Origin of the sequence: Salinisphaera sp. G21_0, assembly GCF_017744115.1 — a bacterium.
In the GTDB taxonomy this organism is placed as follows: Bacteria; Pseudomonadota; Gammaproteobacteria; order Pseudomonadales; family Endozoicomonadaceae; genus Endozoicomonas.
The window spans coordinates 1-57,671 of sequence record NZ_JAGHQW010000036.1; the positions used below are offsets into that span (position 1 = coordinate 1).

A 57,671-nucleotide genomic window follows, 5' to 3' on the forward strand; every position below is an offset into this window, starting at 1 on the left:
GACATTGACATTTGGGAATCGGATTCTGATTTATTGTCGCCGGATTTTGATTTATTTGCGACCGGGTCAGAACGGGTCAACAACCACCATGACTGGCTTGAAGAGTTCCTGCAAGGATAAACCAGTTATCATGACACAAGCATTTTACGGTTAAAATGGCAACATACGCAGGTTAAATATAAGGTCAATCTCCTCCTCCGGTTTTTCCTGGTGAATACGCTCAAGAACATTCACTGCATGTTCTTTCCGGCCACTCGGATAATGCCAAATCCGGACCTGTCCATCATTAAAGTAGTAAACGCCATAAAGGCCACTAAAAAGTGGCCTTCAATGATTTCAGCCAAGTCAGAATTAAACGTCTGGTGCTGCAGTGCGTTTAACTTTTGCCTTCTCAGAGTTTTCAACCGGACCTGAGCTGTGCTCGGTCCATACGTCTGCATCCATGGTTTTATCAAGGAATGGGAACTTGCGACGATTGAATACCGGCGTCACACCGGATGCCACCTGATCATCAAAGTCCTTCAGAACCTGAACAACAGTACCAGAAAGCATCAGAATAGCCGTCAGGTTAATCAGTGCCATGATCCCCATGGAGGCATCAGCAAAAGCCCACACGGTTGGCAGGCTGCTGCTTGCCCCCCAGATCACCATACCCAATACAGCAATACGGTAAACATTTACCAGCCAATTCTTGTCCATGATAAAGCGCAGGTTTGATTCACCATAGTAGTAATTGGCAATGATCGAACTGAAAGCAAACAACAGAATAGCCGCAGCTACCATGTGCTTACCGACCGGCCCCACCTGGCTTTCCAGAGCCAGCTGCGTCAACTCGATACCTGTTACGCCAGAACCATCCATTACGCCGGACATCAGGATAATAGAAGCGGTCGCAGTACAGACAATGATTGTATCCATAAATACACCCAGCATCCCCATCATGCCCTGGTTGGCAGGATGATTCGAGTGTGCAGTTGCTGCTGCGTTAGGGGCACTACCCATACCCGCTTCATTGGAGAACAAACCACGCTTGATACCCTGCTGCATCGCCTGGGATACCGCGTAACCCGCTCCACCACCGACAGCACTATCAAGACCAAAAGCGCTCTTGATAATCAGACTGAAGACCGCCGGCAGCTCTTGGATATTCATAAATACCACCACCAGAGCCACACCCAGATAGCCAAAGGCCATGATCGGTACGACCATCTCTGCCACTTTGGCAATGGAGCGAATACCACCAAAGATGATCAGGGCACTCACCATTGCCAGCCCCATACCAATAGCTTCCGTTGGAATTTCGTAGCCACTGAATGCTGCAGCAATGGAGTTAGACTGCACACTGTTAAAGGCAAAGCCAAACGCAATAATCAGGGAGATGGAGAAGATAATACCCAGCCAACGCTGCCCAAGGGCTTTCTCAATGTAATAAGCCGGGCCACCTCGATAAGTACCATCACCGTTATTGGTCTTATAAAGCTGGGCAAGAATATTCTCGGCAAGACTGGTGGACATACCCAGAACCGCGATCAGCCACATCCAGAAAACAGCACCAGGCCCACCCATAGTAATGGCAACCGCGACACCCGCTATGTTGCCAGTACCTATCCGTGCAGCAAGGCTTGTACAAAACGCCTGAAACGGAGATACATGAGTAGAACAATCAGTCACACGGCTGCCCAGCATGGTTTTCATTGCCAGAGTAAACCGGCGAATCTGAACAAAGCGGGTTTTTACCGTGAAAAGCAGACCTGCCCCCATAAGCAGGTACATAAGAATGCTGCCCCATAGCAGACCATTGATGGAGTCTATTAAGTTATTCATAAAATTCCCGGCGCATTGTGTATTCTCGATTTTTATTTCAAATTAAAATTTATAACATTAGGGAATAAACCTTGAATGATAAGTATAAACACCTATCAACCAAACAATAGAAATCCTTTAAAAACTGCCTGAAACCCTTTAAAAACAACGCATCCTGTGTCCAATTCAGGCCAAATAACAAACCACAGAAATACGCATAAAACGATCACCAACACGTACAAGTAACATCTGATGCAATTGAAAGCCTGAACAAAAATTTAGAATACCCTTACGGTAAAATAAAACATTCCTTAAACAACCAGGAAGCCCCACCATTTCAAAATAGCAAACATCAAAACAGGCTTTTTCATCAGGAAACAAATAATGAGCATACCAATTATCAATTAAATGACACTATTGACAATACTCTTTCATTGTTTAATTTCAGATAACACGAGGCAATGTAAAAGACTACCTTGTCAACAACATTCCTCAAATAAACAATCCCTGATAAAGGTCAACCAACATCAAGGGATAAACCAAAAAAATAGCCAAACACTGCACCACCCGGCTCGGCTTTTCGGTGCAACTTTTCAACTTTTGCTAACAGGACTTTGTCTCCTGAAAATTGGCATTACCAATGCGTTCGAGAGAGTCCTCAGACTCAGGTTTATTAACCCAGACATCCTTATCAATCGTTCGATCCAGAAAAGGAAAACGACTGCGCCTAAACTCAGGGGAACGGCCGGATCCTGACTGTAAATCGTAATCCCTCAATACCTGCATAACCGGGCCACTGAGCAACAGGATGATCACAAGATTAATCAGTGCCATCAGCCCCATGGCAAGGTCGGCAACCATCCACACCATCTCGAGGGATGCGATTGAACCAAGAAAGACCAAAAATACGACAACAGATCGATAAACCTGCAATAAACGGGGACTGTTACGAATAAACAGAAGATTTGACTCACCGTAGTAATAATTGGCAATCACCGATGTAAAACCAAAAAAGATGACAGCAATGGAAATAAACCACTGCCCCCAGCCACCGACAATACCAGCGAGCGCAGCCTGAGTCAGCTGGATACCATTGAGGGTACTGCCTGATTCCAGCTGGCCGGATAGCAGCACAATGGCAGCGGTCGCTGTACAGATCACAATGGTATCGATAAACACGCTGATCATCGACACAATGCCCTGAGCCGCCGGATGGTTTGGTTTGGGTGTCGCAGCCGCAGCCGCATTGGGACCACTGCCCATACCAGCTTCATTGGAAAACAGGCCTCGCTTGATTCCCTGCATCATGGCCTGTGCCACGGAATAACCAATAGCACCACCTGTGGCTGAATGCAGACCAAATGCACTGTCAAAAACCAACGCGATAACGGCAGGCACTTCATTCAAATGAAAAGCTACAACACCAAAAGCAATCACCAGATAAGCCAGGGCCATTACCGGAACCACTAACTCTGCAAAATGAACAATCGAGTGGATCCCTCTGAAAATAATAAAAGCGGTCACACCGGCAATGACCAGGCCGACCAATACCGGACTTATCGCCATATGACCAGAAACCGCCTGGGATACCGAGTTAGCATGAACCGCATTGAAGACAAACCCGAAGGTCGTTAACAATAGAACTGAAAATAAAATACCCAGCCAGCGCAGGCCAAGTGCCTTCTCTATATAGTAGGCAGGGCCACCACGAAAGGTTCCATCTTTATTGTTGGTTTTATAGAGCTGCGCCAGCGTGTTCTCTACAAAACTGGAGGCCATCCCCAACATGGCAACGATCCACATCCAGAATACCGCACCGGGGCCACCGATAAAGATAGCAATGGCAACCCCGGCCAGGTTACCAGTACCTACGTGTGCAGCCAGGCTAGTACAAAGAGCCTGAAAAGAAGATATTTCATTACCTGATGTCTTTCGAGACCCCAGCATCAGCTTCCATGCGTGAAAAAAATAACGAAACTGAACAAAGCGGCTTTTGACAGTGAAGTAAACACCTGCACTCAGCAGCAGATAGATCAGTAAATATTCCCAAATGAAGGTGGTAATTTCTAAAAAGATCGTACTCATTTGAGCCCCAATGATTTTTCACACCAAACTAGAATAGCAGAGGATTTTTGACACAAAGGGGGATTTTCCAGCGTAAAAACTGTCCAAAAAGACAAAAAATAAAAAATGCCTTTGTTTATCAATGGCCAGGAAGGCTGTCCCGGCAACGCCTGGAGGTCGAAGCAGAGCCAGAAGATGAACCAGCCACTGAAAACGGTTAATAATTAGGGGTTTGAGACAGGCCAGGGAATCACAACCTAAACTATAAGAGACCGTTATGTTCAGGGAGTGAACAACTATGTCAATGTTGATCCGCGAGCTCAAGCACGAACACTTACAGATTAGTGACTTATTAGTAAAAGCCAGGGCAGAAGGTGTTGCCAGTGAAGCGGGCCGGGAGCTGGTGCTTTCAGCAAAAAAAATGCTACTGGCTCATTTAAATAAAGAAGACCGCTATCTCTACCCCCCATTACGGGAGGCCGCCGCAAAAGATGAAAGCCTGAAGTCGATGCTATCTGACTATGCCCTGGACATGGACAAAATCTCAGTGGATGTTATGGCTTTCTTCAACCTCTATGAATCCACCGACCAAACATCCGAAAGCTTCCACTCCGATTGTGACAACATCATAAAGGCATTGTGCAAAAGAATCGCCAAGGAAGAGACTGTACTCTACAAAATCTATGATCAGATTTACGATCAAATCATAAATTCCTGATCTGCAAACCTGTCTATCAAGGCAGTGATCGGCTGGTTCTCAGCCGATCATTATTCCCTTCTAGAAGAATACAAACCCAAGCAGCACCACACCCAGAACCATCCGATAGATGACAAATGGCATAAGCCCGATACGGTTGATAAATGCCAGGAAGAAATGCACACAGAGCCAGGCACTGACAGCCGACACCAGGGTTCCAAGGGACAGTGTCTGCCAGTCCACCGGCACCGTGCTTTCTGCCAGATCCAGCATCAACAGGCTACCCGCCCCCAGAATCACGGGAATTGACAGCAGGAACGAAAACCGGGCAGCTGCATCACGGGTAAAGCCCATCATTAACGCTGCCGTCATGGTAATACCAGAACGGGATGTGCCCGGTATCAGCGCCAGCGCCTGGGCAAAGCCAATCAGCATTGCCTGTCTGAAAGACATCTGCTCCAGGGGTTGAATACGCTTGCCTTTCAGATCTGCCCACCCCAGCAGGGCACCAAAAATCAGGGTGGTTCCGGCAATCACCGCAACGGTCCGCATCGCCTCATCCAGCCCCATTTTTTTCAGGGCCAGACCAAATACCACGGCGGGCAATGTGGCAAAAATCAGATACCAGCCAAGACGGCTGTTAACGGTAGCGCCCTTCCCCACCAGAGAGCCCAGCCAGTCACGGGCAATGGCAAAGAGGTCTTTCCAGAAATAGGCAATGACGGCAGCCAGCGTACCAATGTGCACAGCAACATCAAATGCCAGCCCCTGGTCCGTCCAGCCAAGCAGCTGGGCGGGCAAAATCAGGTGACCTGAGCTGGAGATAGGAAGAAATTCGGTAATGCCCTGGATCAGCGCCAGGATCATGGTCTGTAGAGTGTCCATCACGGTCCGTCCTTGTTCTTAACGTTCTGATTTTTTCAGAGCTACCTTATCCCGAAGATAAACCGGCATTGCCTGCTCCGCAGGCAGCCCTTTACCCCGTTTAAAGTCGGCAGCTGCCAGCAGGGCTATATCATGGGCCCTGGGCCAGGCTTCAATCTGACAATCAACCACGGTGGCTGACAGTCGGTGTCTGAACGACCAGCCAGTGCCCATCCCAAACCAGTACCCATCCATAACCGGTACCACCACCTGTTCTGGCAGGGTCACTATTTCCGCAGCAACCGGCACCATTAAGCCATCAGATTCGGAAAACGCACCCCAATAGATCTCATCCATTCTGGCATCAATGGCACTCAACACTTTTGCTGCCTTGTGCTCCCTGAGCCCCTGCTGAGCCAGAGCAGCCAGCGTCGAGACCGGAACCACCGGAAGATCAACCGCAAACGCCAACCCCTGAACCATAGCGGTAGCCACCCTGAGGCCGGTAAATGCCCCTGGCCCCCGGCCAAAGGCCAGGGCATCCAGCTGCTTAAGGCTTAGGCCGGCCTGAGCCAGAATATCTTCAACCATTGGCAGCAGATCACGGCTATGTCGGCGGGGAGTCAGCTCGAAGCGTTCAATCACTTCGCCATCAAGGTTAAGGGCAACAGAACAGGCTTCCGTTGCGGTATCAAGAGCAAGCAGTTTCATGGGGAATCTTTACTGTTTTGGTGAGCGTCAGCAACATGGCCAGGCGACTATTTTGAAAAGACCGGCAGTTCATTACAACCGTATTGTCAGTAATTACAAAAAAGCCGGTGGCGCTTTCTCACACCCCCGACTTTTGTTTTGATCAACAGTCATTGCTCAGGCAACAACATCAGGCAACTGTCTCACTCAGGCGAGAACAGGCTTCAGCGCGTCCAGCACCTGCTGTTTGATTTCATCAACAGAGCCAACACCTTCAATGCGGCTGTAACGGGTATCGCCACCCGCCTGCTGATAAAACTCAACCAATGGCGCAGTCTGATCATGGTAGACCCCCAGGCGCTTGCGTACCGTTTCTTCTTCATCGTCTGCACGCTGCACCAGGGCTTCACCGGTCACATCATCCTTACCCTCTTCTTTGGGTGGATTAAAGACCACATGGTAAGTACGACCACTTTCCGGGTGCACGCGACGGCCACTCATGCGCTTGACGATTTCTTCATCATCAACAGCGATTTCCACAACGTGGTCAATGGCAACACCCGCATCACGCAGAGCTTCAGCCTGGGGAATGGTGCGTGGAAAGCCATCAAACAGGAAACCATTGGCGCAATCACTCTCAGCAATACGCTCTTTGACCAGGGCAATGATGATGTCGTCAGAAACCAGCGCCCCGGAATCCATGACGGCCTTGACCCTGTTGCCCAGCTCAGTGCCGTTCTTGATCGCAGCCCGCAGCATATCCCCGGTAGAGATCTGGGGAATACCATACTCTTCCATGATAAATTGAGCCTGAGTCCCTTTACCGGCGCCCGGTGCACCCAGCAGAATAACGCGCATGAAAAGCTCCTGTTGCCAGCCATCCGTTCTCTGCTGCAAGAGATCGTATTATAGAGACACCGTCTGGCTTGGAATATGTGACAAATTTATTGACGTATTCAATAAAAAGCGGACAAGCATATACAGCCGGAAGCCCGGTGACAAGTTTGGACTTATCACCGGGGCCCGGGAGCCAATATGAAAATTACTGCTTTTCAACCACCACACTACCGATGGAGTAACCTGCCCCAAAAGAGCAAATGATACCTTTATCCCCCGATGTCAGATCCAGCGAGTGTTTATGAAAGGCAATAATCGAACCAGCTGAACTGGTATTAGCGTACTCATTGAGAATCACCGGCGCTTCCCGGGGCTCTGGCTCACGGCCCAGCAGCTTGCGCGCCACCAGTTGGTTCATATTCAAGTTTGCCTGATGCAGCCACAGACGGCTCAAATCTCCGGGGGTGAGTGCAAGAGACTCAAGGTGATCAGAAATATGCTTCACCACCTGGGGGCAAACTTCTTTAAAGACTTTCCGGCCATTCTGGACAAACAGTTTGTCGGGCTTGCCGACGCCGGTTTCATCCGCACGATTCAGAAAGCCAAAGTTGTTACGGATATTATTGGAGAACTGAGTCCACAAGTGACAGCCGAGTACCCGGTAGCCATCTTTCCGTTTGGCAATGTCCTCACTCTCCAGCAATACGGCAGTACAGGCATCACCAAAAATAAAGTGACTGTCCCGGTCGCGGAAGTTCAGATGACCTGAACAAATTTCCGGGTTCACCATCAATACCCGTTTTGCAGACCCGCTGCGAATAGCGTCGACGCCAGCCTGGATACCAAAGGTAGCTGAAGAACAGGCGACGTTCATGTCATAACCATAACCACCGCCACCGAGAAACTGCTGGATCTCAACGGCAATGGCCGGGTAAGGGCGCTGCATATTGGAACAGGCGACAATAATCATATCCACGCCGGATGGCTCGACCCGGGCCTGGGCAAGAGCCCCTCTGGCGGCATGGAGTGCCATTTCGCACTGGACAGAGATGTCCTCATTGCCACGCTCGGGAATTCGAGGAACCATTCTCTGCGGATCAAGAACGCCTTCCCGGTTAACCACGTAGCGGTTAACAATTCCGGAGGCTTTTTCAATAAACTCGCTACTGCTTCTGGCCAGCGGTTCCAATTCACCGGCGGCTATGGCCTCTTTGTTGTTTTCATTCTGCTGGTCGACCCAGGCATTGAATGCATTGACCAGCTCATCATTACTGATGGCCCCCGGCGGGGTATATAACCCGGTACCACTGATCACGACTTCCGGCACAATCACTCCATCACATGCTTATTGTCTTTTATTTTTCGCATCTTATAGCAGGGTAATTACCAAGGGAACTAATAAGTAACCAACCTTATGAAATTATCGTTTCTGGCGTCAGGGCTTACCGGTTCCCCGCTTTTGTCTGGATGCCTCCAGTTCCGGGCTATTCCCCCCAAGACTCCAGTTTCCGGGCTCCTCCTCTTCAATGACCACCCAGACCGCCTGCTGAAAACGATCTTCACCACCTGCTGCAACCTCCACCAGCAGCTTAGAGATTCCATCCATCACTTCCTGCTTCTGGATTTCATTAAACAGCCCCTTGACCGTTTTCACAGAGACAAACGGCATAAGCACTCACCTCACAATAAATATCGACCTTCACAGATTAGCCCATTTTCACCACAGGCACTGAAAGCACCAAAGGTAATAAATGCGTGGTCGTCCTCCATTCCCGGCTGACGCATAAGGCACCGGTGGGATAGGCAAAAAAAGGAATAGAGAGAAGATTTCAGGGTCCGTAAAAAAGCACAGAAAGAATGCTCAAATTAAACGAGACCTGCCCAGTATAGTTCGACCGGTTTTAAATCACATGTAACAACACTGAACAAGCATCCAGACGAGCAAAATCAAGGGTCGGAGGGGAACTCTTTGAGGTTTATCGAATCAAACCATTGCTGATCATTTAGTGAGAGAATTAGAAAATCCTATGATCTCAACTGCAACAGTTGACCATCCAACACCCGGTGTGCGCCCTGCCCCTGCCAGCTTGTTTAACCATGGCAGATTAATGCTAAGGGTTGTTGATGCACGCAAGGGCAAATGGCACGGCTGGGAAACAAAACCAGTTACGCTGTTAAGTCCCCATTGCAAAAACCCTTTATCTGAAAATTTAGGAAGACGGGTATTCAGGGCTGCACCATGGGTAGTCACCATGTTGCAACCAGTGGATGCTATCAAGTTAATATGGGCCTATAAAAGAGATGCTTTTTCAGATAATTACGGCAATTGTCAGCCTTCAGACACACACAGCGAGCGGTTAAAAAAAATCACTGACCTGGCAACGCTTGATACAAAATTAGAAGAAATATATTGCCAGAGCAAGACGTTCTTTCCGGACACCACCTCCGGACACATTGGCAGGATGGGTTATCTGTTGCATCAGTCGTCCAGCAAAAAAATTGCCGACACAACCTACCCGGAGGTTATTTGCCACCTTAATTTTGGCCTGATGCACTGCGGATACCTTCTCGATTTTACCAGAGAATCAACATTTAACCGGGTCGCCAGGATGATGCAGAACATTTTGCGGCTTGAACTGGAAGACAATGCCCGCGTCCTTGAGGAATTTCGTCAACCTGTGCAGCTGTCGGTCTTCGATAGAGAGCGGGGTGCGCTATTCCTGCCGGTAAAACTGCAGCGCCATGAAATAGAGACAATTTCAGCGAACGCCAGGGCATTCTCTAAATATGCTCATTTCATGGGCTGGGATAGCACTCTTTTCAAAGTACTGACCCAGTCCGGTGGTGATCGCTTTCTGCAGTTACTGATCAATATTCCGGAAAGTGTCAAAGCCGTGGCAGAGACAGATAAAAACCCGGATCTGATCAAAATATTAACAACCCCGGGACTATTGAACTCATATAGCCTGCCTGAAATACTGGCAGCCATAGAACATGCCCGGCTACTTAATGTCAATTTACCGGTACGGTTCCTGACAGATATCGTTAACACAATTACTGTCCGCCTTGGTGAAATAACATATTTCAGAAACCAGGATAAATATCTCTACCTGAATATGAATTTACTCCCCGGGGATCGTATACAGGAGCTGGAATCGGTGTTTGCCAAACAATCGGTGCTCTGCAGAAAGGCATTAGCAAACAGATTATTTGTCCCAATATTATTTAATGGTAATACCTGCGTCTACTACAACCCATTAGCCACCTGCCTTCTAATTGCCCATGGCACCAGGATCAACTTTCAAAACACTCCCCAACAAACAACGGATATTCTCTGGCTGTTAATGGCAGCCCGGTATTTCTGTAAAAAGCATTGGTTGAGCAGGGATGAAATCAGGATCATCCGCCACGAGCTACTGTGGCAGCTTCTCTGTAGCGAGATGACTCATACGAAAAATTACTTCACCAGTATAAATCCGGGGCAAGTGGCTCCCCCTGAGAAAACACTGAATAACCTTGATACGCTTATAGACAATCTGAAAACCCTTTTAGCCAGTCAATCAATAACTACCGACGACAGCTGGGTTGAAGATCAGTGTCGGGAACTGATCGGTGAAGATATATATGACCAATTTTATCTGGACGACCAGGCCGATGAGCAAAAACTTCAGGACCATCTGCTAAGTGGCCTGTCACCAAAACGATTTAATGATGAACAGTTAATGGACCATATTCACTACATGACCACTATCCCGTTGCCAGATGGTAGAATCGGCAGCGCCTTAAAGTTTTGTCACAAATCACACCTGGTAAATAATTTCTGTGCTATCCGGTTGCCTGACAAAGAAGCTGGCCGGTGCGAATGGCTGGATGAATGTCTGACGGCTCCACCGAACTTTGCGCCAGGTGAACTTCGTGATGATGATTACTATCCTGCAATCACCCGGATAGCGGGTCGGCATTACTATCAGAAACTCCATCCCACCAAAGTAAAATTGATACTGGCAGGAGATGCAGGCATAAAAACCGGTTTCCGCAAAGTTCACGGTCTGGATCACGCCCTGCGTACACAGCTGGCAACCGAGTTTCTTGTGGAGGTATTGCCTCACATTCATGCTCCATTTAAGGAACTACTGAAAAACCAGCCCCTGCTGCATGAATTACTGCCCATTGCCGAGCTGTACCACGATGCGGTTGCCGAAGATGAACATAAAGAGTTAGAAGAGCGTCGTGCCGCTGAACTGTTCCAGCGTGATATGCAGGGTTTGCATCACTACCCGGATGAACTGATCGGGTTAGTAACCAGTGCACTGAAAAATAAAAACAGTAACAAGATGCAGCCGGTCAGGGCTCCCTTCACCAGTGACCAGCAATGCCCGGCGGAGGAATTACTGCTTCGTCAGGTGCTGCGCTTTGGTGATATCGTCGATATTGTCAGAGTCATCCCCTGCCGGGAAGACTTTCCAGCGATCCGACTGACGCCGGGTTCTGTAGAATCCGTAGAGAACCGCTACTTTAACCCGGAAGCCATTGAGTTACTCCGCGTCGTCAATAAACCAGAGTTTACCCTGCTGATCCAGGCAGCACTGCTGAGCTTCAGGCACCTGGCCTGCATTACCGGGGGCTGGCACCACAAAGATGCCAACCCGTTCACCACGAAATACCGGTTGCCGGTGGATAACCATCAACGGCGATTGCTGATTGAACAGGCATCTGATCCGCAGCAGTGCATGCGCGAAAACCTGGATGATCTGGTCCGGTTGGTGATGGCAGAGAAAGCTGGCATCAAACCCTGCCTGACCGATCACCCAAAACGCTCGGACAACCCGCCCCTCCCCGATTGCTGGGACCCACAAACCGGCTTAGCCGGCGCTTACCGAAAGCTGCACAATGAACAGGAACTGCGACAGATTGAATTACCTGAAAACATGACCCTGACAGAAAAAATTATCGTTGCTGCGGATAAACTGAACAATGAACAGAACCACACAGTGTTCAGGCTATCACCTGCCACCCGCAATGGTATACAGTCAGAAATGATGCGGTTGCAGCAGAAGGGTATCCTGCCAGCCATCGGCACGCCGCCGCAGTCTGAGCTTGAGCAAATATTCCGGCAACCGGACTGTGCAGGTGCCCGAATACTGAATGAACGAGGGCTTGTGGTGGTGTCTGATGAACATGAAGGGAGGATCGTTTATCGAATGCAGCCTAACGGTCAACGACAACAAAGAAAGAGGCGGCGCGATGAGCTTAACCATGACGCCTGCTACCGCAATCCCCCCCAAAACAGGCTGCCGTTAAGCACTGACGGTTTCCTGCCAAGGAATTGTCCTGAAATAACTTCCCTGTTTTCAGTTACATTGAAACCATGTAAGTAGCTAACCATATGAAATCGAATATTTCTGGCTACTTACTAGCCAGTATTACGCATACCTGCGGCAATACCGGCAATAGTGATCATCAATGCCTGTTCAAGCTCCTCACCCACTTCAGCATCCTCTCCTGCCATCTTTTCATGGGAGCGAACCCGCTGCAGCAACTCAGCCTGAAGGAAGTTCAGAGGATCAGTGTAAGGGTTACGCAGACCAATGGCTTCTTTGTTCTGCGGGTGTGACGACATCAGCTCATCCCCTTCTTTAAGATCAAGCAGCACTTCAATGGCAGACGACAGCATGCGCCTGAGCTTTTCGCCCAGGTAGCGCAGATGATCGGGCACCAGCTGATCTTCATAATACCTGGCCAGCTGGGCATCGGTCTTGGTGAAGACCATCTCCAGCATTTCCAGACGTGCCTTAAAGAACGGCCAGTCGGTCATCATTGCTTCAAGCACATCCCGGTTGCCATTGTTGACCGCATTCTCCAGCGCTTCGCCACAGCCCAGCCAGGTTGGCAGCATCAGGCGAATCTGTGTCCAGGCAAAAATCCAGGGAATAGCCCGCAGACTTTCCACGCCGCCGTTGGGTTTCCTCTTGGCGGGGCGGGAGCCAAGCGGCAATTTACCCAGTTCCATTTCCGGCGTTACGGCCCGGAAGTAAGGTACGAAGTCTGGCTCTTCACGAACAATGCCCCGGTAAACCTTCACGGAATCTGCTGACAACTGATCCATTACTTCACGCCATTCCTGCTTTGGCACTGGCGGCGGCAACAGGGTTGCTTCCAGTGTGGCGCTGGCATATAGCATAAGACTCTGGACGGCTACTTGTGGGAAGCCAAACTTAAAGCGAATCATTTCCCCCTGCTCAGTCACCCGCAGGCGGTTATTGACCGAACCCGGAGGCTGGGAAAGAATCGCCGCATGGGCCGGGCCACCACCACGGCCAATGGTACCACCACGGCCATGGAACAAGGTCAACCGGACATCGGCCTCAGCGCATACCGCCGTCACCTCTTCCATGGCACGGTACTGAGCCCAGCCAGCCGCCATCCACCCCGCATCCTTGGCAGAATCAGAATAACCAATCATAACCATCTGGCCACCGTGGCAATAACCGCGATACCAGGGTAATGACAGCAGGTGACGAATACACTCCGCTGCGTTGTCGAGGTCGTCCAGTGTTTCAAACAGTGGTGCGATGGGCATGTCGAAATCCACACCGCATTCTTTCAGCAGCAGAGCCACCGCCAGTACATCCGATGGCTGTTTAGCCATGGAAATCACATAGCAGTTCAGTGCCCTGGAGCCCTCGGCGGCTATGACACGACAGGTGTTTAAAACCTCCTGCACATCCGGTGATGGCGACCACTTCAGCGGCCCTTTGGTATTCGGCAACAGGGGTCTTGGGTTCTGCAGCTCTTTCAGCAGGAAGCTCTGTCTTTCCAGTTCTTCCCAGTGCTCATAATCCCCCAGACCCAGGGCCTTGGTCAGCTCGCTGAACACCTGGGTATGACGGCCAGACTCCTGACGAATATCCAGTTTAATCAGCGTCAGACCAAAGCAGTATGCCCTTCTCAGGGTATCCAGCAGAGGGCCATCGGCAATAACCCCCAGGCCACAGGCATGGAGAGAGTCGTAACACAACCTTAACGGCCTGATCAGATCTTCATTATCAAGAATGACACCCGCCGTCGGTGTTACCGGTGCATCCCCGGGTCTGGCCAGACCTCGCTCACACCACTGACGGGTATGTTTCAGTTTTTCCCGCAACTCTTTTAACACAGACCAGTAAGGTTCCCGGGAGTCCCCCACAAGCGCCCGCAGCTCATCACTGCAATCGCTCATGGAAAGCTCACTGATCAATGGTTTCAGATCCCTTAAAAACAGGTCTGCCGCCATCCAGCGACTGAGCAGCAATACTTCACGTGTCACTTCAGATGTTACAAACGGGTTACCATCCCGGTCCCCCCCCATCCAGGAGGAAAAGTGCACGGGTGCCGCCTCAATCGCCAACCGGTGACCGGTGAACGCTTGCAGGTGGTCATCCATCTGACGGACAAACTGTGGCACCGCATGCCACAGGGAGTGCTCAATGGTGGCAAAGCCACCTTTTGCCTCATCAACCGGTGTTGGTCGTTTACTGCGAAACTCATAGGTATGCCAGGCCTGAGTAATCAGCTGGCGAATGCGCTGTTCAATGCGCTGCTGTTCGTTATCACTGAGCGACTGGTTTTCCAGGTCACTCAGGCACTGGAATATCTGCTCATATTTCTGAATTAATGTACGACGGGTTACTTCGGTCGGGTGCGCAGTCAGTACCACCTCAACATCCAGCTCTGATGCTTTCTCTGCAATCTGCTGATCGCTGAGACCTTTCTGCTTCAGCGCCTTGAGCAATTCACTAAAGTGATCAGGAACACAGTGGCTGGCTTCACAGTCCCTGGATACCAGGTGGAACTGCTCGGCAATATTGGTGAGATTCAGGAAATGGCTGAAAGACCGTACCACAGGTACCAGCTCATCATCAGGCAGGCTGTGCAGCAGGTCTAACAGGGCCTGCTGTTCATTCAGACCGTCATCACCCTCGGCATCACTGCGGGCCGCTTTGGACAACTGACGGATAGACTCGATTTTATTGAAGAAGTCCTCTCCCTTGTGGTCCCGGATGACGTCACCCAGCAAGGTACCCAGCATATTGACATTTTGACGCAGCGACGATGGGTTCTCTGTTGGCTTTTCTGACATAGCTCTTTGCCTTTCGATGTTATTCCGGCCCACTTCGCCTCTGTAAGTCTTGGTAAGCCTGACTCGTATTAGCCCACGACAATTTACTTGTTAAATGAGTACAACAAGGTGCAGCCTATACCAGATACACCTAAGAAAAAAGGGAAATCACCTACTCACGAAAAAACCCACATCCTCACAGTAAAACACGCTATTCCCTTTAAAATTCTTCAATATTCAACACAGTAAAACACCGTCGTTTTAATCAGCGAAGCGCAAGTCGACTGACATAGAAATACCGTTTCGTAAGAACCGAAGCCGAAGTATGAAATACTGCGTCTAACCCTGATTCTATCTTGCACAGCAGACTTATAAGCTCTCATAAAATGCAATTTAACTCTGATTTCTACAACGCCTGTAAATATCCCTGGGGGAAACAATGAAAACTGATGACCAGGAAAAGGTCTCCATTGGAGCCTATATAACACTGGCATTTGCTGTGGTGTTCTTTTCCGGACTCCTGAAGTCTAATGAGTGGTACGGTGTCTTTGACTTCACCACCCTTAACGGCAGCTTTGGCAGGCTGATGAAAGACGCCACGGGTGGCATGGCCGCTTTCCGTGGCGTGGGTGGTAGCGGTGCGGCCGATGGTTTTTTGTTTGCTCTTGGTCTGGTACCAACGGCCATGTTCGCCCTGGGTATGATTGCAGTGCTTGAGCACTATGGAGCGCTGAAAGCTGCCCGTAAAATGCTGACGCCTCTGCTTCGTCCTCTGATGGGTATTCCCGGTTCAACGGGTCTGGCCATTATCGGCAGTCTGCAGTCCACCGACGTTGGTGCAGGCCTGACCAAATCCCTGGCGGATGAAGGCGAACTGACTGCCACAGAAAAAGATGTCTTTACCGCATTCCAGTTCTCCGGAGGTGCACTGATCGTCAACTTCTTCGGTTCCGGTGCCATTCTGTTCACCCTTTCTGACACCACGGGCGCTGCCGTTCCCGGTTCTATTGGTCTGGCCCTGGCGGTGATGTTTATCTTTAAAATCGTCGGTGCCAACATTATGCGTTTCTACCTCAAGACCATTGACAAGAAATCCGGCGAAAAAGCAATCACTGCCAACACTGCGGAGGCTAACTGATCATGAGTGCTGCACCTGAAAGTAAAAAGATGATCACTGACGTCTTTGTTGAAGGCGCCCGTAAGGGTTGGGGCATCGGAATCGGGAGCATTATCCCAAATATCATGATGGCCTTCGTGATCATCAAGATTCTGTCTCTGACCGGTTTTCTGAATGTTCTGGCCACCGTGTTTGGCCCGGTCATGGCGCTGTTTGGAGTACCTGGTGAAGGGGCTGCCGTGCTGATGGCAGCGGTTATGTCCATGGGTGGTGCAGTTGGTGTTGCCGTAGGCCTGTTGAATGAAGGCGCTCTGCACGCCCGCGACATTGCCATTCTGGCACCTGCTATTTACCTGATGGGGTCCACCATTCAATACGCTGGACGTATTCTTGGTGTTATCGGGACGGAGAGTCGCCGTTACCCTATCCTGTTTGGCATCTGTATCCTGAACTCCCTGATGGCCATGTTTGTCATGAATCTGCTGGTGTGAATCTTTATTCAACGCTATGATCCGGGTTCAACAATAAAAAAGCTGGGGATTCCCCCGGCTTTTTTTGTCTGGATGACTTTATATTTATGAAGGTAGTTGCCATGAATGAAAAAGATCCGTTTGAAAGCCTTGCCTGTAACTGCGTAGAAGTTGGCACCATTATTAAAGAAGACGATACTGTGTTGACTATCGATCTTTCTGGCGTCAATGCTGAATCACAATTTGATGCCCTGAAAGAAGAGGCAGCAAAAATCGGTTCCGGTAACTGCAAAATCTCTGCTGAAACCATTGATGAACATGGTCAGACCGTGATTCGTGCCATGTTTGAGTTTGACTGCACCGCTGAAAAACTGATTTTCCAGATGAAGAACGCTTGATTTTCCAGATGAAGAACGCTTGATTCTCCAGCCAAAAAGATAGTAACCGGGCGAATAGTATAAACTGTTCGCTGGCTATCCACCTCGCAATCCTTGCCAGGCCTCCCGGAAATAAACCAGACATTAACACTCATGCCAAGATCTCTATGCCCTCGCTGCCAACGCCCGGAAACGCAGTGTTACTGTTCAGCGCTGAAAGAAGAAACCGCCTGCATGGATATAATTATTCTGCAGCATCCCCGGGAGTCAAAACATCCATTGAATACGGCTCGCATTCTGGAGCTGGGCATTGGTAATTGCGAGGTATGGGTGGGGGAAGATTTTTCCAATCATGCTTACCTCCAAAAAACGCTGGCAGAAAAGGACTGTTATCTGCTATTTCCCGGGGCTAATGCCCGGGCCAGCCGGGATATTCTGCGAACGGCGAAGCCGGAAGTACTGATCATCCTGGATGGAACCTGGCGCAAGGCCAAAAAGATCTATTACCGCAACCCACAACTGCAACAACTCCCCAGCATTGAACTCACTGATCTTGCCATATCCGACTATCGCATTCGCAAAGCACCGGGAGAAGATGCCTTATCAACGGTAGAAGCAGCGGTTACCCTGCTGCGTCAGGCCAGCCGGGATAGCAAGGCACATCAGCAGCTTCTGGACACATTCAGCCTGATGATTGACCAGCAAATCAACGCCATGGGGCAGGAGATTTTCAAGAAAAATTATCCACAGAGAAATGGTTGACCAACTATTTACGCCACTTGATGTTGCAACCGACACTGGGCTTTTGATTTTCACTGACTGGCAAGCCCTTTAGCAAAGCAGTCATGGCACCGCGAAGATCATCTCCTGTCACCGGTTTACCATTCCCCGGCCTTGAGTCATCAAACTGCCCGCGATAAACACACTTCAAATCTCCATCAAAAAGAAAAAAGTCTGGCGTACATTCCGCTTGATAGGCTTTAGCCACCTGTTGAGTTTCATCATAAAGATACGGAAAGCCATAGGGTTTTTGGGCCATCAACTCAGGACGGTCCTGGGGGTAATCGGTCACGTCATTGGCGCTGATCGCGACAATGCCCAGATCCGTGCCGTGGAACTCTTTGCCCAATGCCACCAGCGCTTCTTCAATATGCACAACATAAGGGCAATGGTTACAGATAAACATCACCAGAAGCCCTTTACTTCCGGCCACCTCAGCCACAGTTTTTTCGGTTCCGAAAAAAACATCCGGCAAACTGAAATCCGGAGCCTGAAAACCAAGTTCAACCATAGAAGAGGGTGTGAGCGCCATGATGTATCACCTTTGTTATTTAACCTGTTTAACCATAGTGGATATGGTGGTCCGCGACGTTTCTGCAATTCTACGGAATCATGGCATAAGCCACGCCCTGGCACCACAGGGCTGTTTACAGAGGTCAAAACTCTGCTAACTTAGAGTGACAATAATCAATAGTAAGCCTATGGGAAGATCATCCTCGTTCAATCGACAACAGGTGTTAAGCGATGCCCTTGAGCTTTTCTGGTCCAGGGGGTTTTATGCCTGCTCATTGAAGCAACTGGAAGAGGTTACCGATATGCATCCGGGTAGCCTTTATTATCATTTCCAGAATAAAGAGCAATTATTTCTCTGTGCTCTTGATCACTACCTTGAATGGCAGCTGCAACCAAGAATCGATAAGTATCTGGCTTACAGTCCCACACTATTGGATCTCCGACGCTTTTTTACCTCCGGTTATCGTCATGGTCAGGAGGCCAGCTACCGCAACTGTTGTTTCCTGGTGACCACCAGCAATGAACTCCATCTACTGCCGTCCGATGCATCAGAACGGGTGCAGAAAGGCATCCAGATGCTGCGAGCAGGCTTTATTGATTTTATTGAGAAATATACAGAACCGAAAAAAAACATCAGCGCTACTATTGATCATGAAGTCATCGCCAGCGAGCTTCTGAACCTGTATCTGAGCATTCAGCTGATGGCCAAAGTGAACCCGAATCAGCATGCCCTGGACAAACAGGTCAGGCAGAGTCTGGATAACCTCTTTACTTCCATCCCGCACCAGTAAGACCTGCCATAATGAATTCAATCCATTACCCATCTTCAGGCCGTGCCGGGAGTTTGTCGAGGCAAAACACGCAGAATCCCTGTACCATATTGAGCTATCAATTCGGACTTTCCAGCATCAAGTCATGACCATCAAACAGATTATTGTGCACAAACTGGACCTTGCCCATGGTTCAGAGCAGTTACAGGCCACTCCAGCTTCCCAGAGCCTGGACTCTTCCCCCTCTCTGGAGCTGGTACTGGATGACTTGCTGCAAACCTATAATAAAAAACCCGACAAGTGTTATGGTCAGTTTTCCGCTCTGGCAGAGGACAGTTTTCCTGAACGCCTGAAGCAATATATGGATCAAAATTCCGATGAGCAGGCCGCCGGTTTTACCCAGTTCACCACAGAAACACTGACCTGCCTTGGGCAAAACCTCAGTGAGGCCGGAGCCATCAATGGTGGCTACGTGATGTTCGCAGACTATCAACAGGGCCTGACCCGTTATCTTCTGCTTTGCATGCTCAGCAGCCAGAACAGTGTCACCATTACTGATGAGCTGACCATTCAGGACACGTCCTACCTGGACACCGCTCGTATGTCCCTGGCCTGTCGCATCAACATTACCGACTGGCAGAAAAACCCGGAAGCGGGGCGCTATCTATCGTTTCTTCGGCCAAAAGGAGGCAAACGTCTCAGTACCGTATTCCAGGAGGTGATTGGCTGCAGTGAAACCAGCAGCAGCAAAGACGAAGCTGACACCCTTCTCAAGGCAGTGGAGGCGTATTGTCAGGAGGAGCCGGTAGAGGAAAACCGCACGATTGTGAAACGACAGGTTTATGATTACTGCCAGAACAAACTGGACGAAGGGGAAAGTCTGTCAATGCAGGAGCTGACAGGCCACCTCAGCGAAGCTGGCCCGGATGACTTTGCCCGCTTTGTCAACACCCGGGATTATGACATGAGCACCCCCATGTCCCCTGAACGCCGCAAGTTGACCCAGCTGGTGCGCTATACCGGGCGAAGCAAGGGACTCAGCCTCTCTTTTGATGCCGAGCTGCTGGGCGGGCAGATTCGCTATGATGAAACCAACGACCAACTGATCATCACCGGGGTTCCTGACAAACTGAAAGCACAGCTGAAGCAGAATTAAGCAGGAGGCTGACCGAGAATAGCGCCCGTCCAGGCGACCCCGTAGCGAGGATGGCAGAAAATTGAGGATAAAAATTCCGTTTTGTGAGGTGAATACTGGTTCTATTTGCCGAGCAAAACGGAATTTTTAGACCAATTTGCTGTCACCGCAGTAGGGCAGTCTATTCTCGGTCAGCCTCCTGAGGGCTATCCATACCAGAACAACTTTGCTACAAATAAAGACAAGGGATTGATCTGACGCCCAGGGATGGGTGCCTGCATCACACTGCACAAGCTTTAATCGCAGAGGGTATTCAGGTCTGCTTCCTACAGCGAGCATCCCGCTTGCCGATAAACACCTGATAAAAAACAACCCGGAAGCCACTATGATTTTTCGTGCAGCTTTTCGTGCAGCAACGGTAATCACATTGTCCACAATCCTGTTGGCATTCGGTGTAAAAGCGAGCGAAAAAGCCACCCCAGCCCTATCTCCAGCAACCATTATCCAGCAGCAAATAATGCTCAACGACATACTGATCAGTATTCACCGCCTGCAGCTGGATTTTCTCGATCAGGATGCCAGAAACGCGCTGCAGCTGGCACAGCAATCAGTCAACATCACCATCAATACGCTGCCAGAAAGCCTTAATGATCCTGAAGCCAATAAACTGCTGGTCACCGTCGTATCCCTTTGGCCGGTGGTCAACAAACACATTACCTGGCTGAGCACCATTCCAGCCAGTTCTGCCCCCCCCTCTGGAACCTCATTACTGCGGGTACTGGCCAAAATGGATCGCCAGCTGTTGCTGCTGAGGCAAAAAGTCACCAACGTCCTGGCTGGAGACAAGGCCAAGCTGCGCTTTCTGGAGCAAGCGCTATTGATGCAATACATAACCAGAGACTACCTGAGCCTGCTGGTTTCAGAACAAAATACCGAGATCACCAATACCGACCAAATGCAACTGAAAGCACAGGCCAACCGGTTCCATCAGCGAATGACTGCTTTTAATGATGAGTTAGGTGATCATCCCCACGCCATGGTACCCGTTAAACAGGCAAATGCTGCCTGGTCATTTATTCACAGCAGTTTTGAGCGGTTTCCGGAACGGAAAATACCCGATCTGATTGTGCGCTATGGCAAACGGATTGTGCGCAGGCTTTCTTCCGTCCAGCGTATGCTCTAAACAAGCGCTTTTCAGCCACGGCTATCCCGTATGGTCGCTATCACGCAAAAAGCATCATTGTTCATTTTCTACCGTCCCGCTCTCCGGACCGATGCAAGAATAGCTTTCTGTCTCATGACTACCCGGTGCCATAATCGTCAGCACTTCAGTTGCCGACATCCTTTCCTGCAGAAAAACCTCCGCCTCCCCCCACTCAAAAGGCACCGTGAACTGATCAGTCACCTTAAACGCCTGCTGATGCAGAAACGGCTGCAGCGCATAGCTGACGGTAATAATCCTGATGCCAGCGGGCAATTCGGCCAGGCGCTCTGCCAGCCCGGTAATGACATGATCATCAAGATTTGAGCCATATAAATAAATGATGGATGCGCCTTCCAGTGGCGACGTCAGATAGTCTTCACAACGAACATCAATGCCCTGCAATCGCATACGTTGGCTGGTACGCTGCAAACGCCAGCAGAACAGTGGAATCTGCTCAATAGCGGTAACCTGACACCGCTTAACCCCCTGCAACCAGATACTGGTAAAACCACTCCCGGCACCAAGCTCAAACACATGATCGTCCGAAGTCACGCCTGATCTTTCAGCAATTAACTCCAGGCTGGTCAGGGGTGTTTCACCGTAGACATAAATGTTCTCCGCCTTGATACGACGCTGGTAACGACGACTGACCGCGTACGGACTATCCAGCAGATAACTGAGCTTCAACCATAACCATGGAAAAACAAACCGTGGGTTTCTGCCATAGCGCTTCAGCTCCCTGAAACTCTGTCGCCACTGATAACGCCATTGCCGGAAAGCCAGTAATAACAATTCCCTGTTAAATGCCATGCCTTTGCCTCTGATCGAAAGTGATTTCGAAGGTACCCTGCCACCTTAGTAATTGTCCTGAAATAACTTCCAAATTTCTACAGACGCTGCCCGCTACCTTAAAAGCCGGAACCGCTTGTACTTTTGCGGGCAGCGACCTTTTCCCGGGCTGAGTAAAATGATGAAGCTATTCAACCGGTTAATATAGAACGCCACTACTGAGGGGCAAGAAAAAATTGTGAAATAAAATTCAAGTAGCCCTGCTTACCTCCCACTCGGTTCCATCGTCCGACAGACTTAATAATCCGCTTCAAACACTTTTGAAGTTCTTCAGACGTTTTTATAAAGTCATCTTCGTTAAACTGGTAGGTATATGCCTCAGTCATCGCTGTCACTTCATCCAGGCTGACTCGGCCAAGACGCCATTCACAGATCGTAATCAGTTGTCTGCTCAACTGCTGCTCAAATAGTGACAGGTTCTTCGTCTTCGGCGGCCGGTTTGCGAACTCCGCACGGTAATGCTCAATGGTGGCCTCAAGTGCTCGTTTAACATCCCAATCTTCCAGAACAGGGTTCTGGTAATAAAAATTCATAATCGGGTACTCAAGATTTTGAAGGACATCTTCATACTCTTCAGTAAATTCCATTGTGCATTCCTCACCAATAAAAGGAGATAATAGACCAGAAGGAAATGCGCCGAATATGTCGCAGTATGAAGTTGAGATTTGAAACAATCAAGATTCAATTCCCGACTCCGGTTACGCTGACAGGTAAGCTGGATTCACCAAGGTTAACCAAGCCTGCTTACACAGTTAAAATGTAAAAGTGTCCGTTATTTTATTGCTCACTGTAGAAGGAAACCTGATTCATAGGCCCCCTTTGCAAGAAGGAGTTCCTCGCATGCTCTGTTATCAGTCTTAATAGCCAAGTCGAGAGCCGTAGAGCCGAAGCTCGTCTTCTCATTGACCTTGATGCCGTCAGCAGCCAGTAACACCTTGACGGTTTCTGTGTGGCCATTTTGGGCAGCAAAGTGGAGAGCCGTCGCACCCTGGTTATTCTTCTCATTGACATTAATGCCTTTAGCGAGTAACTCCTTGACGGTTTCTGTGTGGCCATCCTGGGCAGCCAAGTGGAGAGCCGTCGCACCCTGGTTATTCTTCTCATTGACATTAATGCCTTTAGCGAGTAACTCCTTGACGGTTTCTGTGTGGCCATTCTGGGCAGCCAAGTGGAGAGCCGTCGCACCCTGGTTATTCTTCTCATTGACATTGATGCCTTTAGCGAGTAACACCTTGACGGTTTCTGTGTGGCCATCCTTGGCAGCAAAGTGGAGAGCCGTCGCACCCTGGTTATCCTTGTCATTGACATTAATGCCTTTAGCGAGTAACTCCTTGACGGTTTCTGTGTGGCCATCCTGGGCAGCAAAGTGAAGAGCCGTCGCACCTCGGTTATTCTTCTCATTGACATTAATGCCTTTAGCGAGTAGCTCCTTGACGGTTTCTGTGTGGCCATCCTCGGCAGCCAAGTGGAGAGCCGTCGCACCTCGGTTATTCTTCTCATTGACATTAATGCCTTTAGCGAGTAACACCTTGACGGTTTCTGTGTGGCCATCCTGGGCAGCAAAGTGGATAGCAGTAAAGCCGAAGCTCGTCTTCTCATTGACCTTGATGCCGTCAGCAGCCAGTAACTCCTTAACGGTTTCTGTGTAGCCATCCTGGGCAGCAAAGTGGAGAGCCGTCGCACCCTGGTTATTCTTCTCATTGACATTGATGCCTTTAGCGAGTAACTCCTTGACGGTTTCTGTGTGGCCATTTTGGGCAGCCAAGTGGAGAGCCGTCTCGCTTTCGTTATCCTTCTCATTGACATTGATGCCTTTAGCGAGTAACTCCTTGACGGTTTCTGTGTGGCCACCCTGGGCAGCCAAGTGGAGAGCCGTAGTGCCGTCGCTCGTCTTCTCATTGACCTTGATGCCGTCAGCAGCCAATAACACCTTGACGGCTTCTGTGTGGCCATTTTTGGCAGCCCAGTGAAGAGCCGTAGTAGCGCCCATTTTATTGGATTTGTTGATATCCGCTTTCATGTCAAGCAGCTTTCTCAGGCAATCGGTTCGCCCCCAGCAAGCGGCTAAATGTAATGCCGTTGTACCTAAGTTGGCAGTAGTGGTATTGATATCCGCTCCATTCTCGAGCAGCCATCTCAAGTGCTCATATTTGCCCCAAAAGGCAGTTATCATCAAAGGCGTATAGCCGTAGTTATCAGTGACATTAATATTCACTCCTCTGTTAGCAACAAGCTCTTTCAGGCACCCGTCACTGTTTTCTTGTTTGTTGGTATAGTGTTTGGGCGTCCTGCCGTTGGCTAAGGTTTCATTGATATCTATGCCCATGTCAGCACATTGTTGAAGGCCCTCATTAATGCTGATTTTGGTGGCTATATGCAGGGCTGTTTCCCCATTCTTATTGGTGGCATTCAAATTCGCCCCACTTTTAATCAGCGGTCTCAGGCATTCGACATGGCCGTTATAAACGGCCAGATGCAGGGCTGTTTCGCCGTTATTATTGCGGGCATCGACCTTCTCTCTGCTGATTTCAAGCAACCTTTCCAGGCATCTACTATGACCGTTGGCAGCGGTGATATGCAGCGGCGTTTGACCTTCCTCATCGGTTTTATTGATGTCTCCCGGGTCGTGCAGGAGATTGAAAAATTCCAAAGAACCTTCTCTGGCAGCAGTGTGCAGTACGTTATTGATATCCGCCCCAGCCCTGATCAGCATATTAACGTCCTCGTTGCGGTGCAGCCGGACAGCAATGTGCAGTGGGGTCTCACCGTTGTACTCGGCGGCATTGACATCGGCACCGCAGCCGATCAGGAAACGGACTAAATCAGTATGCGCTTCCTTTATGGCGACAGCTAACAGGTGTTCAGGATGACCGGTGAGTACCGAATGGTAAGTCCGATTGGCCAAAGTCTCGTCTTCGCGCAGCAGCATTCTCAGGTCGCGCAGATTTCCGGTACGGCAGGCATTAAATATCCAGGTTTCACAATAAGGTGATTCGTCTTCAATTGGTCTCATACCGTCCATACGAATCAATGGCAGTGCTGGTCCCCTGCATACACATTTGAGTTCATCAAGTCCTCTTACATTCTGCACATCAAACCAGCCTGTGATGCATTTCAGGTGGAAAACGTGGGATGCCGGGCAAGAGGTGTTGACCAGTGAACGCCCACCAAATTGTCCTTTGATATACCCGCTTTCCGTACAGATAGAACACTGAAATGGTAAATCTGCCCCATTGCCCCTGCCAACATTCATCGCTTTAGCCTGCTATGACTCAAAATTATGAGTAGGACAATAAACAGCTGAGAATATTCCATAAAACAGATTTTTTTTAACAAGACGATTGTCGTTAAAATCCTCGAGTCAGGCACGAACCTACCCGTCTTGCACCCGGCAAGGAACGTTTGTTTACCGGAATTTAAGTGATGGGCACAACAAGTATCTGGCAGTAGTTCAAAGCCCTGTTAACTGACGATGTCATCAAGTTTCATGCCTGCCCAGGCAAAGTAGCGCTTGAGTCGTTTCCAGCGTGAATCAATCTCGGTGTTATGCCCCTGGTTCTTAATGCCTACCATAAGATCCGTGATGAAGCGCTGCTTTATCAGCAACACCAGATAAAACCCTCTGACCAGCTGAATGACATTGGTGTTCACTCGTTTTGCAAATCCGGCCGGAAAGATTGATAAATCGGTTAAAAACCGCACTATCGCTTTTCGCTGATCTCAGAATGTACTATGTTTTGGCTGAAGAGAGGGAGTTATGACCATGAGCCAAAACACTTCAGCATCTGTCGCTGAAAAAAATCACATTGCCAATTCCGCCCAACAATCCAAACGGCTGTATCCCGAAGACCAGCAGCGGGTTGATCATTATTTAAAGGAAGGGGTTAATGAAGTCGAGCGTTCGCCATTCAGGCCTCTGCGCCTGATGGCCTGGCTAACGGTTGTTATTGTTGTGCTTGGTGTTTTAAGCCGGATCATCGGCTACCTGGTTTTACCTGCCTGAGGGGATGACCTCCAACCAGAACGCAGGCAAAAAATAGCCATGAACAGTAAGTTCGGCTCTCTGGCGAAACAATAACAGCCCCAATAACAGCCATACATAATTAATAGAAAAAACTGGAATAAATGTGAAGAACAAACTCCATAGAATCGTGATCGTTGGTGGTGGTGCCGGGGGACTTGAACTGGCCACCTGCCTGGGCAGGAAGCTCGGCAAAAAACAGCGCGCTGAAATCATCCTGGTTGATGCCCATAATACCCACTTCTGGAAACCGCTCCTGCACGAAGTGGCCGCTGGCTCCCTCAATGCCTTTGAGGATGAATTAAGCTATCTGGCACAGGCCAAATGGAACCACTTCAAATTTATTCCGGGCAAGATGGCAAGCCTGAATCGCGCAGAAAAGTCCATCGGGCTCAGCCCTGTAAAGGATGCCAGCGGTCATGAGGTGGTACCTGCCCGCACCCTGGCCTATGACCGGCTGGTTATTGCCGTAGGCAGTACCGCCAACGACTTCAATACACCCGGTGCCAGGGAGCACTGCCTGTTCCTGGATAACCGTCAACAGGCAGAGAAAATCCACACCACCCTGATTAACCACTATCTTCACGCCCAGGCAAGCAATAACGAAAGTACCAAGCTTCGCATTGCCATTATTGGTGCAGGTGCCACTGGCGTGGAGCTGGCCGCAGAACTCCATTTTGCCGCCATTGAACTGGCCCACTATGGACTGGATGCCATCAAGCCGGAGGATTTGGAAGTAACCATCATCGAGGGAGGCGAAAGAATCCTGCCTGCACTACCGGTTCGCATCAGCAGCAGCGTTCACAAGCAGTTAGACAAAATGGGGATTCGGGTAATTACCCGGCAGCTGGTGAGTGAAATCAAGGCTGACGGTGTAACCACTCGCGATGGTGAGTTTATTGAATCCGACCTGAGAATCTGGGCAGCGGGGATCAAAGCACCTGAGTTTCTGTCCAATATAGACGGCCTGGAAACCAACCGGATCAATCAACTGGTTGTTCGTTCAACTTTACAAACGACGCTGGACGATCAAATCTACGCCATGGGCGACTGCGCAAGCTGCACCCTGACCGATAGTAAAAATGAACATATTACCATCCCTCCCCGGGCACAGGCAGCCCATCAACAGGCATCCCTGCTGGCCAAAAGCCTGATAGCCCAAGCCAATGGCTCCACAGCGCTGGAATTCAATTACAAGGATTACGGCTCGCTGATCTCCCTGAGCCGTTTCAGTGCCGTAGGCAATCTGATGGGTGCCATTACCGGCGATATGATGATTGAGGGAACACTGGCCAAATGGTTTTACATCAGCCTGTACCGGATGCACCAGATGACGCTCTTTGGCAAGCTGAGAACCGGGACATTGATTTTGAAGGACCTGATCAGCAGAACAACCCGACCACAGCTTAAACTTCATTAACAAAAAAGCCGCTGGCAAAAAGTTCACCAACGGCTGTAAAAACTGGAAAATGGTGGGTCGTGTAGGATTCGAACCTACGACCAATTGGTTAAAAGCCAACTGCTCTACCGACTGAGCTAACGACCCATTTCTACACCAGCCTCAAACTGATATACAGAATAAATAACTGTCTGTCCGCAATTCACTGCGAACCGGAACGGCACTGATAGTACCCATCCCCATAGATCTTGTAAAGCCCGGAGGACGTTGGTCTCGCTCAGTAATTCACGCAGTCAATACTGCTACCGACCGGCAATAATACTGAAATCATCCAGCATTCTTTAACGCCTTATCAACCAGCGTAACCACATCATGAGCTTTTAAACCAACAGCACCTCGTACGACTATCCGATCACCGGGATACACATCCCCACGTATCGTCACATACAGCTCACTGCCAGAAAGCACTTCAATAGCTACAGGCTGCGCTTGATAAACCTCACTTTCCCGGATGATCTTAACAACTTTATGCCCATCACCGTCCATGACCACGGCATCCCTGGGAACCCTCAATGCTTTCAGCGGTTTTTTCAGTGGTATGGCAACCTTCACCGGAGCACCGGGAGCCCAGTTAACGCCAATCGGGCTCAGCCGCACCTCCATTAACCTGGATTTTGAATCTGCCGCCCCCGCCCGGTTAATCAACTGTGACTGGTAAGTTTTTTCACCGTCGCGGATATCCAGTAAGTTTTGCTCATCCAGATAACCTGACAGCTCAATGGGCACCTGAACCTTCACCTCAATCCGTCCGGTATTAATCAGTTGAGCAAGGGGGTCACCAATAGAGACATATTCACCAGCAGCCGACATTCGATCATTAATCACTCCGGCGAACGGCGCTCGTATCGTTGTTCTTTGCAACTGATCAAGCGCCTTCTTATGATTCACAGTAGCCAGCTGCCAATCCAGTTTGGCAATACGATAATCATGTTCAGCTGTGTCCAACACACTTTTTGAAATACTTTTCTTCTTATGCAATGCCTGAAGACGCTCAAGCTCTTTATTCAAATACTCAAACTTCTCACGGGCCCTGAGCATTTCCAGCTCTTGACTGTCCACTTCCAGTGTTAGCGCTGAATCATCCACTCTGGCCAGCAGATCACCTGCTTTCAATGGTTGTCCAAAATCCGCCAGCCAGACAATACGACCACTCACTTCTGCACTGATCCTGGCACTCTCCCGGCTGATCACAGAGCCGTTCAACCAATGAACAGGAGCTGAATAATGAGTTTCCACCACAGCCGTGGTTACGGCGGTAGAACTGAAGCTAACGGGAGCAACCAGCATCAGCAGGATCAACATACCGTTCAGACGTAATAGTTTCATGCGCTTGACTCCATTTCAGTATCAGCCACCTCTTTTTCTCCGACCCGTAACAGACTCGGAAGCAACACTAATGTAAAGACCGTACTGATGGTCATGCCGCCAATAATCACTGCTGCCAACCCACGATATATTTCACTGCCCGTTGCAGGACTTAATAACAGCGGCAACATGCCAAAGATACTGGTCAATGTGGTCATAAATATCGGGCGCATCCGGGTAACCAGTGCCTCCTGGACCGCCTGTTTTCTGTTCATTCCTGAACGTTCACCACTTCGAGCCTGATGAACCAGTAGAATGGCATTATTCACCACCAGCCCCAGCAGAATAATAAAGCCGACCATGGTCAAAAGATCCATGGGTTGAGCAGTAATACCATTCAATAAATACATCGCCAGCAAACCACCCACCGTGGCCAGGGGCAGCGTCAGGATGACCAGCAGCGTGTCTCTGAAGGACCTGAATAACCCCCAAAGCAGGATCATTAAAATCAACAATGCAAAGATAAAAATATTCAGTAAGTTGTTAATCGCTTGCTTAAGGCTATCAGCATTACCGGAAATTTTTATCTGGCCACCGTCTTTAATCCCGTCTTTAATCAATTGAGAAGCTTTCGGGACAATGGTCTGCTCGACAAAATCCAGTGTGTCTTCCAGGGTCATATCATCGGTTGGTGAAATTGACAGGGTCAGTGTCCGTCGCTGATCGACCCGGCGAATACTTTCCGGCCCCAGTCTGGACTCGACCGACAACAGCTCACCAAGAGGAACAACAAACCCGGCAGGGGTCATCAACGGCGACATTTCCAACACCTGGGGGGAGCGGATTTCATTGCTGCGCATAATAATGTCCAGGCTCTCCTGGCCATCAAAATATTCTCCCAAATGAATGCCTTCTCCCAGACTCTGTATGATCACTGGCAGACTTCCCCGGTACCAACCTACTTCAGAAAGACGACGATCGTCAGGCAAAAGCCTCAGTTCCGGTGCAGTGAAGTCCAGCCCGGGAAAAGGTCGTACATCAGCACCTGGCAACTCCTCCCGTATCAGTTCAATCACTTGCTTTGCTACGGTATAAAGCCCGGGAAGGTTATCTGACTGAAGGTCGAGGTTAACGCCATTACCGTTGCCATAATTGCCAAACAAGTTTCCCTGACGGGCAAAAGCCGTTGCATCGGGAATATCATTGACTATTTCCTGTCTGACCAACCTTTCCAGCACTTTCACCTGGCTCTGGTCTTTCGCTCGAATCCCCATGGTTGCGCCACCGGGCCATAGAATAAAATAGTAATTTTTCAATGCTGGCTCAGCAGTGCCCTCCATATACGGTTTAAGCCGTTCAATCAGCAGTGGAACCACCTCTTCCTTAACCGATGAAACACTGGTTCCCGGAGAAAAATTAAACCAGACGTCGACAGCATCCCGTTTAACTTCCGGCAGATAATCTATTCGGGGCATAGCAACACGGGTTAATACGATTGGCAGCCCCATCAGCACAACAATAATCAGCCAGCGGCGACGGCTGGTTGAGGTCAGGCGAACAATCCAGTCACTTATTCCCTGCCAGATATGGCGGTAGTGGTCTTTAAATTCCTGTTGAGGTAACCACCGTGCTGCAGCGGTGGGCAGCACCGTCATGGCAATCAGCAGTGAAACAGCCACAGAAACCGCAATGGTCAAGGCAAGGTCAGCAAACAGCTGCCCCTCCACATCATTCAGAAGCATAACAGGAAGAAAGATGGCGATAGTCGTCAGTGTTGATGCCAGCAATGCTCCCCATACTTTTGATGAGGCCATCTCTACCGCCTTCACTGGCTCTGCATCACCACTCTCCCGTTGCCTGACAATGCTTTCCAGCATCACAATGGCCGCATCCAGTACCATACCAACAGAAAATGCCAGCCCGGCCAGAGAAATAACATTTAAAGTACGGCCAGTGAAAAACAGAATACCCAAAGTAATCATCAGGCACACAGGAATCGACATGGCAATGATCAACGTTGCCCGCCAGCGCCGCAAAAAACACCAGAGAACGGCAATGGCCAGCAAAATCCCAAAGAGCAGGTTGGTACTGACCATATCCAGGGCGCGCTGAATAAATACCGAAGCGTCAAAGGACTGAACCATCTTCACCCCTTCTGGCTCCAGCACATCCTCATTCAATTTTTTAACTGCGGTCTTGATACCCAGTAATGCATCCAGGGCATTGGCACCAGACTCTTTGAAAATCTGCATACCAATGGCCGGGTTGCCATTCTGAATGCGGAGCGTTCGCTCCTTACCCCGGCTTATTGAAATATCTGCCAGATCACGAAGGTACACTGGCAAACCGTCACGCCAGGACACCACCATGTCACCCAGCTGGTCAATCTCATACTTACCCGCCAGCCGCAGTTTATATTCGCGACGCCCGATATTCAGGGTACCGCCGGAGACATCAAAACCGGTGGCTACGCGAGCTGCCAGCTCAGGAATAGTGACTCCAAGCTCTGCGGCACGCCATGGATCAAAAACAATATCCAGCTGCTGCTCACCTTCGCCACGGACAGCGACACCGGCAACACCGGAAATACTTTCCAGCGCAGGTTTTACCCGGGAATCGATCAGTCCCTGATAGCTTTTAATGGAACGATCATTGCCCGGTAACTGCTGAAGAAAAAACCAGGTCAGGCTGTCATTGGAGCCACTATTATTGACAAAAGGTCCACTGATATTGTCTGGCAGGCCAGAAACCCGATTCAGGCGATTGATCACCTCAAGTAAGGTTTCCTGCATGTCCGTGCCCAGGGCAAATTCCATGTCAATGTCAACACGTCCGCTGCCTGAATCACTTTCCATCATCTTCATCCCCGGCAGACCTTTAAGAGCCTGTTCCAGTGGATCTGTGATTTCTGATTCTATCTCCTCCGGTGCCGCTGCCCTCCAGAACACTTCTACCGATAAGTGAGGACGGTCAATATCAGGAAACAACTGAATGGGCAGCTGACGTATACTCAACAGGCCAAACAGGAAAGTGAGCGCAACCGCAATAGCAATCACTGCCGGGTTGTGGATGGAGAAGCGGGTCAGGTTCATATTACTTTCAATTTTTTATTTTAATTTCAACAGAGGCCGCACTTGATAAAGATTATCGCCTTCCTGTAAAGATGAATTATCGGGCATTAATCCTGCCCATATGGTAAACACTGATATACTCACCGTTTCGAAAAGCATAATCCGGTGACTCGCCTTCTACCTGAAAACCAAATTTTTTATAGAGCTTAATTGCAGGTTCATTATCCACAAACACCATCAACTCCAATCTTCTCAGGTTCAGCCAGTTATCTGCCAGATCCACCATGGCTGCCATCAAGGCACTGCCAACCCCCTGTCCCTGGCTGTCATCACGAACGGCCATTCCGAGATAACCTTCGTGGCGTCGTCGCGGGTTGGGTGAGTTATCCAGAAACAGATGACCAACAACGTTTGAATCTATTTCTGCCACGTATTGATGGACACTTTCCCGATTGCTCTTCTCCAGGCGGTTTTCCCAGAGCTGCTGAGATGGTCGTGGGAGCTGCAGTGTACCGGAATAAGCCCGCTCTCCCTCGTAGAGTTTTCTGAGATGATCCGCATCGTTCATTTCTACGGATCTGATAATAATTTCAGCCATTGAGCAAACTCCTTTTTAAATGGCCTCCCGTACCTGACAGGAGGCGAAAGCACGACTGGTATTACCAGATCTTTACCCGGTCTTCTGGTTTACGGTACATACCATCACCTTCTTCCACCTCAAAAGCTTTATAGAATTCATCAAGGTTGGATAATACTCTCGCCCGATATTCACCCGGGGAATGTGGCCCAACCACTAACTGCTGGCGCAGAGCCTCCTCACGGGATTTAATTCGCCAGATCTGCGACCAGCCCATAAAGAAACGCTGCTCTCCGGTAAAACCATCAATAACTGGTGACTCTTCACCATTAAGCGACAACTGATAGGCTTTAAAGGCAACACTCAAACCACCAAGATCGCCAATGTTCTCACCCAGGGTCAACTGGCCATTAATGCTGATATCATCGAACGGTTTAAAGGCGTTGTATTGATCCACCAGCCTGGCACCACGGGCCTTAAACTGCTCAAGGTCTTCCTCACCCCACCAGTTTCTCAGGTTGCCATCACCATCATACTTTGCCCCCTGGTCATCAAACCCATGACCCAATTCGTGACCAATAACCGCACCAATGGATCCGTAATTCACTGCATCATCGGCGGCCAGATTAAAAAACGGTGGTTGCAGAATGGCTGCCGGAAAAACAATTTCGTTGTTCACCGGATTGTAATAAGCGTTCACGGTCTGTGGTGTCATAAACCACTCACTGCGATCCACCGGTTTACCCGCCTTCCCGGCCATCGTTGCGTACTGCCACTGACTGGAGCGCATCAGGTTGCCAACCAGGTCATCCGGTTTAATGTCCAGCGTTGAGTAATCACGCCATTGATCGGGATACCCAATCTTTGGCGTAAATTTACTCAGTTTGATCTTGGCGGCAAATTTGGTTGGCGCACTCATCCAGGGAAGATCGTCAATGGAAGCCTCAAATCCCTCAATAACGTTATCAACCAACGCCGACATTCTGGCTTTTGCTTCCGGTGGAAAGTACGTTTTCACATACTCCTTACCCAACAGTTCGCCAAGTACATCATCCGCTGCATCAACACCCCGCTTCCAGCGTGGTGCAGGCTCCTCAATCCCTCTTAACGTTCTGCCGTAAAAATCAAAACGTGCCCGAGCAAAGGGTTCACTTAAGGATGACGCATAACTGTTTAACGTATGGAATGTCAGGTAGTTTTTCCATGTCGATATATCAGTACCGCTGATAATGGACGACAGTTTTTCAAAGTAGTCCGGCTGACGCACAATGACCTGGTCAACATCAACACCTGCCTGCCGGAGATAACTAGCAAAATCAAAATCACCCATTAACTGATTCGCATCAGCTACTGTCATTTTGTTGTAAGCTTTGATCGGATCACGTCGCTCCACCCGGGACCACTGAACTTCAGCCAGCCTTGTTTCCAGCGCCATAATCCCCGATGCCACTTTTTCCGGCTCTGATTGACCCGCCAATACCAAAAGTTCGGTAATGTAATCCTGGTAATTCTGCCGGATAGCCTTATATCGTTCCCCCTCATCCAGGTAGTAGTCCCGATCAGGAAGTCCCAGCCCGGACTGACTCACATAGAGTGCATTCACTTCAGATTGTCGTGCATCATTATTGACGTACCAGCCTAACGGGGTGGTGATGCCCCTGGTCCCCAGGTCAGCCAGAAGCCCGGGCAAATCCTGATGTGTCTTTATACCAGCGATTCCGGAGAACTCAGCTTCTAAAGGCGTTACCCCAAGCTTATTAATACGTTCTTCATCCATATAGCTGGCATAAAACCCCCCCAGCTTCCGTGCATCCTCATCAGCCGCTGATTGTCTGTTTTCTGCTGCTACTTCCAATACTTTCCGAAGGGCTTCCTGAGACTCGTCATAAAGTTTGCTGAAGGCACCATAGCGTGATTTGTCTTCCGGTATCTCTGTTTTATCAAGCCATTGACCATTCACATAACGATAGAAATCATCCTGCGGACGCACGGAAGAATCCATATTGTCATACTCAATACCAGAAACCTCAGGGGCCTGAGACACATCCTCGAGCTTCTCAAGAGAATGATGGGAGCTAACTGCACAGCCCGTTATTAACACGGTACCGACAATAGCAGCTGCCAGGATTTTCAACTTCATAGGCTTAACTCTTCGTTTCCCGATCCATATGGTTTAAACAATCAGTTTATAATTTCGGTTTATTTTAAACGACAATATTTGCCTGTTTACCAAAATACGGTTGCAAAAATACAGTTGCAAAAGGCCTGGCAGACTTTAACTGACCAGCGACAACCTGTCAGACTCCTCCTCAACCACATCCTGCTGCGCCTTAAACATATCCCGATACAACCCTTTCTCTTTAAGCAGTAACTGATGAGTTCCACGCTGAACTATTCTGCCCCGCTCCATCACCAGAATCAGATCTGCATCTTCAATGGTGTTCAATCTGTGGGCAATCGCTAACGTCGTTCTGCCCTGCCTCATGGTAAACAACGACTGTTTGATAGCCAACTCGGTTTCACTATCGATATTGGCAGTGGCTTCATCCATGATCAGAATCGCAGGGTCCTGGGCCAGCGTTCTGGCAAACGACAGCAGCTGTTTCTCACCACTTGACAGTGACTGTCCACGTTCACCCATTTTCTCTTCATAGCCATCATGAAGCTGCTCGATAAAACCAGATGCCTGAACCCGGTTAGCCGCTTCTTTCATTCCCTGCTCGGATATTTCAGCCTTTCCAAGGTGAATGTTCTCAGCAATGCTGCCCTGAAAAACAAAAGGCTCCTGAAACACCAGCCCAAGGCTGTCTCTCAAGACCTGTTCGGAAAATAAAGCCAGGGGCTGGCCATCTATAAGCACTGAACCTTTCTGGTGGTCATAGAACCGCATTAACAGGTTAACAATGGAACTTTTACCGCTGCCGGTATGGCCAACCAGTGCTACAAATTGCCCGGGCTTAACGGTAAAACTGATACCATCCAACGCCTTGTTAACCCCATCATAAGACAGCTCAACATCGCGAAACTCTATACGACCACTTTGAATAACGGCACCATTTTTACGTTCCGGTCTATGCTCAGCTGGTTCATCCATCAACTGGAAAACCCGCTCAGCAGAAACCACTGACTGCTGCCAAACCTGCATCTGCATGGTGATATGGGTCAGTGGCTCAAACATACGGTCAAGGTAGTTGATAAACGCATAAAGCAAGCCGATCTCTACCGGCCCGTGTAATGCCTGACCGGTAAAGCCACCGACCATGAATGCCAGGGCAATCATGGCAGCAAAATGGACCATTGGCCGCAGGAGCACTCCGTTAATGATCACCAGGCGATTCAGGATCTGCTGATACTCTTCACAGGTGTCTTCGAACTGCTGGCTTACCCGCTTCTGCTGGCGTAATACCTGAATAACCGACATTCCCTGTATGGATTCGTTAATCCGGGTATTGATATCACTGAGCACCGCACGGGATGCATGAAACACCGGATGGCTGTATTTCTGATAAAGGTAAATACAGCCGACAATAATGGGCAGAATACCCAGACAGAACAGCGCCAGCCGGACATCCAGCAAAAACATAGCGATGATGACGCCAATAATGGTAACAACACCTTTGATGGTATCGGGCAGTGCCTGAACGAACAGATCCCGAACGGTTTCTGTATCGTTTGTCACCCTTGACACCAGCTTGCCCACCGGCTCCCGGTCAAAAAAAGCCATCGGTAACCGGAACAGGTGATTAAACACTTGACGACGAATATCGTGTACTACCGACAGCGCTACCTTTTGAAATAGCATGGCTTCAAACCAGCTCATCACGGCAGCAATCAGGTACATTCCCATAAAACCAACCGCTAGCAGGATCAGGGCATTCTGATCCCAGTCACGGGGAACCACATGGTCATCAATAAAGGTTTTCATTAATACCGGCGCATAGAGCGTGGCACCGGTACCCAGTAACATAAGCAACAGACTGAGAAGCAGCTGCCCCCGGTAGGGTCTTCCATAATTCAACAGCCGTATAAACTGCTTCTTATTGTTTTTATTCCTTTCCAACACGTTCCCACCCCGTTCCCAAGGCCCGGAATACAGGGTAATAGTCACCCTGATGTTTTTATTTCCAGAGACTGGCGTTTAAATATTCTGGCGTACCAGCCATTCCCGGCGATCAGCTCCCTGTGTGCCCCTGATTCGCTGATTCTGCCTTCTTCCAGCACCACAATCTGATCCGCCTTATTCAAATTAGTGAGTCGCTGGGTAATCAGAACAATGGTTTTCTGCTGACCTGATGTTATTAAGTTGTCGAGAATTCTCGCCTCAGTCTGCATATCCAGAGAGCAAAAGGCATCATCAAACAGCAGAACATCCGCATCCAGCAATAATGCCCGGGCAATGGTCAGCCTTTGCTTCTGGCCACCGGACAGGTTTACTCCTTTCTCGCCAAGCATGGTTTCATAACCATCTTTAAACTGCACGATGTCGTCATGGACACAGGCCAGCCTGGCAACCTGTTCAATCTCTGCACGGCTGGCCAACGGTTTTCCAAAGGCAATGTTTTCCGCAATGGTCGCAGAAAACAAAAACGGCTCCTGAGCCACCAGGGCGAAGCGGCTTCTGAGCTGATCCAGCGAGAACTGGTGATGATCAACACCATTTAACTGAATAGTCACGGCAGCATCGTCGTACTGTCGTAACAGCAGCCTCAGCAAGGTGGACTTCCCACTGCCAGTTCTGCCACAAATACCGATAAACTGTCCTTTCTTCAGAGTCAGTGCCAACTGCCCCAAAGCCTGTTTATCTGCGCCAGGGTAAGTGAAGCTTTTAATATCAAACCGAATATCACCATACAGACTTTCAACAGTCTCAAATTCACTATCAACGACACCGGGCTTTTCGCCCATCAGTGATTGAAGGCGGTTAAGCGAAGCATTCCCCCTTTCCACAATATTGAACAACCAGCCAAAGGCAAACATTGGCCAGACCAGTAAACCCAGATATATAGTAAATGTCGTCAGTTCACCGAGGGTCATCAGGCCACTGTCAATGCGCCATGCACCAAAACCCAGACTTCCCAAAACAGAAACACCCACACAAATGGCAATCGTCGGATCAAACATCGCATCAATCCGGGCCACTTGCATATTGGCAGCGACGGTAGTTTCTGATTGAGCTGCGAACTTCTGCATCTGTGAACGGTTCAAATCATGGGCCCTGATCGCCCGCACTCCGGAAACGGCTTCCTGAACCCGGTTATTGAGATCGGAAAACGCCTCCTGGGCCAGCTTGAATCGGGAATGCAGTAAGCCCGCATATTTGAACATCAGCCAGGCCATGACCGGAAAAGGCAGCAGCGCTGCCACGGTCATCTCCCAGCCGCACACCAGAATCATGGCAATAATCACCGCAGAACCCGCAATCATGGAGTCCACCAGAGTAAGCACGCCCTCTGCCGCTGTCATTTCAATCGCTCTTACGTCATTCGTCCCGTGAGCCATCAAATCACCGGTATTGTGTCGCTGATAGAACTCCGGTGACATCCGGGTAAGGTGATGAAATAAACGCAGGCGCATAACCCTGCCCAGCTCAATCGCTCCACCAAACAGCATAATCCGCCAGCCATTTCGCAGGGCGTATATGGCAAGACCAATAAAGGCAATAAGTAGCGATGACTGCAAAACACTGTCAAAAGTAATGCTGCCCTGCTGCACCTCATCGACGAGATCACCAATAATCCAGGGCGGCAATAACTCTGCCAGAGACACCAGAATCAGAAAAAGTACACAACAGCTGTAGCGCAGCCAGTGCTTTTTAAAGAACCATCCCAGGTTCCAGAAAATAGACATGTATCCCCTCTTGCTTTTTAACTGCCAAATACAGTTTTATAATTTCCCTCATATAAAAAAAATCCCTCCCTCCCCGTGGATTTAACCACGATGGCAGTTAGGGAGGGAGGAATTTATTTGCCCATCACTGGTTATTCAGGTCCTGTTGCAAAAAGCCAATCCAGGAGTTGGCCTGCCCTCTACTGCTCTGAATAGACGCCGCTTTCTCCATATAACCCAGTGATTTTCGACTATCTCCCAGCTGATAGTGCGCCATGCCTGTCAGAAAAAGCATCTCTCCTTGCTGCTTCTCGGTAATCCCGTCAAAAGGATTAGCAACCAGCGTCAGTAACTCCTGATAACGCTCGGAACGAGCCAGCATTCTGGCTAATTTAACCTGCAGATCAGGATCTTGCTCAAGCTCCAGCGCTCGATTAAAAGCATCAATAGCCTTGCTATTCTCCCGGGCATGGGACCAGAAATTAGCAAGCTTCTTGAGGTTTTCGAAATTACTGTCAACCAGCCCAGCTTCCATTCCCTGTGAATAAACAACGCCAGCCTGATAAGGCACTTGTTGATAAGTCAGGAAGTTTGCCAGCTGCGTGTAGTCACTTTCTTTATCAAACAGGCCATTACGATAGGCTGCCCGCAGTGCTGCCAGCGCCGCTGCATCCCGCTTGATGGACATATTCATGCCTGAAAGCTGCAGCCAGTACTGTTTTTTCTGCGGAGCCAGAGTGACCAGTATTTCCAGTACATCAATGGCTTTGGGGATCTCTTTCAATTCATAATGGGCTGCCAGCAACAGGGTATACCAGGACTCCGGAGGTGCCTCTGAAGCCGCAATTGCCTTCTTCGCCGGGTCTACTACATTTTTCCACTCCTGCATTCTGGAATAGCCGTTGGCCAGCATAATCCAGGCACTGGCCGGTATCGCAACTTTCTCGTCCAGATTAGCCATCCAGACTTTCAGCTGGTCTATCCCTTCCCGGTACTGACCTTTCATCATTAACAACTGTGCAAGGTTATAGCGAACTTGCTGAGCTGCGGGTAAATGCAGTGCATCATCAGCCAGGGCTGATCGAAAATAACCGATGGCTTTGTCGTATTGCTCCTGGTTGGCAAATACGACGCCTAGCATCTGGTTAACCGCAGCCTTGTCGAATTTGCTGTTTTTTACTTTGGCAAGCACATGCTCAAGGCTTTGACGAGCAGAGGCATAATCATCTTCAGCCATTTGTTCCTGGGCTTTGAGAATGTACTTATAGGTAATCTGCCGCAGCTCCGGCGCTTTTTTGGGAGCGGCCATGGCTGGCGGAGCACTTATGCCCGCCAGCAGCAGAGAAACCATAGCCGTCTTTTTTAGACTTAACCTTATACTCTCCATGGTCTACTCCACTCTTTATTCCAGGACGAACTCATATTCCTGCTGCTGTGTACGTGCCACCGCAACACCGTCTTCCATCGCCGGTTTAAATTTCCATTTCAGAGCAGCCTTTTTAATCGCCTTGCCAAATCCTTTACCACGGGGCTTTTCTTTGACAATTTTTACGTCCGATACCCGGCCATCCGTATTAACCGTGTACTGAAAGACCACTGAACCACCCACACCTCTTTGCAGTGCTTTACGGGGATACATAGGGCTGAACTTATTCAAAGGAACCGGGCCACCACCAGCAGAAACACCACCAGAGGCATACAAACCAGCACCGTCGCCTACGGCCAGATCAAGATCCACATCCACCTGGGGCACTTCCATCTTCACCTGCTCGATCACCGGCTTATCCACCTGCTGGGAGATTTTCATCTCGGGCGGTGGCGGTGGCCGTTTAGGCTGGGGCTTTGGGATTTCCCGCTTTTTCTCTTTGATGGTTTCCGGACGCTGCAAGCGAATAAACTCGCTGATCCGGTTATCATCGGCCTCGACCAGTTCATGGCGGTTGTTGTTGACCAGGGCATTCATCACCGCAAACAACCCCAGTGCCACCACAAAACCCAGACCGAGTGCTGCTAAATAACGCATACGCACCTCTCACTACACCGATCCAACAGCTTTATGGTTCCCGTGCAGACACGGAGATGCTGTAAACACCCGCCAGTCTCACCTGGTCCATGACTTCTACGACAATGCCAGATTCGGATTTCTTATCCGCCTGGATTACCACCGCACCTTCCGGGTTTTCTGCCTTCAGGCGTTCAACGTTGGCACGCACCGCACCCACTTCTACCCGGCGCTTGTCAATCCACACCGCACCGGTGTCGCTCACGGCGATCATGATATTGCCTTTTTTCACCACCTGGGCGGAGTTGGCCGTAGGCCGGTTAACATCAATACCTGCTTCTTTAATAAACGACGTTGTTACAATGAAAAAGATGAGCATGATAAACACGATGTCCAGCATCGGTGTCATATCAATCCCTGCATCTTCCTGTGCGCCGTTGCTATAGCGTCTTCTCATTATTCTTTCCTCTCACCCGTTGCACTGCCGGGGAGGCAGTGCAATGGCAATTCAATCAATGCTGCATGGAATCGGCGACTTTATGGCTCACCCGGTCGGCACGCTTCTCAAGCAGTGCGCTGAAATAAAGACCGGAGAGTGCGGCCACCATTCCTGCCATGGTAGGAATCGTGGCCTTGGAAATACCCGAGGCCATCGCCCTTGGGCTGCCGGTACCGGTGACGGCCAGCACATCAAATACCTGAACCATGCCCACTACTGTTCCCAGTAGTCCTAATAATGGACAAAGGGCGATCAGGGTTTTGATCATGGGCAGCCCCTGCTTTGCACTCAGGGAGACCTCGGAGATCATGGCGGTACGAATATGTCGAGCCTGCCAGGACAACTTGTCCGACCGGTTCTGCCACCTATCAATGGTTCCCTTAACCAGCTTCGGGCATTCGAGAAAAAAGAACAGATAACGCTCAATCACCAGCACCCAGAGCATCAGGGTCAGCACAAAGAGCATCATCAGTACATCGCCGCCCATGCCTAAAAAGCGGCGAATGGAGTCAATTTCTTCCAGTAACCAGAGCATGGATTACTCCTTACGCCGGTTCAGCAGCGTTGACGGACACTGTAGTACGAGCATTACGTGTGCCAGTATTCAGATCCTGCTCCTGATGACGGGCAATAAAACCGGCGCTCTGCTCTTCAAGTACCTGAATCAGACGACGACTCTTGCTATTCACCAGGCTGTGGGTAAACAGGGTCGGAATGGCGACAACCAGACCGAGCATGGTGGTCACCAGGGCTTCGGAGATACCGTTTGCCATCAGCTTCGGATCACCGGTACCAAACAGGGTAATGGCCTGGAAGGTAGCAATCATACCAACCACCGTACCCAGCAGTCCCAACAGTGGTGCTACCGAAGCGATCAGTTTGATGCCACCCACACCACGTTCAATAGAAGGCGCTGCACGCATGATGATTTCATCAAGTTTTAACTCGAGGGTTTCAAGGTCGGCATCACGGTTATCCTGATAAGCCTGCATGATGTCACCCAGAGGATTACCTTTGATGACCTGATCGGTTTTCTGCTGTTTGCGAACACCCTGACCAATTCGCGTCAGGTTAATAAAGCAGGCAGCAGCCAGCAGCAGACCAAAGGCACCCAGACCAAGGATGACATAACCGACAACACCTCCCTGATCGATTCGCTCACCAATGCTTGGGCTTTGCACCAGCAGTGAGAGAATCTGGCCACGGGATGGATCTACATAGAACGGTGTATAACCGGAAGCAGAGGCTTCCAGCTCAGAAACGGCAGAGAGAATGCCGGATTGTGGCTGACGGGACAGCTCCTGGAACTTGCCAACGGCTGGGGAGTAAGTCAGGTATTTGCCATCGGCAATGGCATTAAAGCTACCGACACGAATGATGTCTTTCTGAGCCTCATCACCTTCTCCGTAAACAACCGTGGCAGGCATGTTAACTACACGACCAGATTCCACCATTTCACGGAGTACTTCATGCCAGAACTGCTCAAGTTTCGCAGTAGTCGGCAGCTTTTTACTTTCTGCCATTTCCGCCATAAAAGCGGTTCTTTCAGGATATTGTGCGGTGATCATGGAGGCTTCAAAGATACCTTTGTTATCACCGGCAAACTGACGCACAACACCGAACAGTTCTTTCAGTTCTCCAGAGCGAATATCCAGCGTATTCTGGGTTTCCTTAAGAACTTTCTCATTGTCGTCCGACTGCTTGAGCAACTGATCACTCAGGGTTTCCTGAGCCTTAAGCTCGGCTTTAGCTTCCGCCAGCAAACGCTGCTGTGAGTTTTTATCACTTAAGAATCGTGCTTCACGGGCTTTGTTTTCACGGCTTTCGGTAACGCTGTCTGCCTTGATTTTATTCAAAAGATCCTGCAGCGCAGCAGCACCTTCGCTGGCACCGGCCGAGAATGTCAGGCCAAGCCCCAGGGATACCACCAGTGGTTTTACCACGGCTTTTGTAATAGCGGTAATGTACTTCATTATGCATCCTCCGCAGCGCGTACCGGCAGTTTGATCAGGTTATGGGGTGCCTGTTTGCGGGCAATTTTCAGGCCCTGGTTAACACCGGCACGGTAGTTATCCGGAAGTACTTCCCAGCGGCGGGTGTCGCTGTTCCACTGACCGGTCTCTTCGCCGTCCAGGGATTGGTAAAGCAGCGCCAGGCGGCCTATACGGAGGAAGTTGTAGGTACGGGTATCGTCACCTTCACCGAGGCTGGCTTCATAGGCCTCGATGGTACGACCGAAGTCGTTTTCAATCTGGTAGGCTTCAAGAATTTTGCGGTATTTTTCTGAGGTAGTGACGTTCGGGCTATCCATGGTTTCCCGGAGACGGGCGACACGGTCAGTCCGTTCTTCCAGCTGGAAGGGCACATCCAGGGCAATAAAGTCTTCCAGACCATCCACCATCTTCAGCATCAGTGGTGTGATTTCGATATTGGTCTGGTCCAGCGTTTCGATCTGGGCCAGCATGGATTCAATTTCTGTTTGCTGGGCATTGACGACTTTTTGCAGCTGACGATTGTAGACCGTTAATGCTTCCACCTGTCGAATGGTGCTTTTGTACTCTGCCAGCAGCTCCTGGGTCTGATCAGAAAGGGTATTCACCTTCGCCTGGGAGCGCTGGGATGCCTTATCGGTTTTCTGTTGTGTTGTGAGTGCACCGCTCAAAGGGTCCTGGGCAAATGCGGTTGGAATTACTATTGAAGCGGACAACGCAGTGCTGAGTACCAGCGTGCTGCACAGGCCTTTTACCTTGTGGGTGGTTTTTTTCTTATCCATGGACTGCCATTTCCCATGTGTGTTTTTATTGTTTACTTGGAGTTGATTCCCATGCTCTGCGTGGGAATCCATATCGGGTTTGGGTATGCGTTCCCACGAGGGGCCGTGGGAACGAGGTTAAGCCAGATTACTTAAAAGTTTTGACTATAAGTGGCATAAACTGCCCTGCCGGTAATGCTATAGTTCTGAACTTGATTTACTGTTTCCATTTTTTCGGAAGGAAGCGGTGCCTGACGATTAAACATATTTCTGACACCAACTTGTGCTACACCATCCCAAGGCAGGGACAATTTGTAGTTCAGGTCCCAAACGGTATAGCTGTCTACCTCAGTTTCAGAACTTTGGCCTTTAGCAAAGGTGTATCCAGCGGTATGTCTTGGACCAATATTAAGCGCGTGCATACCATCGAAAGATTTCCAACCAAAGTCAAAGTTCACCTTATATTGCGGATAACCATAGAAAGCGACCCCGGCACCGGCAACGTCTTCACCTGGCCCCGTAAAGTACTCTGGCTGCATGTATTCCAGAACATAGCTACCATTCAGATTGTAACTCAACAAGCCAAATGGTACTTCATGACTGTAATCCACCTTCAAATCTATTCCGGAAGTTTTAACTTCACCTACGTTAGTTGGCTTGATGATAACAGACTGAATACCAGCAGCATTTCGGGTAACGTATTCACTTACATCAACCCCAGCCAGTTCTGCATCAATAAGCGACTGAGCACTTGGATAGTAAATCATATTTTTGATGGCAATATTGTAATAATCTACACCCACCGCCAGATCTGTTAATGGGGAATAAACGACCCCTATATTAAACGAATCTGACTTTTCAGCATCCAAATCAGGGTTTGATACATAGAACGCATCATACTGCTTTGCATAAGTACTGGAATTAGCACAATCTGCAACGTTGTTCTCCGCACATCCAACATAATCAATGGCGAAATCTGCTGAACGGGCTTTGGATTTATAAAGATCCGTCAAGCCCGGAGCCTTAAATCCCTTGGCATAGGATCCTCGCAAAACCAATTCATCTGCTGGCTGATATCTAAGACTGGCTTTAGGGCTCAAAGCATTGCCAAAATCACTATAGTCATCGTAACGAGCAGCAACGTTCAATTCTAATTGCTCATGAATTGGCAGTAACGTCTCAACAAACAGTGCTTTTTGATTACGATCACCGCCACTATTACTTCCAGAAGAGCCAAGTACATTCCCGGCCAAAGACTGAGCATCATATTCATCAACATAATCCTGACTGGATACCTCTGCTCCAACGTACCAACTGATTTCGTTACCAGATATATTGCCCGCGCTGAACTGAAGACCACCGCTCACATCGGTATAGTCAACTTTTATATCTCGAGAGATGTCGTAACTCATCTTGGCAATGGTGTCATCTGTAAAGCTACCAGTTGCTTCATCAAAACCACTGCCAGATTCAACTGCTTGACTGGCAACATCACTAAGAACATAGCCAGTACCAGTTTTATGAGAGAGTGATTTTGAAAAGCGAGCAGCAACATTCCAGTCAACATAACCTAACTTTTGATTCTCAAATGCACCAGTCAATGCACTGGTAAAGATACCACTGTAATCACGAACAGTATCATCACGAGTACCTACTTCATCAAAACGGTAGTAGATACGCCCACCTTCAGAGGCATCAAAACCATTATTGGTAAGAATTGTTGAACCTGCAGATAAAGCAAACCAATCAGCCGCTGGAGCAAAGCGTCCAAAACTTTTATTAAAGCCAAGAACCAGCTCATTACTCCACTCTACGGAATCAGTCAGAGAGTAATTAGAGTTGAGTACAAATTGAGTTCTTTCAGAAGCTGCTGTCAAAGCCATCTGGGAGGTATAATCATAGCGACATGTTTCGACCCCTTTCTCATCTGCAAGAAGGGCAAAGGAGTCACTACACTCAGAACCCGAATCATGGCTATCAAGAGCACGAATAACCGTTTTTCCTGAAGTACTATCTACACCCAGAATGTTTCTTCCATAGAAACTGTAACCGTGCTGGGAAGATAAATCAGATGTTGAAGGCTCATGATCTCTGGCGTAGATAATATCTTTTTTATCATGCTCAAGGGTGAACATAACATTCCCCTTTTCACCGGCAGTGCCACCAGTTATGGAGAACTTATTTTCATCACCCCCTTTGATATCTGTTTTGGTTCCACCGACAGTTACGTTAACTCCTTCAAAATCATCCTTCAGAATAACGTTTACAACACCACCAATAGCATCAGAACCATAAACGGCCGATGCACCATCAGCCAGTATCTCAATACTTTCAACAGCCGCTGCAGGTATAGCGTTAATATTTACTGCACCATTACCCGCTGGCCCGGACATGGGCATCCGTTTACCATTAAGGAGTATCAGCGTTCTCGATGGGCCAAGGCCACGCATATCTATAAATGCCTGACTTTGAGATCCACTACCTGAGCGCTCGGAAAAAGATCCAAATGAATTGTAGGTTGTGCTTCTCAGTACATCAGCAACAGTCAACTGGCCAGTGCGTTCAATTTCCTCTCTGGTAATAATCGTAACAGGCGTGGCACCCTCAACATCCACCCGGGAAATCCGCGACCCGGTCACCTGGATTTTCTCCAGCTTTTCAACCGATTCCTCATTAGAATACGCTGCCGTGCAGGCAATCGAAGACCCTAAAGCAACAGCCACCGCCGTGCTTAACACCGTCCTTCTGAACATTATTTTTATCCTTGCTCACTTGTTGTGTTTATTATGGCCAGCCTGAGCTTTTGGCTCCTTGCCTGTACACCGCCGTGGCGGGCTACGCTCTTACTACTTCCATCCACGATGGAGACATCCCCTTGTAGCTCCCTTGTGCTGATCCGGTTATTAGCCTTCACCACACTATTGGCTTATCACCAATTTATACTGCAATTGTCGGTTAGACATTGATGCAGTCATACCTGTAATGCTTTCACATCCATAAACGAGACCAAGCAATCATCATTCCAATTTTTACATCACCTGCAAACACAAGGATTAAAAACAGAAACAAATTACACTTACATAGCCGTACGTATATTTCATTTTTGTGACAGGTAAGCGCACTGTAAGTTTTTTTAAAGAGAAAAATCAACCAAACAACACAAAAAAATAGGTATTTTTACCTACAAGCCTCGCAAAAAGGATATTTTACTAGCCAATTGCAGATAACAAAGGCTTTTACTCTGCAATTTTCTCAACCATCCTCTGTCAGTCATCTTTTCTATTCTGCACCACACTGGTGCATTTTGTTTTGTAATTGCACCACTAAACGTCATCAGACGTATTATTAATTGGAAGGTGACGAGGTAAGGATAAATACGTACAATTCTTTAGCGACTGATCAGCCAACACCCTGGCTATCTCTGGAAAATGTATGCGTCTTTGGCTCAACATCTGCTTGACGCATGGCGAACAGAAGCCCACTGGCTCTGACCACCGATAACAATAAAGAGAAGAATCATGCCGCAAAGCACCACTTCAAAGTGGGCCGCTATTCTGACTGCAACTCTAGTGCTTTCGGGATGCTCAGGCCCCTGGAATGACCCGAATCCACCAGTGGATTCAAAAGACGTTACCTACTTTGGCAGTTTCATTACCCGGCCCAAACATCTGGACCCGGTTCGTTCCTACAGTGCGGAAGAAAAGCTGTTTATTGACCAGATTTATGAGCCACCCCTGCAATACCACTTCCTCAAGCGCCCTTATGAGCTGGAGCCTGCTACTGCTGCCGCAATGCCGACACTGGAGTTGCTTGACAAGAATTTAAATCCGGTATCTGAAGACAGTCAGGATGTTGCATTCAGCCTGATTACCATACGACTTAAGCCAGGTACCATGTATCAGCCCCACCCTGCACTTGCAGAAGACGACCAGGGCAAACCGGTTTACCTGTTTAATTCTGCGGAAGAAAGTGAACAGTACAAGCTGCTAAGTGACTTTCCCGCCACCGGTACCCGGGAACTGAAAGCTGACGATTACATCTATCAGATCAAACGGATGGCTGACCCGGTCAACAAGTCACCTCTGCTCGGTTTGATGACCGATTACATTGTCGGCATGAAAGATTTTGGTGCATGGGCCAAAGAGAACAGACAGGAAGAGGCGTGGCTAGACCTTCGTACGCACCCCATGGAAGGACTAACCAGGGTGGATGACTATACCTTCTCCATTCGCATTGAAGGCATTTATCCGCAGTTTCAATACTGGCTTGCCATGCCTTTCTTTGCGCCTATCCCCTGGGAAGCCGATCGCTTTTACCACAACCCCGGATTTCCAGATCGTAACCTGACACTGGACTGGAACCCCATCGGTACCGGCGCGTTTATGATGACGGTGAACTCACCCAATCGTGAAATCGTTCTGGAGAGAAACCCGAATTTCCGACAAGAACTCTACCCTTCTGATGGTTCGGTCGATGATCAGAAAAGAGGGTACCTGGCCGATGCTGGCAAACAACTGCCGTTTATTGACAAAGCCATTTTCCGCTATGAAAAAGCAGCCACCTCCATGTGGAGTAAGTTCACTCAAGGTTACTACGATCGCTCCGGTGATGGTGACCCAAACATCAATACGGCCACTTTTGACCAGGCATTTACTGTGGGTCCAGACGGCCTTGAGCTGACGCCGGAACTGGCAAAGCGCGACATTATTGTTGACGAAGAAATCCGTCCTTCTCTCTACTACACCGGGTTTAACATGGTTGATCCTGTCGTTGGCGGATATACAGAAGATAAACGCAAGCTACGCCAGGCCATCAGCATCGTGTATAACGATCAGGAGTACATCGATATTTTCCGTAATGGTATTGGACAGGTAGCCCAGGGCCCCATCCCACCGGGCTTATATGGTTATGCCGAAGGAGAAGCGGCAACGAACGCCTATATCTTTGACTGGGACCCGGCAACCAAAACCCCCAAAAGAAAATCCGTTGAGTACGCCAGGCAATTACTGGCTGAGGCCGGATACCCGAATGGACGACACCACGAAACCGGCAAGCCGTTGATCCTCTATATGGATACCACCGCTGCGGACAGCAGCCCAAGGGCGGACTGGATCAAAAAACAGCTGGACAGGATTGGCGTACAACTTGAGTTCCGCACCACCGACTACCCTCGCTTCAAAGAAAAAATGCGCCAGGGCAATACCCAGATGTTCGGCTGGGGATGGCTGGCTGACTACCCGGACCCTGAAAACTTCCTGTTCCTTCTGGACAGCCGACAGGGCCTGGTGAAATGTCAGTGTGCCGGCAGTAACTCTACCAACTATGACAACCCGGCGTTTGATCGTTTATACGACAAGGTAAAAACACTGGCCAATGGGCCAGAGCGGCTGGACGCTATCAATCAGATGGTAGCAATTGCCCAGAAAGACAGCCCATGGATCTGGGGTTTTAATAACAAAGAGTATTATCTCTCCAACCAGTGGGTATACAACACCAAGCGCCACGGTATTAGTCAGGGAACCCTGAAATACGTTCGCGTTGATCCTGCGCTCAGAGAACAAAAGCAGAAAGAGTGGAACAAACCCATTGTCTGGCCATTGATGGCCAGTATCGGCTTGTTATTCCTTTTGGTTGTTCCTGGTGTCAGGGCTTATCGCCGCAGGCAGAAACTGACGATTGATGCTTCGTAGAGATAAAAATATGTTTTCCTACATAATTAGAAGACTGTGCTACGCCATTCCAATTTTGATTGGCGTAAATCTGCTGACGTTTGTTTTATTTTTTATCGTCAATACGCCTGAAGATATGGCAACGGCTCATCTTGGGGATAAATACGTCACCCAAGAAGCGGTGCAGGAGTGGATCGCAGAAAAAGGCTATGACCAACCACTTTTCTTTAACAGTGATGCCGATGGACTGGGACCCCTCACAGACACCATCTTTTTCAACAAGTCGTTAAAACTGTTTGCTTTCGATTTTGGCACTTCCGATGCTGGTAGAAGTATTCAGTCCGACGTTCTTGATCGTATGGGACCCAGCCTGGCACTGGCTCTTCCCACTTTTTTTATCGGGATCTTTGTCAACATCTCGGTAGCTCTGATGGTATTGATGTTCCGTGGCAGCAGCCTGGACCGTTTTGCGGTGGTGGTCTTTGTTACCCTGATGTCCATCTCCTATCTGTTCTATATCATTTTCGGCCAGCACTACATGGCGAAAATGTCCCGTCTGTTCCCGGTATCCGGATTTAATGACGGTATAGACGGCTGGCGTTTTCTGATATTGCCCATTGTGATTGGTGTGATCTCCGGCATTGGTGCCAGCGCCCGCTGGTACCGCTCGCTGTTTATCGAAGTAGCCGGACAGGATTTTGCCAGAACAGCCCGGGCCAAAGGCGTCAGCGAGGCGGGCGTTCTCTTCCGGCATATTTTGCCCAATACCATGCTGCCAATCCTCACCGGGGTGGTGGTTGTGATTCCAGTGTTGTTTATGGGTAGCCTGGTGATGGAATCATTTTTCAGTATTCCGGGCCTTGGCAGCTACCTGCTGGACGCTATTCGCGCACAGGATTTTGCCATTGTCAGGGCGATGGTCTTTCTCGGCTCTGTTCTTTACATCATTGGTTTGATTCTGACCGATATTTCGTACACCTGGGCAGATCCCCGGGTTCGATTGAGCTAAACAGCGAGGGACGTAATTATGGATTTCGAAATCGGACCCGGCCTGTTTGGTGAAGGCTTTATGTGGACCATTTTATGGAGTGATGCGCTGATCTTTTTGCTGGTCGGTGCAATCTCCCTGTTCGTCGCCTCTTTTCGGCGCAACCCGCAAAACATGGAACGCTGGCGACAGGTGTTTGCTACCAGGTTGGGCATGGCAACCTTTGTTATCATCATGTCCTATGTGGTGATTGCTTTGGTGGATTCCATCCATTTCCGCAAAGCGCTGCCGGTTACGGAAGGTCAAAGCAGCGAACAGGTGTATTACAGCAATGATGTGAATAGCCTGCTGGATCTTGCCCTCGGTGAGATGGGTGAACGCCCTGAGCGCACCTATTCAGCACCTTTTGCACTGAAGTCATGGAATAAGGAAAACCTGTTACTGCCGGATGGAGAACGGGGTCGGGATTACCCGGAGCTGGCCTATGGCGGTGCTCATTTGGCAAGCCCGGAATCGTTTGTTAAAGATGTTGCTATTAACTCACTGGTCGGAATTGGCAAAGGCCTGGCTGTTGCCCTGGCACTGATCAGCCTTCATGCCCTCTGGTTGCGTAGAAGCCAGTCTGCCGGTGCTGGTGATATAAGCCCTCTGCCCTGGAAGTCAGCCTGGATTACCTTTGCCATTATCATGGCTGTGCTTGGCTGGTTGATCACCATGGGCAATCTTTATCATGTTCTGGGTACTGATCAGGCCGGAAACGACACGCTCTTTGAAAGCCTGAAAGGTATTCGGACCGGCGTATTGATTGGCACATTGGCTACCCTGATCACCATGCCTGTCGCAATCAGCCTTGGGTTGGCAGCCGGTTACTTTAGGGGCTGGATTGATGATATCGTGCAATATATTTATACGACGCTTATCTCTATTCCCGGTTTGCTATTGATAGCAGCCTCCGTTCTGCTGTTCCAGGTCTGGATCAATAATAATCCACAGTTCTTTGAGATCGGCCTGGAAAAAGCCGATGCCAAGTTCCTGGCACTGTGTTTTATTCTGGGTATCACCAGCTGGACAACCCTCTGTCGCCTGCTGCGGGCAGAAACCCTGAAGATCAGCCAGCTTGACTACGTTCAGGCTGCACATGCCTTTGGAGTCAGCCATTTCCAGATTATCAAACGGCATATCCTGCCCAACCTCAGCCATATCATTATGATCTCCTTCGTACTGGACTTCAGTGGTCTTGTACTGGCGGAAGCGGTTCTTGCCTACATTGGTGTCGGTATCGATCCTGCCATGGCCAGCTGGGGCAATATGATCAATATGGCCAGCACGGAACTGTCCCGAGAACCATCTATCTGGTGGAATCTGTGCGGGGCTTTCTTCCTGATGTTTACCCTGGTGCTGTCTGTCAACCTGTTCTCTGACCTGGTTCGCGACGCGTTTGACCCAAAAACCAAACTGGAGACGGCATGATGACGGCGACAACAACTGAAGCACGATCCACTGCCTACGTTCAAACGGCCACCAGTGAACTCACTATAAAAAAGCAAACAGTCGATAAGTCGCTGGCGCTTTCCGTCAGCAACCTGAGTGTTCGCTTGCGTCATAAGCCATATACGGCCATTTTGAAAGATGTCAGCTTTGACCTGAAAAAAGGTGAAGTGTATGCACTGGTTGGCGAATCCGGCAGTGGCAAATCCATAACGTCCCTGTCCATTCTGCGACTACTGCCGGATGCACTGACCATTACCAGGGGTAAAATCGCCTTGCCTGAAACCAGCCTGTTCGCTTTAACGGAACAGGAAATGGGCGGTATACGCGGCAAAAAGATCGCCATGATTTTTCAGGATGCACTGACTGCCTTGAACCCGGTACAAACCGTTGGGGCTCAGATTGCAGAGACCTTGAAGATTCATACCTCGCTGAGTTCTTCAGAAATCCGTGAGCGGACGGTTGAACTGTTTCGGGAAGTAGGCTTGCCTGACCCGGAGAAGCGGGTTGACTGGTATCCCCACCAAATGTCCGGAGGTCAGCAACAGCGTGTGATGATTGCCATGGCTTTGGCCTGTGAACCCGATATTCTCCTGGCGGACGAGCCAACCACCGCTCTTGATGTGACGATTCAGAAACAGATTCTGGAACTGATTAAAACGCTGACCTTAAAGCGCAAACTGGCCGTTCTGCTGATCACCCACGATATGGGGGTTGTTCGTCAGACTGCTGATCGGGTCGGCGTTATGTACCAGGGTGAGATCATTGAACAGAATGTTTGTGAAGCCTTCTTTGCCGATCCAAAAGAAGCCTATAGCCGACAGCTGATCGATAGTCTTCCGGATATGGACGAGTACCGTTCACTGGAGAAAGAAGCGTCCCTGTTAACCGTGGAAGACCTGAAAATCCACTTCCCGGTGCGCAAAGGATTATTTCAGCGGGTGCACAGCTACACCAAAGCCGTTGATGGCATCAGTTTTGCCATTGGCAAAGGCGAGACTCTGGCCCTGGTTGGTGAATCCGGGTGTGGTAAGTCTACGACAGGACGTGCCATTCTTAACCTTGAGAAAGCCACTGCTGGCAACATCTGGTACAACAGCCTTTGTGTCAATCAGCTAACCCGCCGGGAAATGCTGCCGCTGCGCAAGAAGATTCAGGTTATTTTCCAGAACCCGTTCTCTTCCATGAACCCACGCATGACCGTTGGCGATATTATTGAAGAGGGAATGGTCAGCCTTGGTCTTGAACTTTCTAAAGAGGAGCGGATTCAGCGCATTGAATCCCTGCTTGCCCGAGTAAGGCTTGAGCCTGAGCATCGTCACCGCTACCCACATGAGTTTTCAGGGGGTCAACGACAGCGTATTGCCATTGCCCGGGCTTTGGCCGTAGAGCCGGATCTGATTATCTGTGACGAACCCACCAGCGCCCTGGATGTTTCCATTCGGGCTGAAGTACTGGACTTGCTGTTAGAGCTTCAGAGGGAGTTACAGGTATCCTATCTGTTCATCACCCACGATCTTTCCATTATTCCTCACATCGCCCATCGCGTTGCGGTCATGCAGGGTGGCAAGATTGTTGAACAAGGTCTGACTGAACAGGTTTTGACCCAGCCACAACATGAATATACAAAAATGTTGCTGGATGCGGTTCCTTCGGCCCATTGAATTGAGAGGGAAGTTGGTGTGCGTTCCCACCGCTCCGCGTGGGAACCAGGACACCTCAGACAATTATTTCTTGCTTTCTTACCCGCTCCTTCCCGTATTTTTTTATTAATGACCTGAACTGGTCATAACTTAAACCCAACATTTCTGCTGCCGCTTTTTGATTATGCCGGCAGTTTTCCATGGCATGATGGACAAACGAGCACTCTGTCTCTGCCAGGACACCCTTCAATTCTACGACCTGCCCTTCTCTCATTTGCTCAAGCCATAATTCAAGCTGTCCAGTTTTATTGGTTACATCAATATCAGAAGAAGAGCTTCGATATTCTTCTTTGGATGTCTTTACGTCTGGCTTGTTCGATGTTTTTAATCCGGAAAGCCATGGAGAACTGAATGGGTCGAGCACAATGTCCTCAATGGGTTCACCCGAGATGCTATGACATACACTGCGTTCAACAACATTCTTAAGTTCCCGGACATTGCCAGGCCACTGATAGTTATCCAGAGTTTCAATCGCTGAGCCTGAAAAGCCTGCAAAGCCTATGTCGTCTTCTATCTCTCCCAACTCGTGAGAAATTCGCACAGCAAAATGATTGGCAAGTAACAGGACATCCTCCTGCCTAGCTCGCAGAGGAGGGATAGCCACCACATCAAACGCCAGTCGATCCAGAAGGTCTTCCCTGAAGCGTCCTTCTCTTGCAAGCTCAGGTAAGTTTTCATTGGTTGCGGCTACCACCCTCACATCAACCTGCACAGGCCTGGAGCTGCCAACCCGGTATAACTCGCCATACTCCACAACCCTTAGCAGTTTTTCCTGCAGCCTTGGCCCCATGGTCGCCAACTCATCGAGAAAAAGAGTCCCTCCATCAGCCGCTTGAAAAAGCCCCGTTCTCGCCTGTCGTGCACCGGTGAACGAACCGGCCACATGGCCAAACAGTTCTGAATCCAGAAGTTCATCATTGAATGCGGCGCAATTAAGCTTAACAAGATTCTGTTGCCATCGTGGTGACAGGTAATGCAAACGACTTGCGACCTCTTCCTTACCCGTTCCCCGCTCTCCCATCACTAATACCGGACGCTCATGGCGAGCATAGCGGGAAATTGACTCAAGCATCTCAAGAAATGCAGGCGATGAGCCGATCAAAGTCTTCTTCCTGGAGGAAATGATGTTGGGCATTGTTTTTGTTATTCGAAAGCTTTTGCGATTTAAACCATTGTCTGGTCTATCAAACCACATAGTGGCCAAAAAGACCACGGTCAAAAATTGTCAACCCTAAACAGAAACTTAATAATTCTTTAATAAACAGCAGGTTATTGTAACTTGTCAGGTTGGCACAGTTTCTGACCTGTTAAATGGAAAGTAAATAGTTAATGAAAGGAATTCTAAACATGAAAGCACTGCTTCAATCTGTTATTGTCTCACTTGGTTTGATTAGCACAGTTGCTCTTGCCAATGAGCTGCCACTGTGGTCAGAAATGATTTCTGACACTGAAATGAAAGTACTGCAAACGGAAGCTATGGAGCAAATAGAACAAGAACTGATGAAAGAGCTGCCAGCAGATCTCGCCAGACATCACCAATTGATTAATGAGCACCTCTTTGATCAGCAGCCATTAAACGAGACCGTTCAGCAAAATGACAACAACAGCCATTTAAACAAGAAAAAAGACGACAAACGCATTATTAATTTTTTGAAAATCAACCCGAATCAGGGGGCGCAGTCATGAGTATTTTTTCCCGTCTCAGTGACATCCTGAATGCAAATATCACCGCTCTGCTGGATAAGGCAGAAGATCCTGAAAAGATGGCTCGCCTGATGCTTCAGGAAATGGAAGAAACCCTGGTTGAAGTGCGCTCCGATGCCGCAGGTCTGATCGCCGATAAAAAAGATATCGAACGACAGCTGGCGAACAGATTGAGCAATATTGAAGAGTGGACCGCCAAAGCCAGACTGGCACTTGAGCATAACCGTGAAGACCTTGCCCGCCATGCTCTGGCAGAAAAGCAAAGATTGCTGTCAGAATCCCGGGAAAAAGAACAGTATCTGGCAGAAATGGAACAGCAGCTTGGCCGCCATGATGAAGACATACAGCGTCTTCAAAATGCCATGAAGGAAGCTCGCAAACGTCTTGAGTCTCTGCGCCTCAGAAGGCAGGTGAGCCAGAATCGTCTGAAAATGCGGGAGAGCACCCGGGAAAAGGCTCGGTTGCGTCAGGAAGCCAGGTTCGAAGAGATGGAAAGGGATCTGGATGCATTGGATAGCCAGTTAGAAGCTCAAGGTCTTGGTACTTCAGAACTTGAGCAGGAATTCCAGAATCTGGAAATGAACAGTGCAGTGGAACAAGAACTTGCCTCTCTAAAAGCATCTCTGTCCACAGAAAATCCTGAAAAAGCCGTTTGAGAATGGTTAAAACAACAATACTGAATTGATCCAAAAAGGGAGTCACAATACCTATGGAATATGTCATCGACGGCATTGTCCCCATCAGTGCCATTCTGATTTTATTCCTGTTCCTGCCCTGGCTTGTCTTCCACTACCTGACACAATTGCGTCAGGCCAGACAGTTGGATGAAGATTCTCAGGAGCTTTTTGAAGCCACTGTACACAGGGTAGAAGTCATGGAAGAACGAGTTCATGTTCTGGAGCGTATTCTGGACAATGAAGTTCCGGACTGGAGGACTCGTCAATGAGAGTGATCAGAAAAATTTTCACTCAGCAAAAGGAAGGTGAAGCCTCTCCCGCTATCATGGGCGTGTGCAGCTATATTGCCAACCGATTTCATCTGGATGTTCTTGCGGTTCGGCTGAGTGCAGCAGGTATTGCTTATTTCACGTCAACCTCTCGAGCCATCCTTGCCTATATTGCCATTGGCGTTGTCCTCAGCATTAGCTCAGGAAAAGACACTTATCGAGGGCGTCGGGTCAAGAAAATAAAAGTAGATGTAAACTCTGAGTCGGCAGAACAAAACGACGATGCCCTTATTAATGATAAAGAAACAGCGCCTGGACTTTCTAAAACCTCTGTCAGTCAACTGGCCCGTAAAGTAACAAGACTGGAAAGTCGTCTGTCCCGAGTCGAGGACAGCGTAACGTCAAATCATTTGAAATTCGCTCGTGAGTTTCGAGATCTGCAATCTTCAGAAAAACCTGCCAGGCAAGAATCATAACCATCCCCCCCCTGCTGATTAAGACAGATTGCAATACATATTCATATCTGTTCTTATTGGCAAGTTGTTTGCTAACACAATAAAAAAACCACTTCGTACTTCTATATATCGCTACGTTGTTGAGCATGGATACCCTCCGGGCTTAAGTAGACTGTCGATACTTACTGCATAAGAAGACCATGAAAAGAGGAAGTAGCACCCGTGAAAATCAAACAATTCAAGCAACTTAAAGCTGGCTTGCTGGCTGTTTCTATTGCACTTTCCGGTACATTGCTAACTACTCCGGACAACGAGGCCCTGGCGTCCGGCACCCTCCGTATCGGCAATATGGGGGAGCCCGCCTCTCTTGATCCACACTTCATTTCAGGCACCTGGGAAAGCGGCATTGTTGGCAATATGTTTCTTGGCCTGACCACAGAAGCCGCCGATGGCACAATCATTCCCGGCGCGGCCGAAAGCTGGACAGTGTCCGACGATGGTCTTGTATATAAGTTCATGCTCAGAGACCACACCTGGTCTGATGGCAAGCCAGTGACCGCGCAGGATTTCAAAATGGCACTGGAACGTATCCTGAAGCCTGAAACGGCTGCTGGTTATGCTTCCCTTCTTTACACCATCAAAGGTGCTGAAGAGTACAACACCGGCAAGGCAGGTCCTGAAGCTCTTGCAGTAAAAGCCATTGATGATAGTACACTCGAAATTACACTTTCCGGCCCGGCCCCTTACTTTATTGCACAGCTGGCCCATTACACCGCCTACCCAGTGCCGAGTCATAAAATCGAAGAGCTGGGTAAAAACTGGGCAAAAGATAGTAACATGGTCAGCAATGGCGCGTTCACTCTGAGTGAGTGGACACCTAACGCTCAGATTCGCTTGAAAAGAAACCCGCAGTTCTACGACGCTGCGAATGTATCGCT

General features: G+C 49.2%; 48 protein-coding genes and 1 tRNA gene (1 of these 49 running past the window's edge). 20 read left to right on the forward strand and 29 right to left on the reverse strand.

Going from position 1 to position 57,671, the window contains the following annotated elements; translation table 11 throughout:
• Positions 1-351 precede the first annotated feature (351 nt).
• The gene (locus tag J7439_RS16275) at positions 352-1,824 is read right to left on the reverse strand and encodes an alanine/glycine:cation symporter family protein (protein WP_209203032.1); all 1,473 of its coding nucleotides are present in this window, start codon (positions 1,822-1,824) and stop codon (positions 352-354) included.
• Between the two features lie 582 nt (positions 1,825-2,406).
• A complete protein-coding gene (locus J7439_RS16280; RefSeq protein WP_209203033.1) occupies positions 2,407-3,888 on the reverse strand; it encodes an alanine/glycine:cation symporter family protein in 1,482 nt (493 codons plus the stop codon).
• 277 nt (positions 3,889-4,165) lie between these two features.
• On the opposite strand from J7439_RS16280, the gene J7439_RS16285 reads away from it, so the two are divergent.
• Positions 4,166-4,585, forward strand: a complete 420-nt coding sequence (locus J7439_RS16285) for a hemerythrin domain-containing protein (protein WP_209203034.1) — start codon at positions 4,166-4,168, stop codon at positions 4,583-4,585.
• Positions 4,586-4,645: 60 nt separating this feature from the next.
• Here J7439_RS16285 and J7439_RS16290 read toward each other — a convergent pair whose 3' ends face one another.
• The 6 genes from J7439_RS16290 to J7439_RS16315 all read right to left on the reverse strand — a co-directional run bounded on the left by J7439_RS16290 (position 4,646) and on the right by J7439_RS16315 (position 9,209).
• On the reverse strand, positions 4,646-5,449 hold the full coding sequence (locus J7439_RS16290; protein WP_209203035.1) for an undecaprenyl-diphosphate phosphatase: 804 nt from the start codon (positions 5,447-5,449) through the stop codon (positions 4,646-4,648).
• Between the two features lie 18 nt (positions 5,450-5,467).
• The gene (gene tsaB, locus J7439_RS16295; protein ID WP_209203036.1) at positions 5,468-6,139 is read right to left on the reverse strand and encodes a tRNA (adenosine(37)-N6)-threonylcarbamoyltransferase complex dimerization subunit type 1 TsaB; all 672 of its coding nucleotides are present in this window, start codon (positions 6,137-6,139) and stop codon (positions 5,468-5,470) included.
• A 186-nt stretch (positions 6,140-6,325) separates the two neighbouring features.
• Positions 6,326-6,976 carry an adenylate kinase gene (gene adk, locus J7439_RS16300; protein WP_209203037.1) on the reverse strand — a complete coding sequence of 217 codons (651 nt, stop codon included), beginning with the start codon at positions 6,974-6,976 and terminating at the stop codon, positions 6,326-6,328.
• Between the two features lie 184 nt (positions 6,977-7,160).
• Entirely contained in the window at positions 7,161-8,282 is a 1,122-nt protein-coding gene (locus J7439_RS16305; protein ID WP_209203038.1) for a beta-ketoacyl-ACP synthase III, read from the reverse strand.
• A 108-nt stretch (positions 8,283-8,390) separates the two neighbouring features.
• On the reverse strand, positions 8,391-8,624 hold the full coding sequence (locus tag J7439_RS16310; RefSeq protein ID WP_163373103.1) for a tautomerase family protein: 234 nt from the start codon (positions 8,622-8,624) through the stop codon (positions 8,391-8,393).
• Between the two features lie 330 nt (positions 8,625-8,954).
• On the reverse strand, positions 8,955-9,209 hold the full coding sequence (locus J7439_RS16315) for a hypothetical protein (RefSeq protein ID WP_209203039.1): 255 nt from the start codon (positions 9,207-9,209) through the stop codon (positions 8,955-8,957).
• Here J7439_RS16315 and J7439_RS16320 point away from each other — a divergent pair.
• Complete coding sequence (locus J7439_RS16320; protein ID WP_209203040.1) at positions 9,208-12,333, forward strand: hypothetical protein; 3,126 nt, start codon at positions 9,208-9,210, stop codon at positions 12,331-12,333. The two genes, J7439_RS16315 and J7439_RS16320, sit on opposite strands and share 2 nt — an antisense overlap.
• Before the next feature lie 35 nt (positions 12,334-12,368).
• On the opposite strand, the gene ppc is transcribed toward J7439_RS16320, so the two are convergent.
• On the reverse strand, positions 12,369-15,074 hold the full coding sequence (ppc, locus tag J7439_RS16325; protein WP_209203041.1) for a phosphoenolpyruvate carboxylase: 2,706 nt from the start codon (positions 15,072-15,074) through the stop codon (positions 12,369-12,371).
• 418 nt (positions 15,075-15,492) lie between these two features.
• Between ppc and J7439_RS16330 the strand changes: the two genes are divergently transcribed.
• The 4 genes from J7439_RS16330 to J7439_RS16345 all read left to right on the forward strand — a co-directional run bounded on the left by J7439_RS16330 (position 15,493) and on the right by J7439_RS16345 (position 17,779).
• On the forward strand, positions 15,493-16,191 hold the full coding sequence (locus J7439_RS16330) for a nucleoside recognition domain-containing protein (protein WP_209203042.1): 699 nt from the start codon (positions 15,493-15,495) through the stop codon (positions 16,189-16,191).
• A 2-nt stretch (positions 16,192-16,193) separates the two neighbouring features.
• Positions 16,194-16,661 (forward strand): YjiG family protein, encoded by a 468-nt coding sequence (locus J7439_RS16335; RefSeq protein ID WP_209203043.1) that lies wholly within the window; start codon positions 16,194-16,196, stop codon positions 16,659-16,661.
• Between the two features lie 101 nt (positions 16,662-16,762).
• Positions 16,763-17,038 (forward strand): DUF406 family protein, encoded by a 276-nt coding sequence (locus tag J7439_RS16340; protein WP_209203044.1) that lies wholly within the window; start codon positions 16,763-16,765, stop codon positions 17,036-17,038.
• A gap of 132 nt (positions 17,039-17,170) precedes the next feature.
• Positions 17,171-17,779: a tRNA-uridine aminocarboxypropyltransferase gene (locus tag J7439_RS16345; RefSeq protein WP_209203045.1), complete on the forward strand. Its 609-nt coding sequence runs from the start codon at positions 17,171-17,173 to the stop codon at positions 17,777-17,779.
• A 4-nt stretch (positions 17,780-17,783) separates the two neighbouring features.
• Here J7439_RS16345 and J7439_RS16350 read toward each other — a convergent pair whose 3' ends face one another.
• Positions 17,784-18,329, reverse strand: coding sequence for a thioredoxin family protein (locus tag J7439_RS16350; protein ID WP_209203046.1), 546 nt, complete (start codon positions 18,327-18,329; stop codon positions 17,784-17,786).
• 169 nt (positions 18,330-18,498) lie between these two features.
• Here J7439_RS16350 and J7439_RS16355 point away from each other — a divergent pair, with 169 nt between their 5' ends.
• The 3 genes from J7439_RS16355 (at position 18,499) to J7439_RS16365 (ending at position 21,398) form a co-directional block, all read left to right on the forward strand.
• Positions 18,499-19,101 carry a TetR/AcrR family transcriptional regulator gene (locus tag J7439_RS16355; protein WP_209203047.1) on the forward strand — a complete coding sequence of 201 codons (603 nt, stop codon included), beginning with the start codon at positions 18,499-18,501 and terminating at the stop codon, positions 19,099-19,101.
• 124 nt (positions 19,102-19,225) lie between these two features.
• Entirely contained in the window at positions 19,226-20,236 is a 1,011-nt protein-coding gene (locus J7439_RS16360; RefSeq protein ID WP_209203048.1) for a nucleoid-associated protein, read from the forward strand.
• Between the two features lie 364 nt (positions 20,237-20,600).
• The gene (locus J7439_RS16365; RefSeq protein WP_209203049.1) at positions 20,601-21,398 is read left to right on the forward strand and encodes a hypothetical protein; all 798 of its coding nucleotides are present in this window, start codon (positions 20,601-20,603) and stop codon (positions 21,396-21,398) included.
• Positions 21,399-21,452: 54 nt separating this feature from the next.
• Here J7439_RS16365 and J7439_RS16370 read toward each other — a convergent pair whose 3' ends face one another.
• From J7439_RS16370 to J7439_RS16385, 4 genes are all read right to left on the reverse strand, one after another.
• Positions 21,453-22,229 carry an SAM-dependent methyltransferase gene (locus J7439_RS16370; protein WP_209203050.1) on the reverse strand — a complete coding sequence of 259 codons (777 nt, stop codon included), beginning with the start codon at positions 22,227-22,229 and terminating at the stop codon, positions 21,453-21,455.
• A gap of 194 nt (positions 22,230-22,423) precedes the next feature.
• A complete protein-coding gene (locus J7439_RS16375; RefSeq protein WP_209203051.1) occupies positions 22,424-22,855 on the reverse strand; it encodes a hypothetical protein in 432 nt (143 codons plus the stop codon).
• Between the two features lie 197 nt (positions 22,856-23,052).
• The gene (locus J7439_RS16380; RefSeq protein WP_209203052.1) at positions 23,053-25,521 is read right to left on the reverse strand and encodes an ankyrin repeat domain-containing protein; all 2,469 of its coding nucleotides are present in this window, start codon (positions 25,519-25,521) and stop codon (positions 23,053-23,055) included.
• Between the two features lie 209 nt (positions 25,522-25,730).
• Positions 25,731-25,919, reverse strand: a complete 189-nt coding sequence (locus tag J7439_RS16385) for a hypothetical protein (RefSeq protein ID WP_209203053.1) — start codon at positions 25,917-25,919, stop codon at positions 25,731-25,733.
• A 112-nt stretch (positions 25,920-26,031) separates the two neighbouring features.
• Between J7439_RS16385 and J7439_RS16390 the strand changes: the two genes are divergently transcribed.
• Together J7439_RS16390 and J7439_RS16395 are read left to right on the forward strand one after the other, a co-directional pair.
• Positions 26,032-26,271, forward strand: a complete 240-nt coding sequence (locus J7439_RS16390; protein ID WP_209203054.1) for a DUF3094 family protein — start codon at positions 26,032-26,034, stop codon at positions 26,269-26,271.
• A gap of 124 nt (positions 26,272-26,395) precedes the next feature.
• A complete protein-coding gene (locus J7439_RS16395; protein ID WP_209203055.1) occupies positions 26,396-27,709 on the forward strand; it encodes an NAD(P)/FAD-dependent oxidoreductase in 1,314 nt (437 codons plus the stop codon).
• Between the two features lie 50 nt (positions 27,710-27,759).
• Here the strand turns inward: J7439_RS16395 and J7439_RS16400 are convergent.
• From J7439_RS16400 to J7439_RS16465, 14 genes are all read right to left on the reverse strand, one after another.
• Positions 27,760-27,835, reverse strand: a tRNA-Lys gene (locus J7439_RS16400).
• A gap of 180 nt (positions 27,836-28,015) precedes the next feature.
• On the reverse strand, positions 28,016-29,074 hold the full coding sequence (locus J7439_RS16405) for an efflux RND transporter periplasmic adaptor subunit (RefSeq protein WP_209203056.1): 1,059 nt from the start codon (positions 29,072-29,074) through the stop codon (positions 28,016-28,018).
• Complete coding sequence (locus J7439_RS16410; RefSeq protein WP_209203057.1) at positions 29,071-32,145, reverse strand: efflux RND transporter permease subunit; 3,075 nt, start codon at positions 32,143-32,145, stop codon at positions 29,071-29,073. The genes J7439_RS16405 and J7439_RS16410 overlap by 4 nt, the downstream gene beginning before the upstream one ends.
• A 76-nt stretch (positions 32,146-32,221) precedes the next feature.
• Positions 32,222-32,722: a GNAT family N-acetyltransferase gene (locus tag J7439_RS16415; protein ID WP_209203058.1), complete on the reverse strand. Its 501-nt coding sequence runs from the start codon at positions 32,720-32,722 to the stop codon at positions 32,222-32,224.
• Positions 32,723-32,783: 61 nt separating this feature from the next.
• Positions 32,784-34,841 carry a M13 family metallopeptidase gene (locus tag J7439_RS16420; protein WP_209203059.1) on the reverse strand — a complete coding sequence of 686 codons (2,058 nt, stop codon included), beginning with the start codon at positions 34,839-34,841 and terminating at the stop codon, positions 32,784-32,786.
• A 135-nt stretch (positions 34,842-34,976) separates the two neighbouring features.
• Positions 34,977-36,764 carry an ABC transporter ATP-binding protein gene (locus J7439_RS16425; protein ID WP_209203060.1) on the reverse strand — a complete coding sequence of 596 codons (1,788 nt, stop codon included), beginning with the start codon at positions 36,762-36,764 and terminating at the stop codon, positions 34,977-34,979.
• 41 nt (positions 36,765-36,805) lie between these two features.
• A complete protein-coding gene (locus J7439_RS16430) occupies positions 36,806-38,548 on the reverse strand; it encodes an ABC transporter transmembrane domain-containing protein (RefSeq protein ID WP_209203061.1) in 1,743 nt (580 codons plus the stop codon).
• 124 nt (positions 38,549-38,672) lie between these two features.
• Positions 38,673-39,914, reverse strand: a complete 1,242-nt coding sequence (locus J7439_RS16435; protein WP_209203062.1) for a tetratricopeptide repeat protein — start codon at positions 39,912-39,914, stop codon at positions 38,673-38,675.
• Between the two features lie 15 nt (positions 39,915-39,929).
• The gene (locus J7439_RS16440) at positions 39,930-40,550 is read right to left on the reverse strand and encodes an energy transducer TonB (protein WP_209203063.1); all 621 of its coding nucleotides are present in this window, start codon (positions 40,548-40,550) and stop codon (positions 39,930-39,932) included.
• 31 nt (positions 40,551-40,581) lie between these two features.
• Positions 40,582-40,986: an ExbD/TolR family protein gene (locus J7439_RS16445; protein WP_101746723.1), complete on the reverse strand. Its 405-nt coding sequence runs from the start codon at positions 40,984-40,986 to the stop codon at positions 40,582-40,584.
• Between the two features lie 55 nt (positions 40,987-41,041).
• Positions 41,042-41,563: a MotA/TolQ/ExbB proton channel family protein gene (locus tag J7439_RS16450; protein ID WP_163369532.1), complete on the reverse strand. Its 522-nt coding sequence runs from the start codon at positions 41,561-41,563 to the stop codon at positions 41,042-41,044.
• Positions 41,564-41,573: 10 nt separating this feature from the next.
• Complete coding sequence (locus J7439_RS16455) at positions 41,574-43,001, reverse strand: MotA/TolQ/ExbB proton channel family protein (RefSeq protein ID WP_209203064.1); 1,428 nt, start codon at positions 42,999-43,001, stop codon at positions 41,574-41,576.
• A complete protein-coding gene (locus J7439_RS16460) occupies positions 43,001-43,801 on the reverse strand; it encodes a DUF3450 domain-containing protein (protein WP_209203065.1) in 801 nt (266 codons plus the stop codon). Before J7439_RS16460 ends, J7439_RS16455 begins: the two co-directional genes overlap by 1 nt.
• A gap of 131 nt (positions 43,802-43,932) precedes the next feature.
• Positions 43,933-46,533, reverse strand: coding sequence for a TonB-dependent receptor plug domain-containing protein (locus J7439_RS16465; protein WP_209203066.1), 2,601 nt, complete (start codon positions 46,531-46,533; stop codon positions 43,933-43,935).
• Between the two features lie 765 nt (positions 46,534-47,298).
• Between J7439_RS16465 and J7439_RS16470 the strand changes: the two genes are divergently transcribed.
• Genes J7439_RS16470 through J7439_RS16485 form a run of 4 tightly spaced genes read left to right on the forward strand, consistent with a single transcriptional unit; the run spans position 47,299 to position 53,589 of the window.
• Complete coding sequence (locus tag J7439_RS16470; protein ID WP_209203067.1) at positions 47,299-49,470, forward strand: ABC transporter substrate-binding protein; 2,172 nt, start codon at positions 47,299-47,301, stop codon at positions 49,468-49,470.
• Positions 49,471-49,480: 10 nt separating this feature from the next.
• Positions 49,481-50,458 (forward strand): ABC transporter permease, encoded by a 978-nt coding sequence (locus tag J7439_RS16475; protein WP_209203068.1) that lies wholly within the window; start codon positions 49,481-49,483, stop codon positions 50,456-50,458.
• An 18-nt stretch (positions 50,459-50,476) separates the two neighbouring features.
• Positions 50,477-51,907: an ABC transporter permease gene (locus J7439_RS16480; protein WP_209203069.1), complete on the forward strand. Its 1,431-nt coding sequence runs from the start codon at positions 50,477-50,479 to the stop codon at positions 51,905-51,907.
• Positions 51,904-53,589: an ABC transporter ATP-binding protein gene (locus tag J7439_RS16485; RefSeq protein ID WP_209203070.1), complete on the forward strand. Its 1,686-nt coding sequence runs from the start codon at positions 51,904-51,906 to the stop codon at positions 53,587-53,589. The genes J7439_RS16480 and J7439_RS16485 overlap by 4 nt, the downstream gene beginning before the upstream one ends.
• Positions 53,590-53,644: 55 nt before the next feature.
• Here the strand turns inward: J7439_RS16485 and pspF are convergent, their stop codons facing one another.
• Positions 53,645-54,751, reverse strand: coding sequence for a phage shock protein operon transcriptional activator (gene pspF / locus J7439_RS16490; protein ID WP_353623076.1), 1,107 nt, complete (start codon positions 54,749-54,751; stop codon positions 53,645-53,647).
• A 224-nt stretch (positions 54,752-54,975) separates the two neighbouring features.
• Here pspF and J7439_RS16495 point away from each other — a divergent pair, with 224 nt between their 5' ends.
• The 5 genes from J7439_RS16495 to J7439_RS16515 form a co-directional block, all read left to right on the forward strand.
• A complete protein-coding gene (locus J7439_RS16495; RefSeq protein WP_209203072.1) occupies positions 54,976-55,314 on the forward strand; it encodes a hypothetical protein in 339 nt (112 codons plus the stop codon).
• Entirely contained in the window at positions 55,311-55,988 is a 678-nt protein-coding gene (locus tag J7439_RS16500) for a PspA/IM30 family protein (RefSeq protein WP_209203073.1), read from the forward strand. The genes J7439_RS16495 and J7439_RS16500 overlap by 4 nt, the downstream gene beginning before the upstream one ends.
• Before the next feature lie 53 nt (positions 55,989-56,041).
• Entirely contained in the window at positions 56,042-56,278 is a 237-nt protein-coding gene (gene pspB / locus J7439_RS16505) for an envelope stress response membrane protein PspB (protein WP_209203074.1), read from the forward strand.
• Positions 56,275-56,754: a PspC domain-containing protein gene (locus tag J7439_RS16510; protein WP_209203075.1), complete on the forward strand. Its 480-nt coding sequence runs from the start codon at positions 56,275-56,277 to the stop codon at positions 56,752-56,754. The genes pspB and J7439_RS16510 overlap by 4 nt, the downstream gene beginning before the upstream one ends.
• Before the next feature lie 201 nt (positions 56,755-56,955).
• A protein-coding gene (locus J7439_RS16515; protein ID WP_209203076.1) for a peptide ABC transporter substrate-binding protein crosses the window boundary here: on the forward strand, positions 56,956-57,671 show its beginning. 895 nt of this gene lie beyond the right edge of the window; only the first 716 of its 1,611 coding nucleotides appear in the window; the start codon lies at positions 56,956-56,958; the stop codon falls past the right edge of the window.

What these genes read in the sequence shown, in the direction of transcription:
- J7439_RS16275 (WP_209203032.1), bottom strand. Translation starts at nt 1,824, where the DNA reads ATGAATAACTTAATAGACTCCATCAATGGTCTGCTATGGGGCAGCATT.
- J7439_RS16280 (WP_209203033.1), bottom strand. Translation starts at nt 3,888, where the DNA reads ATGAGTACGATCTTTTTAGAAATTACCACCTTCATTTGGGAATATTTA.
- J7439_RS16285 (WP_209203034.1), top strand. Translation starts at nt 4,166, where the DNA reads ATGTCAATGTTGATCCGCGAGCTCAAGCACGAACACTTACAGATTAGT.
- J7439_RS16290 (WP_209203035.1), bottom strand. Translation starts at nt 5,449, where the DNA reads ATGGACACTCTACAGACCATGATCCTGGCGCTGATCCAGGGCATTACC.
- tsaB (WP_209203036.1), bottom strand. Translation starts at nt 6,139, where the DNA reads ATGAAACTGCTTGCTCTTGATACCGCAACGGAAGCCTGTTCTGTTGCC.
- adk (WP_209203037.1), bottom strand. Translation starts at nt 6,976, where the DNA reads ATGCGCGTTATTCTGCTGGGTGCACCGGGCGCCGGTAAAGGGACTCAG.
- J7439_RS16310 (WP_163373103.1), bottom strand. Translation starts at nt 8,624, where the DNA reads ATGCCGTTTGTCTCTGTGAAAACGGTCAAGGGGCTGTTTAATGAAATC.
- J7439_RS16320 (WP_209203040.1), top strand. Translation starts at nt 9,208, where the DNA reads ATGTTGCAACCAGTGGATGCTATCAAGTTAATATGGGCCTATAAAAGA.
- J7439_RS16315 (WP_209203039.1), bottom strand. Translation starts at nt 9,209, where the DNA reads ATGGTGACTACCCATGGTGCAGCCCTGAATACCCGTCTTCCTAAATTT.
- ppc (WP_209203041.1), bottom strand. Translation starts at nt 15,074, where the DNA reads ATGTCAGAAAAGCCAACAGAGAACCCATCGTCGCTGCGTCAAAATGTC.
- J7439_RS16330 (WP_209203042.1), top strand. Translation starts at nt 15,493, where the DNA reads ATGAAAACTGATGACCAGGAAAAGGTCTCCATTGGAGCCTATATAACA.
- J7439_RS16335 (WP_209203043.1), top strand. Translation starts at nt 16,194, where the DNA reads ATGAGTGCTGCACCTGAAAGTAAAAAGATGATCACTGACGTCTTTGTT.
- J7439_RS16340 (WP_209203044.1), top strand. Translation starts at nt 16,763, where the DNA reads ATGAATGAAAAAGATCCGTTTGAAAGCCTTGCCTGTAACTGCGTAGAA.
- J7439_RS16345 (WP_209203045.1), top strand. Translation starts at nt 17,171, where the DNA reads ATGCCAAGATCTCTATGCCCTCGCTGCCAACGCCCGGAAACGCAGTGT.
- J7439_RS16350 (WP_209203046.1), bottom strand. Translation starts at nt 18,329, where the DNA reads ATGGCGCTCACACCCTCTTCTATGGTTGAACTTGGTTTTCAGGCTCCG.
- J7439_RS16355 (WP_209203047.1), top strand. Translation starts at nt 18,499, where the DNA reads ATGGGAAGATCATCCTCGTTCAATCGACAACAGGTGTTAAGCGATGCC.
- J7439_RS16360 (WP_209203048.1), top strand. Translation starts at nt 19,226, where the DNA reads ATGACCATCAAACAGATTATTGTGCACAAACTGGACCTTGCCCATGGT.
- J7439_RS16365 (WP_209203049.1), top strand. Translation starts at nt 20,601, where the DNA reads ATGATTTTTCGTGCAGCTTTTCGTGCAGCAACGGTAATCACATTGTCC.
- J7439_RS16370 (WP_209203050.1), bottom strand. Translation starts at nt 22,229, where the DNA reads ATGGCATTTAACAGGGAATTGTTATTACTGGCTTTCCGGCAATGGCGT.
- J7439_RS16375 (WP_209203051.1), bottom strand. Translation starts at nt 22,855, where the DNA reads ATGGAATTTACTGAAGAGTATGAAGATGTCCTTCAAAATCTTGAGTAC.
- J7439_RS16380 (WP_209203052.1), bottom strand. Translation starts at nt 25,521, where the DNA reads ATGAATGTTGGCAGGGGCAATGGGGCAGATTTACCATTTCAGTGTTCT.
- J7439_RS16390 (WP_209203054.1), top strand. Translation starts at nt 26,032, where the DNA reads ATGAGCCAAAACACTTCAGCATCTGTCGCTGAAAAAAATCACATTGCC.
- J7439_RS16405 (WP_209203056.1), bottom strand. Translation starts at nt 29,074, where the DNA reads ATGAAACTATTACGTCTGAACGGTATGTTGATCCTGCTGATGCTGGTT.
- J7439_RS16410 (WP_209203057.1), bottom strand. Translation starts at nt 32,145, where the DNA reads ATGAACCTGACCCGCTTCTCCATCCACAACCCGGCAGTGATTGCTATT.
- J7439_RS16415 (WP_209203058.1), bottom strand. Translation starts at nt 32,722, where the DNA reads ATGGCTGAAATTATTATCAGATCCGTAGAAATGAACGATGCGGATCAT.
- J7439_RS16420 (WP_209203059.1), bottom strand. Translation starts at nt 34,841, where the DNA reads ATGAAGTTGAAAATCCTGGCAGCTGCTATTGTCGGTACCGTGTTAATA.
- J7439_RS16430 (WP_209203061.1), bottom strand. Translation starts at nt 38,548, where the DNA reads ATGTCTATTTTCTGGAACCTGGGATGGTTCTTTAAAAAGCACTGGCTG.
- J7439_RS16435 (WP_209203062.1), bottom strand. Translation starts at nt 39,914, where the DNA reads ATGGAGAGTATAAGGTTAAGTCTAAAAAAGACGGCTATGGTTTCTCTG.
- J7439_RS16440 (WP_209203063.1), bottom strand. Translation starts at nt 40,550, where the DNA reads ATGCGTTATTTAGCAGCACTCGGTCTGGGTTTTGTGGTGGCACTGGGG.
- J7439_RS16445 (WP_101746723.1), bottom strand. Translation starts at nt 40,986, where the DNA reads ATGAGAAGACGCTATAGCAACGGCGCACAGGAAGATGCAGGGATTGAT.
- J7439_RS16450 (WP_163369532.1), bottom strand. Translation starts at nt 41,563, where the DNA reads ATGCTCTGGTTACTGGAAGAAATTGACTCCATTCGCCGCTTTTTAGGC.
- J7439_RS16455 (WP_209203064.1), bottom strand. Translation starts at nt 43,001, where the DNA reads ATGAAGTACATTACCGCTATTACAAAAGCCGTGGTAAAACCACTGGTG.
- J7439_RS16460 (WP_209203065.1), bottom strand. Translation starts at nt 43,801, where the DNA reads ATGGATAAGAAAAAAACCACCCACAAGGTAAAAGGCCTGTGCAGCACG.
- J7439_RS16465 (WP_209203066.1), bottom strand. Translation starts at nt 46,533, where the DNA reads ATGTTCAGAAGGACGGTGTTAAGCACGGCGGTGGCTGTTGCTTTAGGG.
- J7439_RS16470 (WP_209203067.1), top strand. Translation starts at nt 47,299, where the DNA reads ATGCCGCAAAGCACCACTTCAAAGTGGGCCGCTATTCTGACTGCAACT.
- J7439_RS16475 (WP_209203068.1), top strand. Translation starts at nt 49,481, where the DNA reads ATGTTTTCCTACATAATTAGAAGACTGTGCTACGCCATTCCAATTTTG.
- J7439_RS16480 (WP_209203069.1), top strand. Translation starts at nt 50,477, where the DNA reads ATGGATTTCGAAATCGGACCCGGCCTGTTTGGTGAAGGCTTTATGTGG.
- J7439_RS16485 (WP_209203070.1), top strand. Translation starts at nt 51,904, where the DNA reads ATGATGACGGCGACAACAACTGAAGCACGATCCACTGCCTACGTTCAA.
- J7439_RS16495 (WP_209203072.1), top strand. Translation starts at nt 54,976, where the DNA reads ATGAAAGCACTGCTTCAATCTGTTATTGTCTCACTTGGTTTGATTAGC.
- J7439_RS16500 (WP_209203073.1), top strand. Translation starts at nt 55,311, where the DNA reads ATGAGTATTTTTTCCCGTCTCAGTGACATCCTGAATGCAAATATCACC.
- pspB (WP_209203074.1), top strand. Translation starts at nt 56,042, where the DNA reads ATGGAATATGTCATCGACGGCATTGTCCCCATCAGTGCCATTCTGATT.
- J7439_RS16510 (WP_209203075.1), top strand. Translation starts at nt 56,275, where the DNA reads ATGAGAGTGATCAGAAAAATTTTCACTCAGCAAAAGGAAGGTGAAGCC.